Annotated in this window: 50 protein-coding genes, 1 tRNA gene, 1 other RNA gene and 4 pseudogenes (1 of these 56 cut by a window edge); 33 read left to right on the top strand and 23 right to left on the bottom strand. The window is 40.7% G+C overall.

Going from position 1 to position 57,671, the window contains the following annotated elements; translation table 11 throughout:
- The 4 genes from F972_RS02930 to F972_RS02915 all read left to right on the top strand — a co-directional run.
- A protein-coding gene (locus F972_RS02930; RefSeq protein ID WP_004763896.1) for a DUF5682 family protein crosses the window boundary here: on the top strand, positions 1-905 show its 3' portion. It extends 1,591 nt beyond the left edge of the window; only the last 905 of its 2,496 coding nucleotides appear in the window; its start codon lies off the left edge, out of view; it ends in the stop codon at positions 903-905.
- The gene (locus F972_RS02925; RefSeq protein ID WP_004755778.1) at positions 905-2,041 is read left to right on the top strand and encodes a VWA domain-containing protein; all 1,137 of its coding nucleotides are present in this window, start codon (positions 905-907) and stop codon (positions 2,039-2,041) included. The genes F972_RS02930 and F972_RS02925 overlap by 1 nt, the downstream gene beginning before the upstream one ends.
- On the top strand, positions 2,038-4,176 hold the full coding sequence (locus F972_RS02920; protein ID WP_004681286.1) for an SWIM zinc finger family protein: 2,139 nt from the start codon (positions 2,038-2,040) through the stop codon (positions 4,174-4,176). The genes F972_RS02925 and F972_RS02920 overlap by 4 nt, the downstream gene beginning before the upstream one ends.
- A gap of 829 nt (positions 4,177-5,005) precedes the next feature.
- Entirely contained in the window at positions 5,006-5,470 is a 465-nt protein-coding gene (locus F972_RS02915; protein WP_004681284.1) for a MarR family winged helix-turn-helix transcriptional regulator, read from the top strand.
- Between the two features lie 83 nt (positions 5,471-5,553).
- Here F972_RS02915 and F972_RS02910 read toward each other — a convergent pair.
- The 4 genes and pseudogenes from F972_RS02910 to F972_RS02900 form a co-directional block, all read right to left on the bottom strand.
- Positions 5,554-5,832, bottom strand: a pseudogene (locus tag F972_RS02910) (IS30 family transposase); the annotation flags it as partial.
- A 206-nt stretch (positions 5,833-6,038) separates the two neighbouring features.
- Positions 6,039-6,220, bottom strand: a non-coding RNA gene (gene ssrS / locus F972_RS14980) — 6S RNA.
- A 102-nt stretch (positions 6,221-6,322) separates the two neighbouring features.
- Positions 6,323-6,607 (bottom strand): cell division protein ZapA, encoded by a 285-nt coding sequence (locus tag F972_RS02905; protein WP_004678103.1) that lies wholly within the window; start codon positions 6,605-6,607, stop codon positions 6,323-6,325.
- 2 nt (positions 6,608-6,609) lie between these two features.
- On the bottom strand, positions 6,610-7,164 hold the full coding sequence (locus F972_RS02900) for a hypothetical protein (RefSeq protein ID WP_004678101.1): 555 nt from the start codon (positions 7,162-7,164) through the stop codon (positions 6,610-6,612).
- A 65-nt stretch (positions 7,165-7,229) separates the two neighbouring features.
- Here F972_RS02900 and F972_RS02895 point away from each other — a divergent pair, with 65 nt between their 5' ends.
- The 6 genes and pseudogenes from F972_RS02895 to F972_RS15705 all read left to right on the top strand — a co-directional run.
- Entirely contained in the window at positions 7,230-7,862 is a 633-nt protein-coding gene (locus F972_RS02895) for a UPF0149 family protein (RefSeq protein WP_004681281.1), read from the top strand.
- Between the two features lie 69 nt (positions 7,863-7,931).
- Positions 7,932-9,248 (top strand): Xaa-Pro aminopeptidase, encoded by a 1,317-nt coding sequence (gene pepP / locus F972_RS02890; RefSeq protein ID WP_004681279.1) that lies wholly within the window; start codon positions 7,932-7,934, stop codon positions 9,246-9,248.
- 427 nt (positions 9,249-9,675) lie between these two features.
- Positions 9,676-10,887, top strand: coding sequence for a 2-octaprenyl-6-methoxyphenyl hydroxylase (gene ubiH / locus F972_RS02885; protein ID WP_004681277.1), 1,212 nt, complete (start codon positions 9,676-9,678; stop codon positions 10,885-10,887).
- Positions 10,884-12,116, top strand: a complete 1,233-nt coding sequence (locus F972_RS02880) for an FAD-dependent monooxygenase (protein WP_004681275.1) — start codon at positions 10,884-10,886, stop codon at positions 12,114-12,116. Before ubiH ends, F972_RS02880 begins: the two co-directional genes overlap by 4 nt.
- Before the next feature lie 173 nt (positions 12,117-12,289).
- Entirely contained in the window at positions 12,290-12,538 is a 249-nt protein-coding gene (locus tag F972_RS02875) for a hypothetical protein (protein WP_004678094.1), read from the top strand.
- A 33-nt stretch (positions 12,539-12,571) separates the two neighbouring features.
- Positions 12,572-12,658 (top strand): annotated as a pseudogene (locus tag F972_RS15705) (cation transporter); the annotation flags it as partial.
- Between the two features lie 42 nt (positions 12,659-12,700).
- Here F972_RS15705 and rsmI read toward each other — a convergent pair.
- A complete protein-coding gene (gene rsmI / locus F972_RS02870) occupies positions 12,701-13,543 on the bottom strand; it encodes a 16S rRNA (cytidine(1402)-2'-O)-methyltransferase (RefSeq protein WP_004681274.1) in 843 nt (280 codons plus the stop codon).
- 16 nt (positions 13,544-13,559) lie between these two features.
- Between rsmI and F972_RS02865 the strand changes: the two genes are divergently transcribed.
- The 4 genes from F972_RS02865 to F972_RS02850 all read left to right on the top strand — a co-directional run bounded on the left by F972_RS02865 (position 13,560) and on the right by F972_RS02850 (position 16,565).
- Complete coding sequence (locus tag F972_RS02865) at positions 13,560-14,495, top strand: penicillin-binding protein activator (protein WP_004681273.1); 936 nt, start codon at positions 13,560-13,562, stop codon at positions 14,493-14,495.
- A gap of 3 nt (positions 14,496-14,498) precedes the next feature.
- Entirely contained in the window at positions 14,499-14,912 is a 414-nt protein-coding gene (locus F972_RS02860) for a YraN family protein (RefSeq protein ID WP_004681272.1), read from the top strand.
- 87 nt (positions 14,913-14,999) lie between these two features.
- Positions 15,000-15,689 (top strand): BON domain-containing protein, encoded by a 690-nt coding sequence (locus F972_RS02855; protein WP_378251357.1) that lies wholly within the window; start codon positions 15,000-15,002, stop codon positions 15,687-15,689.
- 3 nt (positions 15,690-15,692) lie between these two features.
- Positions 15,693-16,565, top strand: a complete 873-nt coding sequence (locus F972_RS02850; protein ID WP_004681268.1) for an alpha/beta hydrolase — start codon at positions 15,693-15,695, stop codon at positions 16,563-16,565.
- A 15-nt stretch (positions 16,566-16,580) separates the two neighbouring features.
- On the opposite strand, the gene nudC is transcribed toward F972_RS02850, so the two are convergent.
- From nudC to dnaQ, 3 genes are all read right to left on the bottom strand, one after another.
- The gene (gene nudC, locus F972_RS02845) at positions 16,581-17,333 is read right to left on the bottom strand and encodes an NAD(+) diphosphatase (protein ID WP_004681267.1); all 753 of its coding nucleotides are present in this window, start codon (positions 17,331-17,333) and stop codon (positions 16,581-16,583) included.
- Positions 17,333-18,979, bottom strand: coding sequence for a hypothetical protein (locus tag F972_RS02840; protein ID WP_004681266.1), 1,647 nt, complete (start codon positions 18,977-18,979; stop codon positions 17,333-17,335). Before F972_RS02840 ends, nudC begins: the two co-directional genes overlap by 1 nt.
- A gap of 128 nt (positions 18,980-19,107) precedes the next feature.
- Positions 19,108-20,466, bottom strand: coding sequence for a DNA polymerase III subunit epsilon (gene dnaQ / locus F972_RS02835; RefSeq protein ID WP_010589246.1), 1,359 nt, complete (start codon positions 20,464-20,466; stop codon positions 19,108-19,110).
- A gap of 318 nt (positions 20,467-20,784) precedes the next feature.
- On the opposite strand from dnaQ, the gene F972_RS02830 reads away from it, so the two are divergent.
- The 6 genes from F972_RS02830 to F972_RS02805 all read left to right on the top strand — a co-directional run bounded on the left by F972_RS02830 (position 20,785) and on the right by F972_RS02805 (position 30,923).
- Positions 20,785-24,054: a LysM peptidoglycan-binding domain-containing protein gene (locus tag F972_RS02830; protein ID WP_004681264.1), complete on the top strand. Its 3,270-nt coding sequence runs from the start codon at positions 20,785-20,787 to the stop codon at positions 24,052-24,054.
- Positions 24,055-24,060: 6 nt separating this feature from the next.
- Positions 24,061-25,905 (top strand): extracellular solute-binding protein, encoded by a 1,845-nt coding sequence (locus tag F972_RS02825; protein ID WP_004681261.1) that lies wholly within the window; start codon positions 24,061-24,063, stop codon positions 25,903-25,905.
- A 20-nt stretch (positions 25,906-25,925) separates the two neighbouring features.
- Positions 25,926-26,996 carry a microcin C ABC transporter permease YejB gene (gene yejB, locus F972_RS02820; protein ID WP_004681260.1) on the top strand — a complete coding sequence of 357 codons (1,071 nt, stop codon included), beginning with the start codon at positions 25,926-25,928 and terminating at the stop codon, positions 26,994-26,996.
- A complete protein-coding gene (locus tag F972_RS02815; protein WP_004681259.1) occupies positions 26,996-28,006 on the top strand; it encodes an ABC transporter permease in 1,011 nt (336 codons plus the stop codon). Before yejB ends, F972_RS02815 begins: the two co-directional genes overlap by 1 nt.
- A complete protein-coding gene (locus tag F972_RS02810; RefSeq protein WP_004681257.1) occupies positions 27,984-29,579 on the top strand; it encodes a dipeptide ABC transporter ATP-binding protein in 1,596 nt (531 codons plus the stop codon). Before F972_RS02815 ends, F972_RS02810 begins: the two co-directional genes overlap by 23 nt.
- Positions 29,580-29,678: 99 nt before the next feature.
- Positions 29,679-30,923 (top strand): NADH:flavin oxidoreductase/NADH oxidase family protein, encoded by a 1,245-nt coding sequence (locus F972_RS02805; protein WP_004681255.1) that lies wholly within the window; start codon positions 29,679-29,681, stop codon positions 30,921-30,923.
- Positions 30,924-30,989: 66 nt separating this feature from the next.
- Here the strand turns inward: F972_RS02805 and F972_RS02800 are convergent, their stop codons facing one another.
- The 4 genes from F972_RS02800 to pyrC all read right to left on the bottom strand — a co-directional run bounded on the left by F972_RS02800 (position 30,990) and on the right by pyrC (position 34,494).
- Complete coding sequence (locus tag F972_RS02800) at positions 30,990-32,411, bottom strand: iron-containing redox enzyme family protein (protein ID WP_004681254.1); 1,422 nt, start codon at positions 32,409-32,411, stop codon at positions 30,990-30,992.
- Positions 32,412-32,714: 303 nt separating this feature from the next.
- Positions 32,715-32,790, bottom strand: a tRNA-Glu gene (locus F972_RS02795).
- Between the two features lie 19 nt (positions 32,791-32,809).
- Positions 32,810-33,475, bottom strand: a complete 666-nt coding sequence (rnt, locus tag F972_RS02790) for a ribonuclease T (protein WP_004681252.1) — start codon at positions 33,473-33,475, stop codon at positions 32,810-32,812.
- The gene (pyrC, locus tag F972_RS02785; protein WP_010589244.1) at positions 33,460-34,494 is read right to left on the bottom strand and encodes a dihydroorotase; all 1,035 of its coding nucleotides are present in this window, start codon (positions 34,492-34,494) and stop codon (positions 33,460-33,462) included. Before pyrC ends, rnt begins: the two co-directional genes overlap by 16 nt.
- Before the next feature lie 162 nt (positions 34,495-34,656).
- On the opposite strand from pyrC, the gene F972_RS02780 reads away from it, so the two are divergent.
- Positions 34,657-35,919 (top strand): diguanylate cyclase, encoded by a 1,263-nt coding sequence (locus F972_RS02780; protein WP_004681250.1) that lies wholly within the window; start codon positions 34,657-34,659, stop codon positions 35,917-35,919.
- Positions 35,920-35,991: 72 nt separating this feature from the next.
- Here F972_RS02780 and F972_RS02775 read toward each other — a convergent pair whose 3' ends face one another.
- Positions 35,992-37,182 (bottom strand): L,D-transpeptidase family protein, encoded by a 1,191-nt coding sequence (locus F972_RS02775; RefSeq protein WP_004681248.1) that lies wholly within the window; start codon positions 37,180-37,182, stop codon positions 35,992-35,994.
- Between the two features lie 468 nt (positions 37,183-37,650).
- Here F972_RS02775 and hemE point away from each other — a divergent pair, with 468 nt between their 5' ends.
- On the top strand, positions 37,651-38,724 hold the full coding sequence (gene hemE, locus F972_RS02770; protein WP_004681247.1) for a uroporphyrinogen decarboxylase: 1,074 nt from the start codon (positions 37,651-37,653) through the stop codon (positions 38,722-38,724).
- 44 nt (positions 38,725-38,768) lie between these two features.
- The gene (locus tag F972_RS02765; protein ID WP_004681245.1) at positions 38,769-39,563 is read left to right on the top strand and encodes a DUF817 domain-containing protein; all 795 of its coding nucleotides are present in this window, start codon (positions 38,769-38,771) and stop codon (positions 39,561-39,563) included.
- A gap of 11 nt (positions 39,564-39,574) precedes the next feature.
- Here F972_RS02765 and F972_RS02760 read toward each other — a convergent pair whose 3' ends face one another.
- The 6 genes from F972_RS02760 to F972_RS02735 form a co-directional block, all read right to left on the bottom strand.
- Positions 39,575-39,937, bottom strand: coding sequence for a cupin domain-containing protein (locus F972_RS02760; protein ID WP_004681243.1), 363 nt, complete (start codon positions 39,935-39,937; stop codon positions 39,575-39,577).
- A 14-nt stretch (positions 39,938-39,951) separates the two neighbouring features.
- The gene (gene folE, locus F972_RS02755) at positions 39,952-40,500 is read right to left on the bottom strand and encodes a GTP cyclohydrolase I FolE (protein WP_171055691.1); all 549 of its coding nucleotides are present in this window, start codon (positions 40,498-40,500) and stop codon (positions 39,952-39,954) included.
- A 90-nt stretch (positions 40,501-40,590) separates the two neighbouring features.
- Positions 40,591-41,280 (bottom strand): Smr/MutS family protein, encoded by a 690-nt coding sequence (locus F972_RS02750; RefSeq protein WP_004681238.1) that lies wholly within the window; start codon positions 41,278-41,280, stop codon positions 40,591-40,593.
- A gap of 7 nt (positions 41,281-41,287) precedes the next feature.
- Positions 41,288-42,094, bottom strand: a complete 807-nt coding sequence (trpC, locus tag F972_RS02745) for an indole-3-glycerol phosphate synthase TrpC (RefSeq protein ID WP_004681237.1) — start codon at positions 42,092-42,094, stop codon at positions 41,288-41,290.
- Positions 42,095-42,103: 9 nt separating this feature from the next.
- A complete protein-coding gene (gene trpD, locus F972_RS02740) occupies positions 42,104-43,153 on the bottom strand; it encodes an anthranilate phosphoribosyltransferase (protein WP_004681234.1) in 1,050 nt (349 codons plus the stop codon).
- Positions 43,154-43,738, bottom strand: a complete 585-nt coding sequence (locus F972_RS02735; protein WP_004681233.1) for an anthranilate synthase component II — start codon at positions 43,736-43,738, stop codon at positions 43,154-43,156.
- 619 nt (positions 43,739-44,357) lie between these two features.
- Between F972_RS02735 and glnA the strand changes: the two genes are divergently transcribed.
- From glnA to F972_RS02710, 5 genes are all read left to right on the top strand, one after another.
- On the top strand, positions 44,358-45,773 hold the full coding sequence (gene glnA, locus F972_RS02730) for a type I glutamate--ammonia ligase (RefSeq protein ID WP_171055689.1): 1,416 nt from the start codon (positions 44,358-44,360) through the stop codon (positions 45,771-45,773).
- Between the two features lie 125 nt (positions 45,774-45,898).
- Positions 45,899-46,390, top strand: coding sequence for a chorismate--pyruvate lyase family protein (locus F972_RS02725; RefSeq protein WP_004678044.1), 492 nt, complete (start codon positions 45,899-45,901; stop codon positions 46,388-46,390).
- Between the two features lie 15 nt (positions 46,391-46,405).
- Positions 46,406-47,287: a 4-hydroxybenzoate octaprenyltransferase gene (ubiA, locus tag F972_RS02720; protein ID WP_004678041.1), complete on the top strand. Its 882-nt coding sequence runs from the start codon at positions 46,406-46,408 to the stop codon at positions 47,285-47,287.
- A gap of 108 nt (positions 47,288-47,395) precedes the next feature.
- Positions 47,396-48,661, top strand: a complete 1,266-nt coding sequence (locus F972_RS02715) for an alpha/beta hydrolase family protein (protein WP_004681231.1) — start codon at positions 47,396-47,398, stop codon at positions 48,659-48,661.
- 95 nt (positions 48,662-48,756) lie between these two features.
- Positions 48,757-48,966 carry a hypothetical protein gene (locus F972_RS02710; protein WP_004678037.1) on the top strand — a complete coding sequence of 70 codons (210 nt, stop codon included), beginning with the start codon at positions 48,757-48,759 and terminating at the stop codon, positions 48,964-48,966.
- A gap of 17 nt (positions 48,967-48,983) precedes the next feature.
- Here F972_RS02710 and F972_RS15985 read toward each other — a convergent pair whose 3' ends face one another.
- On the bottom strand, positions 48,984-49,136 hold the full coding sequence (locus F972_RS15985) for a hypothetical protein (RefSeq protein ID WP_010589242.1): 153 nt from the start codon (positions 49,134-49,136) through the stop codon (positions 48,984-48,986).
- A 208-nt stretch (positions 49,137-49,344) separates the two neighbouring features.
- Here F972_RS15985 and F972_RS02705 point away from each other — a divergent pair, with 208 nt between their 5' ends.
- The 3 genes and pseudogenes from F972_RS02705 to F972_RS16185 all read left to right on the top strand — a co-directional run.
- Positions 49,345-50,373, top strand: coding sequence for an SIR2 family protein (locus tag F972_RS02705; RefSeq protein WP_228127548.1), 1,029 nt, complete (start codon positions 49,345-49,347; stop codon positions 50,371-50,373).
- 14 nt (positions 50,374-50,387) lie between these two features.
- On the top strand, positions 50,388-52,145 hold the full coding sequence (locus tag F972_RS02700; protein ID WP_004755763.1) for an ATP-binding protein: 1,758 nt from the start codon (positions 50,388-50,390) through the stop codon (positions 52,143-52,145).
- A gap of 97 nt (positions 52,146-52,242) precedes the next feature.
- Positions 52,243-52,606 (top strand): annotated as a pseudogene (locus F972_RS16185) (IS982 family transposase); the annotation flags it as partial.
- Here F972_RS16185 and F972_RS02695 read toward each other — a convergent pair.
- The 3 genes and pseudogenes from F972_RS02695 to F972_RS02685 all read right to left on the bottom strand — a co-directional run.
- Positions 52,599-52,958, bottom strand: a pseudogene (locus F972_RS02695) (DDE-type integrase/transposase/recombinase); the annotation flags it as partial. The pseudogenes F972_RS16185 and F972_RS02695 sit on opposite strands and share 8 nt — an antisense overlap.
- Before the next feature lie 212 nt (positions 52,959-53,170).
- Positions 53,171-54,460, bottom strand: a complete 1,290-nt coding sequence (locus tag F972_RS02690) for a glutamate-5-semialdehyde dehydrogenase (RefSeq protein ID WP_004681224.1) — start codon at positions 54,458-54,460, stop codon at positions 53,171-53,173.
- Positions 54,461-54,493: 33 nt separating this feature from the next.
- Positions 54,494-55,147: a TetR/AcrR family transcriptional regulator gene (locus F972_RS02685; RefSeq protein WP_004681222.1), complete on the bottom strand. Its 654-nt coding sequence runs from the start codon at positions 55,145-55,147 to the stop codon at positions 54,494-54,496.
- Between the two features lie 126 nt (positions 55,148-55,273).
- Between F972_RS02685 and moaCB the strand changes: the two genes are divergently transcribed.
- Together moaCB and F972_RS02675 are read left to right on the top strand one after the other, a co-directional pair.
- Positions 55,274-56,194, top strand: a complete 921-nt coding sequence (gene moaCB, locus F972_RS02680) for a bifunctional molybdenum cofactor biosynthesis protein MoaC/MoaB (protein ID WP_004681220.1) — start codon at positions 55,274-55,276, stop codon at positions 56,192-56,194.
- A complete protein-coding gene (locus tag F972_RS02675) occupies positions 56,194-57,438 on the top strand; it encodes a molybdopterin molybdotransferase MoeA (protein WP_004681219.1) in 1,245 nt (414 codons plus the stop codon). Before moaCB ends, F972_RS02675 begins: the two co-directional genes overlap by 1 nt.
- The last annotated feature ends 233 nt before the right edge of the window (positions 57,439-57,671 follow it).

Here is a 57,671-nt window from a genome sequence, read left to right as displayed (position 1 = left end):
TACTGCAACTCAAAGAGACTTTTTCTCAGTCTGGACAAGGGCGATCTTCTCATCTTGCAGTACAGCTTTTAATTCGTGCAGCATTGATGGGATTACATAAACAAATTCCAATTCTTTTTGCCGAAATTCAACAATATTTACCCAATGATCCTGATCTGGACTCGGTCATTCAATGCGGGCAAAAACTATTAAATTTATGGATAGGTAAGGATTTTTTGGCTTTCCAACAGCAGCCTGAACTAAAAGGGTTGTTAGAACAGGTGATTCCAAGTGCCTTGTTTTTGCTTTCACAATTGGCAACGCCGCCCGCAGATCAACAGCAGCAGATTCTCAATCAAGTGTTGCAGTTACGCAATTTGTCTAAACAGATTCAGCGCGTAGTGGAGGGTGAAGCGGATTGGTTGACACAGTTCTATGAAACCCTGGCGCGTTTACATACCGATTGGCAAAAGCTAGATATATTGGCAGGTGCAGTGGATGCCTTACGTTTTATTGATGGTGATTTGACCGAACAAAACCTACAACAATCGATTCAGCAGCATTTTGGCATCGGTGCAAGCCCTGAACATGCAGTGGCCTATCTATCTGGCATGATGCAAAGCGCCCCTGAATTATTATTGCGTTATCCTGCTATGGCAAAGTTACTTAATCAGCTTTTATTGCAGTGGGATGAAGCTACTTTTGTCGCGATTCTGCCTGATCTACGCCAAGCATTTACCTATTTTAAACCAAAAGAAACCGCAGCTTTTGCGGAACAAATTGCACAGTTGAATGATGTTTCAAGTCTGGATATTTCTCAATATATGAGTGAGGTATCACAGGCTGAAATGTTGCAAGGTGTGCAGTTGAATCAACAGCTACAGCAGTTTTTAGTCGATCAAAATTTACAAGGTTGGTTAGCGTAATGGGTGATTCAAATTCTAAAGACCTTGCAGCCCGTTGGCGTTTAATTTTAGGTCGTTATAGCGATCGAGCATTAAATCAGGTACAACTCGATGCAGAACAACTTCGCTTGGAACGAACCCTTGATTATTTATACAACCGAGAGTATGAACAGCGCGGACATGTAGCAGGAGAATCACGTCATGGTTCACTTGATGATTCACAACTTACTGCAATTAACTGGCTCAATCAGGCACGCAAACTATTTCCACAAAGTACCTTTGAGCGTGTACAGACCCAGGCAGTTGAGCGGTATCAGTTAGATGCCTTGCTTAAAGACCCACAAAGTTTAAAAAGTCTGGAACCAACACCGCAATTGGCAAAAGCTTTATTGACCATGCGTGGGCGAATGAATGCACAAACCCGAGATGCTGTTCGAGAGATCATTAAAACGGTGGTGGAGCAGATTGTTGCACGCTTAAAACCGAATTTTATCAATGCGATTCATGGTCGTCGTAACCGTTTTCGTCGTTCATTGATTGCCAATAGTCAGAATTTTGACTGGCGGCGTACCATTCGGGAAAATCTAAAACATTATAACCATGATCTAAATAAGCTGATTATTCAACAGCCATTCTTCAATGCACGGGTACAACGTCATTTACCCTGGACGGTGGTGTTATGTGTGGATCAAAGTGGTTCGATGATGAACTCAGTCATGTATAGCGCGATTTGTGCCAGTATTTTGGCGAGTTTACCTGCTGTTAAAGTTCATCTCGTATTATTTGATACCAATATCGTGGATTTGTCGCATATGGCGCATGACCCTGTTGAGGTATTGCTAACGGTGCAGTTGGGCGGCGGAACAGACATTGCCAAAGCAGTGAATTATTGTGAACGTTTTGTGACTCAACCCAATCGAACCATTTTTACTTTGATTAGTGATTTTGAAGAGGGCGGTTCAGTGGCGCATTTGCTTAATGCGATCAGTCGCTTGCAAAGCCAGCAGGTAAAATTACTGGGCTTGGCCGCTTTGGATGAACAGGCAAATCCAGTGTATGACATTCAGATGGCACAAAAACTGAATGAACGCGGCATGTCTGTGGCAGCTTTAACCCCTGAACATTTTGCTGAATGGATGGCAGAGGTGATGCAATGAGCTGGCAACAACAATATTTGGCTTATGATCAAGATAGCCTTGCAACCTATGCCAATGCGGGGCTGGTACGCCGTGCCTTAAAGGATATTGAAGCGGAAAAGGTGATTTTACAGAATGAACAAGCTGAACGGATCACGATTGAAAGTGATGGTCAACAAGTTTGTTTATCGGCTACAGGTTTAGTCAACGCATCATGTACTTGTCCTGCAACAGGTGCATGTAAGCATATCGTTGCCGCAGTGCTGTATTTACAACAACATTTACAAAACCCAGCTCAACAACAGATCGAAAATCAGACACAAGATACACCTGAATTGGTTGAGATTTCGGTTGTTTCATTTAGTGAACAGCCTCAAGTAAGTTTAAATAAACCCAATCTTATTGAAGAGATTCTTGTATTTGATTTAAATCAACTTGCCAAAAAAATAGGCAAAGCTCAAACCCAAAAAGCGATTAAATTGGCTCGTCTTTGGCAGCAAGAACAGCAAACCGATCTATTGGATGAAGAATATCGCTTAAAGATTCGAATTAGGAGTTTGGCTGAGGACATCATCTATGTTGCAGGAGCTGGTTTTACAGGCATGCTGTCTAATCTGGAAAAAGATCAATCAGCCTATTATCTAGCCGCTTTAAGTGAAGTTCAGCGTCTGCAAGGAAAATTGTGGGCTGAACTGGAATTGCGTGAAGCAGAGAACCCTGCAATTTTAACTGAGAGTGAACGCCAGTTTATTGTTGAATTAAAAGATGATCTGGCACAGTTACTCGAATTTGGTCTATCCCATGTCAATGAGATGACTGCACGTCAACTGCATTTACTCAATATGTCCGCACGAAGTGAATCATTACCACGTCTAGCTGCAATGTTAAGACAACTCAGCGGGCAGGTGGGCCGACTGTTAAATCGTGATGAGCACAGTTCAGAACATGATACGCTACTGTATTTGGCACAGATGAGTGCTTATCTCTATCGGTTGGAACATGCACAAGGTGAACAGCTATTAAAATTGAGAGGGAAGCTGCGACAGCATTATCAGCTCGATGAAGAACAAGCTGATTTGCAGCTTTTACCTTTAGGCGCACGTTGGTGGCGGACGCTTGGGGGAGCACGTGGGATGAGCCTGTATTTTTCAGAATTGGAAAATCCTAAAACTTTTGAAGTCACTTTGGCGCGTGCTGAAAATAATGATCCCAACTTTACCCGTCATAATGCATGGTCACAGCAAAGTATCTGGATGTTAACTGCTCAACAACTGATGCAGAAAAAAGTACGTTTACAACAGCCTCGGTTTGGTGAAGATGGACGGTTATCTGCCGCAGGGACAAGTCGTGCCTTGCCTTTAAATAGCCTAAGTAAAATTGATGATTTTAGTCTTTACCAACAGATCGGATTCAATGATTGGCAGACATTACAGCAGCATTGGCAGCAACAGTTACAGACTATAGACGGAATTAATCAAACGATACTTCTTAATATCTCTGCTTATGACAGCCCAAAAGTAGATGAGATTGAACAATGCTTATGGTGGACGGTTTATGACCAAAACCGATCAACATTGCATATGCGTTTGGACTGGAAAACACAAGACTTAGAGAAAATTCGTCAGCTTGAACGCTTATGTACCCAAATGGTACAGGTCCACTCTATTTTTGCGTACTGCCAAATTAAAGGGCATCAACTGGTTTTATTACCGATGAGTTTATTAATCACTCAAAATGGCAAGACTCGACTGTTTAACCTTGATTTTGACCAATTGGCTGAACCAAAAAAAACTTTAAAAGAAAGTATCGTTGGACGTATTGAGCAACTGTTGGCGAAGAAAAAACAGCAGCAAGCTAAATTTGCTTCAACTCAAATCAGCTTGAGCCAGAAAGTGTGTGAACCGATTTTGGAGGTATTGCTTGGTCTTGGTTGTTCAGGGCGTATGTTGCTGAGTGCTTCGCAGGTTGAAATACTACAGCAGCAACGACAGTTGGCACAGGATGCGGGAATGAGCCTTTTAGTTAGACAAATCAGCTTAATTTTGGATACTTCTCAACTAAATTCAGCGATGCTTTTACGTTTGGTCTATGTGTGTGAGTTGGTTTTAAGAATGCAGGTTTTTTTGCCAATACAATTAAATATTGATAATAAATAGGACTTACGCACTGTTATTTATAGACTCTCTGTGGTAGAAGATGATTTTTATCGAGAATAAAGTCATCAATGAAGTTTTTGATCATTGGTCTAAATAATTTCTTCTGTAAGCGTCCGCTGAACCCCATGGCTATTGTTTAATTTTAGTCTGATTATCAATCACATAAGCAGGCATCGCTTGCTGAGTTAGGGTGTCTTCAGCGGACGCTTACCTATTTTTTCAAAAATGAAAGCTCAAAAATTACCCGAAGAATGTGATAAAGAATGTATTTATTCAACTTTTATAGAGTTTTTTTAAATGCCATATTTTAACCAAATGTTCAATTCAAATGATTGAATAAAGAAAATTTTCAAGTGTTATTTATTTATAAGTATATTGATTTCGTATATTTATGACATTTTAGACAGAATTTTTTGCAAAAACGTCACGTTATAATTTGTATTTATTTTCTACAATATAACAGTTCTACAAATCAGCTAAATAGCGAAGTTGTAAAACACAAGTGGAGAAAATGAGTAACTATAGCTGAATACGTAATTTATCATTACATCTAAAACCATAGGAAATCAGGTTTTACAGATGTTTCCATGTACTAATATTTTTAGAATTTAGCTATAAGGTCATCATTCATAACAGTTTAATACGATTTATATGATGTTTACTTATTCATAATAAAGAGAGTATAAAGCTTTCTTTAAGAAGATTTGTTATAAATGGAATGATAGAAAAATCAGATTTCATGGTTTTTCTAACAGGTAAATTATAGACATTTCATGGAATCTTAGAGTTATTCGATATAACTCAATGTAGAAAGCATAGGAAATAAGTAATGCCTAAAAAATATGCGCGTTTTTTACCTACAGCCGATTCATTTAACTTGGAAGACTCCCCTTTTTACTGGATTTCTCAAGTAAATGCCCAGTATGTTCAAAACATTGACAACGTACTTAAAAAGTATGGTTTAGATAACTCTCGCCGCCGCATTCTCATTGCATTACATGTAAAACCTCATGCCAGTGTGTCTGAGCTTTCAGATATGGTCATTTCTAAAATGTCGACGACAACAAAAATTGTTTACCGCTTAAAGGATGAGGGATTTATTGAGACTTATTCCTGTAAAGAAGATGGTCGAATTACCCGCGTTTATTTAACCGAAAAAGGTCAGGAAATGATCACCAAGGTCAATGACCTCACTTCCGTTATTCTAGAGCAATCCTTTGATGGTCTGACACCATTACAGATTGAGAAAACCATGGAAATTCTCAAACATATGTTTAAGAACTTGGCGCGCTAATTTCCTATAAAAAGAGCTTCAATAATGAAGCCTTTTTTATTTTAGGTATAGAGAACTTATATCAATCAAATATACTGAATTCTGGAGTAATGTTTTCTATGGTCATAGGTCAACGTTTTACGCAGTTCTGCAGGTGAATATTTCAGAGCTTCAGTTAAAGCCTTGCGCACTGATTCTGCCTTTGCATCAGGTAATGTTGCCAAGATACAGAGCCGTGTATTTCGTTTAATAAGTGTTGCTATCGAAATTTTATTGTCTTTAACTTTAATTAAATTAGCTTCCCAATGACCTGGTATTTTTCTTTCTTGAACTTCAGTTGGGCGCTCATGAATAGTTTTAATATCCTGTAATATAGAATCTTTAGATCGTACCAGGATGTCTTTTAATGAGTTCAGCAAATTTTCTGGCTGAAAAGCTTTCTTTTCTTGACTCAAGCATTAATGCAGTACGATCTTCAAAGCTAAGATGATAGTATGACAATTTTATATACTCTATAAACCCTTTAAATTAATTAGGTGGTTTATGTCGCACTTCAAGTTTTACTCTGCCTATATTGATTTTAAAAATAAAATGCTCCAGAGGTGCCGCTGCATGGTCGTTACCCTGAACCCGATGAGTTCAAGGTGGAGGTGACGTATACTTAATGGGTTTCCTACTCGAGGCAGGCATACACTCAAAATACACAGAACACATCCATAAATTTAAGTATCGGCAGGGGACTGGACGTACTGGCGAACACCCTAGAGACAGTTTTAGTATAACCGATCTTTACACGATGACAATCGCTACTTGTAAAGATAATTATTAATTGATGGGGCTTTGTGCAAATAATCTTAACATTTAGGTATTTTTCTACACAGTCTGTTCCACATCTTCCAAAATGGTCTGGAGCAGGTGTTCACAATGGGCATATTCCTGTAAAGACTTATTCAGGCTAAACACTTCCTGAGCCATTTGCAGTGCAACCATAATCACAAGTTTGTTATGTTCTACACGAGGAGCATTACGGCGCATGTCATGAAACTTTTGGTTCAGTAGTTCAGCTGCACGCTCTAATTCTTCACGTTTATCTTCAGTCGTGTTTAAACGGAAAGTCTGTTCAATTAAACGAAGTTCTACTGTCACTTGTTCACTCATGATCAGTTTTCCTCTTGTAGTTCAGCATTTGGATGGGCGAGTTGCTGAATCTCTTGTGCATGTTGATCCTCGGCTGTACCAAGAACGGCTAGGCGCTGGATAATCGCCTCAACTTTAGACTTTGCTAACTCATTTTTCTGCAACAAACGATCACGGTCCTGTTGCAAGTCCTGAATTTCCTGTTGGCTATGACGTTGCTGTGCCTGTAGTTTTTCCTTGATGACACGTAGATCATTACGTTCCGCCAGAATTTCCTGAAAGCGATTTTTAAGATCAGTGGTACTTTTCTCTAAACGTCCATAACGTTCAGCCAAAGTTGTTGCATCAGTATTCAGTTGTTTAAATTGATCTTGTAACTGAGTCAGTTGTTCAGTTAAGTTATCAACTTCTTCCTGCTTTTGCGTGATGATGCTATTTTTCTGCACAACTTGTGCATGATGATCAGTTTCAGCTAAAGCTTTAGCCTCAGTGAGCGAAGTGTTTTCTCGCTCTAAATGATGTAAACGTGTTTTTAAAACACCAATATGCGCTTGTAGACGCTGTAATTGTTCTAACATAACGAGGTCGCACAGAGTTGCAATCAAAGGTAATATATACAGCAGTATAGAGATTGGATAAACGAATGCAAGACGATATTTCAGGTTGGACGGAATGGAATGCTCATTTTGATGGGATTGAAGAAATTTCAAGTCCAAGTGAGTTACATGGATTACTCACAGGTATAGTTTGTGTCACACAAGCACCAACCAAAGACGAATGGTCACAAATTTTAAATACTTTAAATGTTCCTGCATTATCGGAAGAGGCGTTAGAAAGCTTAACTGACGAAAGCGAAGATGTTTCTCATGCCTTGTCTGACGATGAGTTAGATTATTTGCCGATGTTGCCAGACGACACTCATTTGCTTGTAGACCGTGTTCAGGCATTGGCGGATTGGTGTGCAGGTGTGGTCCTTGGTTTTGGTTTGGCTTCTGGTCATATTCGTGCAGAAGAACAAGAGCTGATTGAACATTTACAAGATGTTGCAGCTGTTGAGTTTGAGGATTCGGACAATGATGAAGAGGGTGAGGAAAGCTATCAGGAACTGTATGAATTTGTACGCCTGATTCCTGTGAGTCTGTCGATTGGCCGTAAAAAGATTGCTGTAGCCGAAAGCTCATTATTACAAAACTTTCATGCAAAAAGTAAGAATCAGGGGGATATTGGCGATGCACAAAATGTCGTTGAAATGTTTACCCCACATCGTCCGAGTTAACTCGGGCGGTGCCTTAAGCTCTTATAAATAAAGATACTTACAATCATTCATCTTCATCAGAAGGACAATATGAAATTAAGTCAAGCCGATTTTAAACAACGCCGTAATCTTCTTGCTCAACACATAGGCAGCAACAGCATTGCCATTATTGCGACGCGAGCAGAAATGTATCGTAATCGCGATGCGGATTATAAATATCGTGCAGACAGTAGTTTTTATTATCTGACTGGGTTTGCAGAACCCGAAGCCGTTGCGGTAATCGAAACCTTTGCAGAGGGCGAGGAATATAGCTATAGCTTGTTCTGCCGTGAACGTAATCGCGAGATGGAAATCTGGAATGGTTATCGTGCTGGGATTGATGGTGCGATTGAAATCTATGATGCAGATGAAGCGTATGCAATTGATCTGCTTGATGAAGAAATTATCGACAAATTATTAAATAAACAGCGTCTTTACTATCGTATTGGCCAAAATGCGGAATTTGATGCACGTGTCAGCCAATGGATTCAAAAAGCAGATGCACAGCAGCGTCGTGGTGGTGCTGCACCCGCTGAAATGATTCAGTTAGACCGAATTATTGATGAAATGCGCTTGAAAAAATCAGCAAAAGAAATTGAATTGATGCAGATCGCATCTAATATCAGTGCAGAGGCGCATACCCGTGCCATGCAAAGCGTAAAACCAGAAATGATGGAGTATGCACTTGAAGCAGAACTCAATTATATTTTTGGTAAAAATGGTTGTGTGCCAGCCTACAATAGTATTGTCGGTGGTGGAGAGAATGCGTGCATTTTGCATTACGTGGAAAACAATAAACCATTAAAAGACGGTGATTTGGTTTTAATAGATGCTGCTTGTGAATATGAATTCTACGCATCTGATATCACTCGTACTTTCCCAGTCAATGGTAAGTTCAGTCCTGAGCAAAAAGCACTTTACAATATTGTATTAGATGCACAACTAGCTGCGATTGATGCAACCCGTATTGGCAATCACTACAAATATCCACATGAAGTCGCTGTAAAAATTTTAACTCAAGGTTTGGTTGATCTTGGCTTACTGAGCGGTAATGTAGATGAGTTGGTTGAGAGCGAAGCATTCCGTCAATTCTTTATGCATGGAACTGGGCATTGGCTTGGTATGGATGTGCATGATGTCGGTGCATATAAGCATGGCGAAGACTGGCGTGCTTATGAAGCAGGTATGGTAGTCACCGTTGAGCCTGGTTTATACGTCGCACCCGATGATGAAACGGTTGATGCGAAATGGCGTGGTATTGGGATTCGTATCGAAGATGATGTTTTAGTCACTGAAAATGGGCCGTTGGTTTTGACTAAGAATGTAGTGAAAACTGTTGAAGAAATTGAGCAATTAATGGCTGGTTAAGTCAGAAATATTGATCTAAAGGCTTATTCTGGGATAAGCCTTTTTTATTTGTCGAATTAAAATAAAACACAGACCAAACAAAGTACAAATTCCATTGTCGATTTAAGTTAGAGTAAGATAGGCTAGGGTCTGTAGATAATTCATAAATGCTTGCGATAGTGGATGTTTTTAGGTGATACAAGGCATGGCTTATGAAATTTAGTCATTCTAAATAAATAAGCCATAACGCAGTAGCGACAAAAAATATCCCTGTCCCACAGGGTTATGGCTAAAACTTCCTTAAACTTTGTTATGAAACTTGACAAGGAGTTGCCATTGCCTACGTTTCATGCCTCGTTTAAGTTGTTTTAGCCTATAACGCAACCATAGATGAAATATCAACAGACCCTTAACATCAAGTCATGAAAAACTGATAAGGAATAATATTATGCAGCAACAAGTCATCATTGTCGGTGGAGGTATGGTTGGACTCAGCCTTGCTTTAATGTTGGCAAAATCTAATATTGCCGTAAAGCTATTAGAAGCTGTGAAATATCCAAATTATGATGATGAAAATGTTGCTCCTTATCACTCAAGTTTTGATGCGCGTAACACCGCTTTGTCACGCCGTAGCGTGCAGATTTACCAAAAATTAGGTTTGTGGGAAGCCTTACAGCAACATGCCACCCCAATTCTGCAAGTACATATCACTGAGCAGGGTAGCTTTGGTAAAGCACGATTAGTCGCAGAACAAGAAAAAGTAGAAAGCTTTGGGCAAGTCATTGAAAATGCGTGGTTAGGTCGAGTATTACTCACCCAGGTTCGTCAGCAGCCTCTGATTGAATTAATTGATGGGGTACAAGTGACATCACTGACACAAGATGCAGATGAGGTTCACATTGAAGCCATGCGTAATGGTGAATATATCCATTCCTTGAAATCGAAGTTGGTGATCGCAGCAGATGGTCGTGATTCTTTCTGCCGTCAAGCAATTGGTGTGGGCGTGGATGAACATGATTATGACCAAGTTGCGATTGTTACAACGGTTCAAACCTCTAAACCTCATCAACAGGTTGGTTTTGAGCGGTTTAGCGCATTAGGACCATTGGCATTATTGCCTTTACCTGGTGAATATCGTCGTTCTGTCGTTTGGCCAGTTAAAAAAGGTACTGAAGCTGAATGGTTGGGTGAAGAAAATGATCAACACTTCTTGGATGCCCTACAAGAAACTTATGGCGATCGTGCGGGTAAATTTGAAAAAACGGGTAAACGTTTTAGTTATCCATTGTCACAAGTTCTGGCTCACAAGCAGGCAGTTGGTCGTGTAGTTCTGATGGGTAATGCAGCACACACAATTCATCCTGTTGCAGGGCAAGGCTTTAACTTGTGTTTGCGAGATGCCGATGTATTGGTTCGTTATTTACTAGAGCAGTTAGCGAAGTCTGATGATATTGGTCATCCTGATAATTTATTGGCTTATGAGCAAGCACGCTTAACAGATCAGCAGCGTGTGATTAAGTTCTGTGATTCAGTGGTGCGTGGTTTCAGTAATCAAAATCCAATCCTCAAATTATTACGCAATACAGGTCTGATTGCATTTGATGTGATTCCAGGCGTTAAGCCTTTGGTTGCCAATTATGCGATGGGACTAAAAGCATGAGTGAAATCTTAGATGTTGTGATTGTTGGCGGTGGTTTAGTCGGTGGATTAACCGCTTTATTGTTGGCTCAAGGTGGGGTGCAAGCAACAGTATTGGATGCTGCACCAGTGCTTGATCAAGACAAAACTTTAGCCGTGATGAATCCACGGGTGTTGGCTTTAAGTCAAGCAACGATTCATCTACTAAAGACAGTTGACGTTTGGAATGATTTAGCACGCCAAATGCCTTATTCAGGTATGCAGGTCCGGAATAAAAATGGTTATGGTGAAATAAATTTTGGACATGCTTCCGAACAGCAACCTCGTGCAGATCAAGCTTTAGGTTCAATGGTTGAACCAAGTGTCTTGAATGTTGCGATTCAACAAAAAATGTTGCAGCAGCTCAATGATTATCGTACTCAAGTCAAAGTGATTCGGATTGAGCAGATTCCACAAGGTTGGTCAATTCAATTGGCGGATGGCACAACACTAAAAACCAAGTTACTTATTGGTGCAGATGGTGCAAATTCTTTTGTCCGCGAACAAGCTTATATAGATTTAGATGTTTTGGATTACAAACAGGCTGCCATCAGTTGCGCGATTAAAACCACCCAGCCGAATCATTATGTGGCACGACAAATTTTCCTACCGACAGGCCCATTGGCTTATTTGCCGATGGCGAGTCTTGATCCACAAGAGAACGGCTATTGGCAGTCGATTGTCTGGACTTTACCAGATGATTACGCCGATGAATATTCAGCACTCAGCGATCAGGACTTTATGCAACTATTGACGCAAGAAAGCCTACATATGTTGGGTGAAGTGGTTGAGGTCCGTTCCAGAGCACAATTCCCACTTAAAGCAAGAGCAGCTCAGCGTTATATCAAATCTGGTTTAGCCTTGATTGGCGATGCAGCACATGTCATCCATCCTTTGGCAGGTCAGGGCGTAAATATCGGTTGCTTGGATGCAGCAGTTTTATGTGATGTTTTATTGCATGATTTAAAACGCGGTGTGTGGGCCAATGAGCAAACTTTATTGCGCTATGAACACCAACGTAAAGGCCAGAATGATGCCATGATGCACAGTATGTCTGCGATTGGTTGGTTAGAAAGTTCAGAATTATTTCCGTTTGTTTGGGCACGTAACTTTGGTCTAAAACAAGTTGAACAATTGGATTGGTTTAAAGATCGCTTTATGAGACAAGCGAATGGCTTAGGGGCTTTACAGCACACGCGTTATGCTTGCTAAAAAATAGTAGATATTTTTTAAACAATCATTTATAAATCAGAGTGAATTTGGTTATAAAAAGCACAATTTGATGAATATTTTGCTTTGATAAATAAGAAGAGCTTGTTAAATTTCATCAAGTTCTGATGGCCAAATAGCGATGATGAGAGTTGAGTCATTGTGGGGAGAGTAATATGACGGAAATGAATGATTACGACGAAAATACTGAAGATTCTGCGGTAGACGATGAAGAAGCGAAAGCCGCAGAAAGCGGTGCAGATACCGAAGAAGCAACGATTGATGATGCTGATCTAGCTGAAGCTGAAACGCTAACTGTGACTGCGAAACAGAAGCAGCGTCAGGCTTTGGAAGACGAATTAGCTGCATTTCTTGCACGCGGTGGACGCATTACTGAGGTTCCGCCAGGTGAGCATCAAGATTAAGTCTGAATTGACATAAAAAAGCATCACGGTTTTATTGGTGGCTCACATGCCCGTTCTGTATCTTTATGGGTCGATGCGCTGGATTTTGCAGGTGATGCTGCTAACTATGCAATTTCATTGGCTGAGATGATAAGGGGAGATTTTTTAATCCCCCCTTAGGTTTTATTGATCTTGTTGGGTGAGTTCCAGAGCCCGTTGATAAGCAACTTTCTTTTTTATACCCGTTAAATCAGCGGCCAATTGTGACGCTGCTTTTACCGATAAATCCTGCAATAAGCGTTTTAACAACTCATCCAGTTTATCCTGCTCCACATCTTTTTCCGCAGATGCACCACCCACCACAACCACAATTTCACCTTTCTCTTGGTTGTGATCATTTTCAATAAAAGTAACTAAATCTTTTAAAGTCATTTTTTTAATTGTTTCAAATGTCTTGGTAATTTCACGGGCAAAACCAACAGGACGATCTTCACCAAATACCTCAGCCATATTTTTAATACTGTCTAAAATACGATGTGGCGCTTCATAGAAAATCAGGGTTTGGGTTTCATCTTTTAATTTTTCAAGCTGGCTAATGCGTTGCGATGCTTTGGATGGTAGAAAGCCTTCAAAGCTAAAGCGGTCACTCGGTAAGCCCACTGCACTTAATGCCGCAATTGCAGCACAGGCACCTGGGACGGGGATTACACGAATGCCACGTTCTTGTGCTGCGCGTACTAACTTAAATCCAGGGTCACTAATTAACGGTGTTCCCGCATCACTAATAAGCGCAATACGTTCACCATTTAACATTCTTTGAATAAGTTGATCAATTTTGTTACTTTCGTTGTGATCATGACACGCTGTTAACGGAGTTGAGATATTATAGTGCTTGAATAATTGAGCAGATTGACGAGTGTCTTCTGCTGCAACCACCGATACAGACTTTAAAATATCAATTGCACGAAAGGTCATGTCATCCAAGTGCCCAATCGGGGTTGCTACAACAAATAATTGAGCACTCATAAAAGGTAACTCCCTCATGTCTTACAAAAAATATTGGCTACTACTGTGTTTGGCAGCATGTATGAGTCCAGCCTATGCGGACGTACTGGTGATTTTACCTGAATCTGGCACGATGGCGCGAGCAGGTCAGAGCATCAAACGTGGTTTCCTGAGTGCTTATACAGCATCTGGCAGCAAAGAAAAAATTATTTTTGTAGATTCCGCAAAAAATAGCATCGACTCAATTTTCAAGAAAGAAGTCACCAATAAGACCAGACTGATTGTTGGGCCATTGGCAAGACCTGAAGTTGAAAACCTTATACAGCTTAGTCCCAAAATTCCTGTACTGGCCCTTAATGATGTCAACACACAATCAGCCAATGTCTGGCAATATAGTCTGGCCAAGCAGGATGATGCGGTTGCCCTCAACCAACTGCTGAAAAAAGATGGGGTGAAAAAACTATTTGTTTTACGCCAGACAGGAACTGAGTCAGCCACTGAACTTTTTTTAGTGGCATTGATGGCTGAGTTTGGTTCAGATATTGCAATGGTCAATCAGTTACCGAAAAAACTCTCCAGAAAAGAGGGTGTGTTGCTATTGGGTGACCATCAATGGATGGAACAACTAGGAGCATTACCTGAGAAGAATATTTATGCGACTCCCCTGAGTATTGAACAGGGGCAGTTCATACCTTTGGGATTGAGTTTCTGTGATGTACCCGCGTTATATAATGGTCAATGGGCAGACTTAATTGAAGCCTACAAGGAACAGCCTGAAAATATGGCATTTCAACGTTTGCTGGCTTTTGGGGGTGATGCATGGAGCATGGGCCAACACTTACTTGAGCAAGCTGGACAGGTGCAGTTCTCTTTTGTTGGACGCACAGGTGCAATTGAGCTAAAAGACCATAAAATCTCTAGGCAGCCTTATTGTTATAGACAGCAAAAAAATAGCATTGAAATTTTAAAATAAGATATGGGCACAATCGAACAGCAGAAACATCTCTTGGGACAGTGGGCAGAACAAACGGCATTGCTATTTTTACAGTCCCAGCAGTATCAATATGTCAATAAAAACTACCATTCACGTTTTGGGGAAATTGACCTGATTGTCAAACGTGACAATGAGCTGGTTTTTGTGGAGGTGAAAGCCCGTTCCGCAGGCAGTTATGCAGAGGCCTGTGAAGTGATTTCGTATTCACAGCAACGTAAGATTATTAAGACGGCGCAGTTCTTTTTACAAAGATACCCCAATTATTACAATTTTGACTGTCGTTTTGATGTGATCTGTTTTGATTTTCCACAGAAACTTGCAAAAACAGTACAACCAGATTTTTCAAAATTGCAGTATGATCAGCAATGGATTAAACATGCGTTTACTTTGGATTGAGATACGGTTGAGTCATTTCAAGGCAAGTGCAGTAGATTGAACAAGTTAGTGGATAGGGAGTCTTGCCAAGTGTTGAAACGTTTAACGATGACGTTGGTTTGCGTTGCAAGTTTATCGGGATGTGCGAGTTTTATTTCTGGTGGAACAGGATCGGCGCCTGTTGGTACAAACAGTGGTGAACGTAGTTTAGGGCAGGTTTTTATTGATTCTTCAATCAAGCGTACTGCAAATATCAACCTATACAAATTAGACCATCGCTTTAAGCAGTCACGTATCAATATTGAAAGTTTCCACAGTAATGTTTTGTTGACTGGCCAGGTTCCAGATCCTTACTTAAAACAGTTGGCGGAAGATAACCTGCGCGCCATGAGCGATGTTAAGGCGGTTCACAACTACATCACTGTAGGCGATAAAGTAAGCTATAGCACCATCATGCAGGATGCAACGGTAACGGCGAACACCCGTGGTCTACTGATGAAAGCTCCTGTGGTTTCTGACAGCAAAGTACTGGTACATACTGAAAACGGTGTGCTGTATGTGATGGGGCGCCTTAATACCGCTGAAGTGAAAGATTTGGATGATGTCTTACAAAAAGTGGGCAATGTGAGTAAAATTGTCACGCTGATTGACAACATTGATCAATCTTCAGGGACGATGAACTCATCTGCTGCCACGCCGATGGTCGGTGCAGCGACAACACAGCCTTTAGTTGAAACACCAGTTGCAATTGATCCTGATCAAGATGAACCCGTGACGACGACACCAACCGCACCTTAATTTATGAAGCAACTTATTCAGCAAGTACAAGAAAACGTGATACGGGCGAAAAACTTATATCAGGAATTTCGCCTGTATGATTTTGCCAGCTATTCAATCAATTATTTGACGCCAAAGGATACTTTTGAAAAAGAAGAACATCTTGCTTATGGGTTAAAAGCCAGAAATCGACTGGATCTTTATCGAACCAAGAATCCAAAGAAACAAAAACCTTTGATTGTTTTTGTACATGGTGGATCATGGCAGCATGGCAATAAACGTGATTATTTGTTTATTGGTGAGACATTCGCACGTGAGGGCTATGATGTTGCAGTGATCAACTATCATCTTGCGCCTGAACATATCTTTCCAGCCTTTATTGATGACCTTGCTCAGGCCATTCATTATTTGGTCCAAAATCAAGACAAGCTGAATATCTCAACTAAAAACATCATTCTGATGGGACATTCTGCGGGTGCCTTTAATGTGATGTCTATGGTGTATTCTGCTCAGCCTCAGCAATTTAAATATACAGATAATATTAAGGCAATTGTGGGTTTGGCTGGCCCGTATCATTTTGACTATAAAGATGATCCTTTATCTGAACATGCATTTGATCCAAAAACATCGTACCAACAAGTGATGCCGTATTATTTTATTAATCCGAATAAGATTAAACATTATCTATTGATGGCTGAGAATGATCAGTTGGTTGGTAATCATAATAGTTTCGATCTTGATAAGGCATTAAGAGAAAAGGGTAATCATAGCCATGTGATGATTATTCCTAAGACTGGACACATTACCATTGTGGCGACTTTGGCCAGTTTTGTAAGTCATTACTTCAAAACCAAGCGAACGATTTTGCATTTCTTAGATGAAGCTTTAGAAGATTAAATAAAAAAGCATCGTTTAAGATGCTTTTTTACTTTCTATGACCTGCATGATCATACTGTGGGCAATACTGCCCTTAAACGGAATTTCAGGCAGTTGGTCAAACTTAAAAAATCTGGCATCAGCAATTTCTTCAAGCTGGAGCTGAATGTCACCTGAATCATATTCAGCATGAAAGGCAATCATCAGGTTGCTTGGAAATGGCCACGGCTGACTTGACATATAGCGGATATTTTTAAGCTTGACACCGACTTCCTCAAAGGCTTCCCGTTGTACTGCCTCTTCCAGTGTTTCACCAACCTCAACAAATCCAGCGATTAGACCGTACATATTACTTTTATTATGCGCTGATTTCGCAAGTAAGAGTTCATCATCACCTTTGGTAATGATTGTAATGACACAAGGCTGTACACGTGGGTATTGATGATAGCCACAGGCAGGGCAAACCATAGCATATTCTTTGGAATGGATTTCCGTGGCATGTCCACAGTGGCTACAGAATTTATGGTTACGCCGCCACTCAAGCAGTTGCACCGCACGGCTAGCCTGTAGAAATTCTGTTGTGGACCATAACTGGATTAGTTCCCGAATGGGAATCAGTTGATAGCCATCGGGAACAGATTCATGTTCAAGCAGATCACGTGCAATGACATGATCATTGTGATGGATGGGGAGGTCACTTGCTAACTTTTCAACCTTTGGCAGTTGCAGGTTTTCATCAACTAACAGTTTCTGGTGTTGAAAAATATAAGCAAGTGAGAGCTGAGTCATTATGCGGCGATGTTTTGTAATTGCTGACTGCTTGATAATGCCACATCAAACATAGATTGCAATACAGGTTGTTTATTCTTAAGGTTATCCACCAGTAAATCCAGACCTGCAACCACATTTAAAATGCAGTTCACCTGCTCTGCATCTAAAGCCAGATTCTGGTTTAAGCGATTCTGGGCAAAGTTCGCCGCAGTCAACAATGCTGTCTGTTGAGCAGAACTGCCAAGGAACAGGGCAGCACCAGATAGCTCCTTAAGATACTCTGGCAATGCCTGCAGACTATGTGAGGCTGGATCCTGAACATATAGGCTTAGGGTTTGGGTCAGTGTCTCAATCAGTGTTTTTGTCTCAGTCAACAACGCCTTATGTGCTTCATCTAAACGGTCTAGTGAGATATGCATGTTATTGACACGCAGCTGCAAACGGCTAGAGGTGTAGTTACGCTCCAGAATGCCGATTGAGTTCATCGATGCTAGAATACTGTTCATCAACTGCTGTACTGAAGCTACATCCGTTAGTGTATTGGATTGACTGAGTTTTTCAGCCTGCTGGATCAGCTCTTTTGCCGCCTCATTCAGGTTAAGCACCTTGAACACATTTGCAAGCTGGTTCAGCTTTAGTTGTAGCTCCTGAGTTTTCTCAGTTGACATATTCTGATGATTATATTCAATTTCATTACGAATCTGCGCCATTTCATTGGTCATCAACTGGCTGATGGTATGAATGGTTTCATAGTCAGGGCCATATAAATGACGGCTGAGCACCTGCAACTGGGTATCGCTTAACAGTTCATCGCCAATGTTGAGCTGTTCACGGATATGCTGGGAAACATCATCTTCCTGACTAATGCAGATGCTGAGAATATCTGCAAGATCGCTCAGGTTGCTTTGGTAGGCAGACGGCTGTGCCAGGAATTTGCCAATATTGGTTTCAACCTGAATCAGGGTGCGTAAACGTGCTTCGGTAATCAGTAGTTCATCAATATGGCTTAAACCCACATTAACCAGTTGCCAGTATTGCTGACTGGGAAGATTTGAAGCCATGCCCGCAAGGTAGACACCAACAAGTTTGATGCCCTGCAAGTCCAGAGGTGTTTCTGCCTGCTTGATCAGCTTGTTCAGGCATAGCTTGTAAAGCTGGTGAATATATTGGGATTTTTCCAGACTTGGCGCCTGTGGCAGATTAAAGTTTGGTGTGATGCAGTCCAGCAAAGGCTGAATGGTCTGGCCTTCTTTGGTGATTGGTTTGCCCAGCGCTTTTTCCAAACGGTTCAGGGTATCCAGCAGGAACTGGGGAACCTTGACTTCACGCAGGCTGATAAACTCGATATAGCGCTTCAGCATGGTGGTGCCTTCACTGAGGGTAACCACATCACTGGTCTTGATTTGCTGCGGTTGAGCCATGATTTTACGCATCAACTCAGCCGAATACTCGGTGATCTGTGACAAATGCGGCATATCAATCAGGGCAAGCACCTGTGTGCATTGCTCAAACTGATTGAGTGCGTCATCAATACCAAAAGGTAAGGCTTGTTCTTCAGCAAGCGTATTAACTGCTGTCTCCACCAATTTAATCGAATTGTCGATTTCATTTTTTATTATTAGTAATGCCGTTGGGTCGAAATGAATCGAGGTTTGGTAAGACATATGACCTACACCTTTCCTGAGTTGTTATATCCATGAACCTCCCGCAACAGGAGGTTTAAATGTTCTATAGGCTAATATAGCGTAACTTTCAAAGCTTGAAATACAAAAAATAACATTGATCAGTAAATTTATTTTGCAAAAAAGCAAGGCTTTCCATGTTTCTGTTCAAATTGTTTGACCCATGTCTCATGTTGGGCCAATTCATCACCTGATGCATAAATGACAGGAAGCTCAATCTGCACACGTTGACGGGTGTTTTTATTTTGACCTTGTTCCGTTTGTGACAGGGCATCTATATCAAAGGAAACCTGTCCACCCGTCATGGCAAGGTAGACATCTGCCAGAATCTCGGCATCCAGTAACGCACCGTGGAAAGTACGGTCCCGCGCAGGAATTTCGTAACGCCTCACCAAAGCATCCAAAGAATTCTTTTGGCCAGGATGCTTATTTTTTGCCAGTGCCAATGTGTCGGTCACTTCACACACTTCGGAAAGTAAGGGCAGGCCAGCACGCTTGAACTCCATGTCGAGGAAGTTCATATCGAAGGTTGCATTGTGTGCAATGATCTCGGCACCTTTTAAGTAGGCAAATAGCGTATCGGCAATTTCTGCATACGTGGGCTTGTCTTGTAGAAAATCGTCGGTGATGCCGTGGATGGCCTCTGAGTCACCAACAGGTTTTTCAGGATTGATATAAATATGAATCGAGCTACCCGTCAGTTTGCGGTTGATCATTTCAATCGCGCCCACCTCAATAATGCGGTCGCCATCCTGATAATAAAAACCTGTGGTTTCGGTATCCAGAATCAGCTGGCGCGGGCCCTGAAGATTTAACTTGGCTTCAGTCACAACAATTTGTGGATGTAGGCTGCTTGCTGGTGTTGCTGAGGTGTCGGGCAATATCTCTGTTTCAGCCATATTGTCCTGAACATTTATTTCTATTTCAAGCTCTTCCTCAATTTCGTCCTGATCCGCCATCATATCTAAACCAAAAGGGTCGTCCAGAAGCCAATCTGGTTCAGGCTTTTTTGTATCAGCGTTAGCCTGTGTTGTGGATTTTAGTTGTTTGGCAGTCTGTTCCGCACCCAAATTGGCCAGTTGATCTGCCATTTCATTGCCCGCATGACCTGCATGACCTTTTATCCAGTTCCACTCAATCTCACGGTTGGCACAGGTTGCATCAAGTTTTTTCCAGAGGTCTGGGTTTTTGACATCTTTCCAGTTCTTCTTTTTCCAGCCATGAATCCATTCAGTGATACCTTGCTTGACATAATTGGAGTCTGTCCAGATGATGAGGTGTGCATCAGTTGGGCAAAATGCAATTCCCTCAATTGCAGCAGTCAGTTCCATGCGGTTGTTGGTTGTTTCTGGTTCGCCACCACACAGCTTGTGTTCACCCTGTTCGGTAATGATGTATGCACCCCAACCCCCTAAACCTGGGTTGCCCTTGCATGCGCCATCAACATAGAGTGTGATTGTTTGTGACATATCTGAACCTAAATCATAAATGGAATAAAAAGTTTCCAGCATTGCCATCTAAATCGGTTAGACAAATATTCTGCTGTGACCTTGAGCAATTGGAATAACACTGTAGTTTTCCCGTATGGATGGAAGATTTTAGCATTTCCATCCTATTTCTTGTATTGTAAGGTGAAATTCTTCCTCTAGACGTTACAAAACACATATTTTTTAATTTCTTGTAACATTTCCATGCAAATCACGCTAAATTATTGCCTTGTCTAAGCGGCATGCTTTACTACAATGGCTAATTGAAAAAGAACTAGCGTGAGTTGACTGGAAGTTTTTATGTATAAATCGAGCACATTGGTGTGGCAAACATCTGCAACATCATTATTCAAAATTACTGTACTCACTTCCGCTCTAGCCGCGTTGGGAATGACCACAGGTTGTTCATCAACCCCTCAGACAAGCAAGGTTTCATCTTCAAAACAAGTGGGTTCAGGCCTTTTGGATGCAAACAGTCTGGATTCTCTGGAAGACCTGCTTTCCGCAACCGATATGCGTGCGGTGGAAGGCGACCGTCTTTTAGTCTTGAAACATGGTGATGTCTGGAAACGGATGACTGTGGGTTTCAAGATGGACTTAAACCGTTGGGACTCGCGTATCGAGGCGCAGCGTAGCTGGTTTATTTCCCGTCAACCTTATCTGGACCGTTTAAGTGCGCGTGCCAGCCGTTATTTATACCACACTGTAAAAGAGGCTGAACGCCGTGGTATGCCGACTGAATTGGCACTTTTGCCCGTAATTGAAAGCTCTTATGACCCAGCGGCAACCAGTAGTGCGGCAGCCGCGGGTTTGTGGCAGTTTATTCCAAGTACGGGACGTATCTACGGTTTGCAGCAAACCAGTTTATATGATGGCCGCCGTGATGTGGTTGAGTCCACACGTGCCGCTTATGAGTTTTTAGGCAGCTTATATAATCAATTTGGTTCTTGGGAACTGGCACTGGCTGCCTATAATGCAGGGCCAGGTCGAATCCAGCAGGCAATTAACCGTAATAAGGCGGCTGGGTTGCCAACTGACTACTGGTCCCTGAAACTGCCACAGGAAACCATGAACTATGTTCCCCGTTTTCTGGCGGTTGCACAAATTATTAAAAACCCAGGCGCTTATGGTGTGGCATTACCACCAATTGCCAACCGACCTCACTTTCGTGAAGTTGCCTTGTCCGCGCCGCTTGAGTTAAACCAGATTGCCTCGATCACGGGATTAAGCCGTGCTGAACTGTATACATTGAACCCAGCCTACCGTGGTGAGATGGTTGACCCGATGAGTCCAATGCGCATCCTGATTCCTGCGGACTTAAGTCCATCGATTGATGGAAAATTACGTTCTGGCAAGGCAGGTTCTGGTGGATTCTGGGCAAGTAGTGCGTCGCCACCTGCAATGAACCCATTAACCAGCTCAACCACAGTACGCACAACCACCTCAACTATAGGCAATGTGGGGCAAATCGTTAAGCCATCCACCACACCACCGCCACCATTAACCACGAAGACCAATACTGTACCCGTTACCACAACAACAAAAACGCCGACCAAGATTGCTACTCCTATGGGTTCAAATGCCTTGGCCTCTTTTGCCGCGGCGGCGGACGTGCCGAGTGCACCGCGTATTCCTGTGGCGATTACACCAGCACCAAATGTTAAGCCTGTCAGAATTGAACCACCAATTTCAATGCAGGAGCGCGAGCAGATTGTTGCTGCTGTGAAGCAGGAAGGTGTGAAAAAAACCGTAACACAAGTGCTAGAGCCGCAGGCAACACAGGCTGAAAAAGATCAGGTGGTTGCTGAAATTAAGGCCATTGCCCCACAGGGAACAGAAATTGTTGATCCATTTGATGGCAAGATTAAGCTGACCGCGATTCAGACCAGCCAATCGGTTGCCGATCAGAAAGGTCAGGAAGTCAGCAAGGGCTTTGCTTATCCAAAAACCTTGGCTGAAAGCCCAGAAATTGCCAATAGTGAAGATGCCAAGCGTAATCAGGGTAAGCCTTACATCAAGACCGATACCGATGTTGTGGTGGTCGCACCAAAAGGCAAGCGCAGTACCTATACCGTTCAACCAGGTGATACACTGGCCTCAATTGCCCAAAAGAATGGGGTGAACTGGCGTGACATTGCCAAATGGAACCAGATTGATCCAACAGGAACACTGTTTGTCGGGGCAAGCCTGTATCTCTATGATGCAAAACCACAAGCTGATACCTCCAAAGCAGTGGAAAGCAAGCCAGAAAGTTATGTGGTGCAGTCAGGTGATAGCCTGACCAATTTGGCGGCGCGTTTTGATCTAAGTCTTAAACAATTGGCCGACTATAATAATCTCTCTATAACGGACGGCTTGTTTGTAGGGCAAAAGCTCACATTGGTTGAGCCTAAAACCAATACGCGTAACAATCAACAAACAGTACGTGTGCCAGAGACAAAGACATCCACAGCCCAAAAAGTGGCGACCAAGTCCTATACGGTGAAACGTGGTGAATATCTCAAACTGATTGCGGACCGCTATGCCTTGTCGAATCAGGAGCTGGCTGATTTAACGCCAGGACTGACATCGGGTAGTAACTTGTTGGTGGGGCAAAAAATTAATGTACCCCTGCACGAGGTGTCACAAACTGAGGATAATGTCGAGCCTAAAAATACGGTTAAGTATGAAAATGTAAGTGCATCAACCAGCTACAAGACTGAGAACTACACGGTTCAACGCGGTGATACCTTATCCAGTATTGCGACAAAATCAAAAATCACCCTGAATGAATTGGCCGAGTTAAATAAGCTGAAGTCCAATAGTAGTGTTCGTCTAGGGCAGACCATCAGGATTCCAGCAGGTTCAACTGTTCCTGAGCAATATGTGGTTCAGTCTGGCGACAGCCTCAATGCAATTGCCAGCAAATATGACCTGACCGTCAACTATATTGCGGACTTGAATGGACTGGAGAGAACGGCTGGTGTGCGTGTTGGTCAGCGTTTAAAACTCACGGGTGATGCGCCAACTAAGGCAAATAATAGCAGTGCCAAAGCCAAAGAAGACAGTGTGCCAGATACTTACACAGTGAAGTCTGGAGATACTTTAACCAGTATTGCGAACCGCTATGCCTTACAGCTTGAAGATGTTGCTGCCTTAAACAACTTGTCTCGTGACAGTAATGTTCGTATTGGACAAAAACTTAAACTGACAGGTGATTTACCGAAAACTGAATCTGCCAAAGCGGATAATAGTAAAAATAGTGCCAACACCAAGGCGGTATCAAGCAAGAACACCGAAAAATATACAGTGAAAGCAGGTGAGTCACTGAACAGCATTGCCAGCCGTTTAGGCATGTCTGGACGTGAACTGGCAGAGTTGAATGATCTAAAAGCCACTACCAGCCTGCAACGTGGTCAGAGTATCTCCATTCCAAAAACGGTAACAGAGTATAAGGTAAAACGTGGTGATACCTTGATTGGTCTGGCGAGTAAGTATGGCATGGAAATTAATGCACTGGCTGAGATGAATGATCTTACCCCAAAAACTCAATTGCGTATTGGTGATGTGATTAAAGTCCCGAACCTGTAATTGCGCATGATTGCGTTGCTTGCTAGCAAGAGGCTTAGTCTATTGTATGGACTAAGCCTTTTTGCTCAGTTCTCATTTGCAGCCGTACATACCACGCCTTATTTGGCAATGCATGTGACCCCAAAATACGCACAATTACACGCCATGCCTTATGCCAATCCGAATGCACCGAAAGGTGGAGTGCTTAGCCAATCCAGTCTGGGAACGTTTGACAATTTAAATAGCATGAATGGTAAAGGCAGTGCCACAGAGGGCGTGAATTATCTATTTGATAGTCTGATGGACCGTTCTTTGGATGAGCCACGGGTGATGTATCCCCTATTGGCCGAAAAAGTCAGTTATGATCCTGATGACCTGCGATTTGTAATTTTCCACCTCAATCCTAAAGCCCGTTTCAATAATGGTCAGCCTGTCACCGCAGACGATGTTAAATTTACTTTTGATACCTACCAGACCAAAGCCAATCTGGGTTTTCAAATGTATTTGTCCGATTTGGCAAAAACAGAAGTCATTTCCAGGTATCAGGTTAAATTTATTTTTAAATCCAGGAATAATGTGGAAATGCCGCTGATTGTGGCAAGCCTACCCATCTATTCCAAGCAGGACTGGAGCAATAAGGATTTTACCCGTATTACTTTGCAGCCAATTGTAGGATCTGGACCTTATATGCTGGAGCGTATTGATGCAGGGCGGAGTATAAGCTATAAACGTAGTCCAAATTATTGGGCCAGAGACTTGCCTGTCAATAAAGGGCGTTATAATTTTGATCGGCTGAAATATGTCTATTACCGTAATTTAGAGGTCAGTTTTGAGGGTTTTAAATCCCGACAATTTTATTTATACGAAGAAAAAAATATCCGTAACTGGATAACCGCTTACCATTTTCCAGCGATGCAATCGGGCTGGATCAAAAAGTATAAAGCCCGTCTAGGTACGCCCTTAGATATTCAAAGTCTGGTATTTAATATTCGCCGTTCACCTTTAAATGATATTCATCTGCGTAAAGCTTTAACCTATGCCTACGATTTTGAATGGCAAAATAAAGCATTATTTTTTAATCAAAACCGACGTTTACAAAGCTATTTTGATAATACGGATTTGGCTGCAACAGGCAAGCCTAGTACAGCAGAATTAAACATCATTCAGCCTTTTCTGAAACGGCTTGATCCTGTCATGCGACAAGGTGTGTTGGCCGATTGGCATTATCCTGTATCGGATGGCAGCGGTTTTAACCGTCAGAATTTATTGATTGCCCAAAAAATTCTAAAAGATGCGGGCTATATGATTCGCAATGGCAAGTTATATGATCGGCAGGGCAAACTGATTCAAATTGAACTGCTCATGCAACTGGAAAATCCACAACGTGAGTTGATGCCCTTTGTACGTAATTTGAATCGTTTAGGGATTCAGGTCAAGCTGAGGCAAGTGGATGTGCCGCAGTATATGGAACGGATTCGCCGTCAGGACTTTGATATGATGGTGATGAAAATGCCACAAACTTTAACCCCAGGTAAGGAACAGGCGCAGTTTTGGAGCAGTGCTGCCGCAGATGAGTCGAATAACTATAATTATTCAGGAATTAAGAATCCTGCGATTGACCAGATGATTGACAAGATTGTGGCTGCCAAACACCGTGATGAAGTAGTGCTGTATACCCGTGTGCTGGATCGTTTGTTGCGGGCAGGCTATTATCAAATCCTGACTTATGGCAAGCCTGAACGCTGGTTTGCCTATTGGGATATCTATCAGCAGCCTAAAATTAAACCAAAACTTTCAGTGGGTTGGGAGTATTGGTGGGTGGATGCAGATAAAGCCAGCAAGCTAGACCAAGCTATCCAAAAACATCAATGAAAATAATCAAGGATATTTAAATGTCTCACTATATTCTGAAAAGAATGTTATTGATGATTCCCACATTATTTTTCATTGTGTTGATTAACTTTATGATTGTGCAGATTGCGCCAGGTGGACCTGTCGAACAAGCCATTCAACAAATACAAAATGCACAGGGTTTAGGTACAGGAACAAGCGCTTCATCTAGCCTAAGTAACTTGGCGCAATATCAGGGCGCGCGTGGTCTCAGTCCTGAAATGGTTGATAAAATTAAAGCACAATATGGTTTTGATCGTCCTGCGTATGAACGTTTCTGGTTGATGATCAAGGGATATTTAACATTCGATTTTGGTACAAGCTTTTTTAAGGATAAACCTGTTACGCAACTGCTTTATGAAAAACTGCCTGTCACTTTGTCTCTAGGCTTGTGGAGCACTTTCCTGATTTACCTGATTGCGATTCCATTGGGGATGAAGAAAGCCAAAAAAAATGGTCTGGTGTTTGATCAATCGACTTCCTTGTTATTGGCTGTCAGTTATGCCATTCCATCGTTTGTGTTTGCCATTGTGTTGATTGTATTTTTTGCAGGTGGCAGTTATTTGCAATGGTTTCCATTACAAGGTCTGGTTTCAGAAAATTTTGCCCAACTCAGTCTATTGGAAAAAATTAAAGATTATCTCTGGCATATGTGCTTGCCGATTTTGAGTATGGTGTTAGGCAGTTTTGCAGCCTTGACCTATCTGACTAAATATTCATTTGTGGAAGAATTGCAAAAACCTTATGTGCTGACCGCACGGTCTAAAGGTTTAAGTGATCGTCAGGTGCTCTATGGTCATGTCTTTCGTAATGCAAGCTTGGTGATTGTGGCAGCTTTACCTGAAGCATTGGTCGGGATTTTCTTTGTCGGTAATTTATTTATCGAGATTATTTTTAATCTTGATGGCATTGGTTTATTAGGGTTTGAGGCGATTACTCAACGTGATTATCCAGTGATTTTCGGCACCTTATTTTTATTCAGCTTGTTTGGCATGATCCTGCGTTTAATTGGCGATTTGCTTTATCAAGTGATTGATCCTCGGATTGATTTTGAAGCAAGAGGTGGTAAATAATGTCGCCTTTAATGCAGCAGCGTTTCCATCGTTTTCGACAAAATAAATTGGGTTTTCGCTGTTTAATCGTATTTCTGATTATTTTTATCCTGTCTTTATGTGCGGAATTTATTGCCAATGATCGTCCTTTATTGGTTCGTTATCAGCAGTCACTTTATTTTCCTATATTAAAAGATTATCCAGAAACCACGTTTGGTGGACAATTTGAAACCGCAACCGATTATCAAGACCCTGCGGTCAAACAGTTAATTCAGCAACAGGGCTGGATGCTTTCTCCACCTGTGGCATTTTCCTATCAATCACCCAATTTATCCCTTGCCGTGCCGGTACCCTCAAAACCAAGCTTACAAAACTGGCTCGGAACTGATGATCAGGGGCGAGATGTATTTGCCCGAATCTTATATGGTTTACGCCTTTCCTTATTGTTTGGATTGGCTTTGACTGTATGTTCGGCTGTGATTGGCATTATGGTTGGCGCAATACAAGGCTATTATGGAGGCTGGATTGATCTGATTGGACAACGCATTTTGGAAGTGTGGGGTGGTTTGCCCATGCTGTTTATCGTGATGATTCTGGTGAGTATGTTTAGCCCTAGCGTGTATTGGCTTTTTCTGATTATGCTACTGTTTGGCTGGACAGAACTGGTGGGATTGGTGCGTGCTGAATTTTTACGTGCCCGAAATTTTGATTATGTGAGGGCTGCGCAAGCGTTGGGCGTGAGTGATAGTCAGATTATTTTCAAGCATATTTTACCCAATGCCATGAGTTCCAGTCTGTCGCAGATTCCTTTTATGTTGACCGCCAATATCACTGCCTTAACTGCGCTAGACTTCTTGGGTTATGGTCTACCGCCTGATGCCGCGTCGTTAGGTGAACTCTTGTTACAAGGCAAAAATAATCTGGAGGCACCGTGGCTGGTGTTATCTGGCTTTTTTACTTTGGCGATTGTGTTGTCCTTGTTGATTTATATTGGGGAGGCGGCACGTGATGCATTTGACCCAAGACGTTAAGCCGTTGTTAAAAGTGCAGCAGCTTTGCATTGTCAATGAAACAGGGCAGGCCTTGCTGGATGATTTAAATTTCGAGCTCTATCCAGCTCAGACGTTGGCAATGGTGGGCGAAAGTGGTTCAGGTAAATCCATCAGTGCTTTGGGATTATTGGGTTTATTGCCTGAAACTTTAATTGTGCAAGGTGTGGTGCAATTTAAAAATGATGATCTATTAAAGCTTAGCCAGCAACAATTACAGCAGCTTCGTGGCAAAGGTATTGCCATGATTTTTCAGGAACCCATGACCGCACTCAATCCATTACATAAGGTGGAAAAGATCGTTGGTGAAAATCTGATTTTGCAAGGTCTGTCCAAAGCAGAAGCTCAGCAAAAAGTGATCAATTTACTACATGATGTGGGCATTGAGGATGCACAGCAGATTCTAAAATCCTATCCACATCAGCTTTCGGGTGGGCAACGACAGCGTATCATGATTGCAATGGCGCTGGCTTTAGAACCTGATATTTTAATTGCCGATGAACCCACCACCGCTTTAGATGTGATGTTGCAGGCACAGATTTTGGAATTACTTAAAAAGCTGCAACAGCAACGCAACATGGCGATGATTTTGATTAGCCATGACCTCAATCTGGTCAAACGTTATGCTGATCATGTGCTGGTTTTGAATAAAGGCAAAGTCGAAGAGCAAGGTACAATTGCTGAAATTTTTGACCAGCCAAAAACGGAATGTACCCGAAATTTACTCAATCACGATTTTGGACAGGCTTTGGTATTGGAATCAGCAGAAACGTTATTAAGGCTTGAATATGTCACGGTAAAATATCCAATTAAACACGGCTTATTCAACCAGATTAAGTACGATAAAGTAGCAGCCGAAGCGATTAATCTGGAATTAATGCAGGGTGAGGCATTAGGCATCGTCGGGGAGAGTGGTTCGGGAAAATCTTCTTTAGCTTTGGCAATTGCACGTCTGATTGCCAGTGAGGGAGACATTATTTTTCAGGGCAAAAATTTAAACCAATTGAATCAAAAACAACTTAGACCTTTACGAAGTGATTTTCAGATCGTATTTCAAGACCCTTTGAGCAGCTTAAATCCACGTATGACAGTTGAACAGATCATTGGGGAGGGCTTAAAGCTTAGATCAATTTCCAAAATATTGATTACAAATAAAATTGAAGAAGTACTGAGTAAAGTTGAATTATCAATAGAGTCTAAGCATTCATATCCACATCAACTGTCTGGTGGGCAACGGCAAAGAGTGGCATTGGCAAGGGCTTTGGTGTTACAACCCAAACTTATTATATTGGATGAACCCACCTCAGCACTGGATCGCAGTACACAGCGTGCCATGATCCAATTGTTACGCCGATTACAGCAGCAAGACCAGATCAGTTACATCTTTATCAGTCATGACTTACAAGTCATTCAAGCGCTCTGCCAAAAGATCATGGTCATGCGCCAAGCCAAAGTTGTGGAATATCAAGCAACAGCACTTCTGTTTAACCAGCCTCAAACAGAATATACACAACAGTTGATCACAGCCAGCCAGTACGGAGCATCTTGTAATTAAACTGACATATGATATTGTCAATTTATCGGAAGATAGCTTGACATCAACAATAATCAGATTAAATTGGAGTAAATACTCTAATTGTAGCAGAGGATGACCATGAGTCAGATTGCAGACAGTATCCAGATTCGTAATACCACATTTAAAAACCGTATTATCAAAGGTGCCATGAGTGAAGCACTTGCCAACCATGATGGACAACCGAATGATTTGCATATCGGTTTATATGAGGCTTGGGCAAAGGGTGGTTTAGGTTGTGCCATTACAGGCAATGTGATGGTGAGTATCGCTGCCAAGAATGAACCTGGTGTGGTTGTAATTGAAACTGAACGTGATTTGGCAAAATTACAGCAGTGGGCGGCAGTGGGTAAAAAATACGGGATGGTACAATTGATTCAATTGTCACATCCAGGTCGTCAATGTCCAAAAGGTTTGAATAAGGAAACGGTTGCACCCTCGGCTGTGCCATTTAGCCCAATGCTGGCCACCATGTTTGGTACGCCTCGTGAACTAAAACATGAAGAAATTCTGGATATTATCCAGCGTTTTGCCACAGCAGCAGCCATTTGTGAAAAAGCAGGTTTTGAGGGCGTGCAACTACACGGTGCGCATGGTTATCTGATCAGCCAGTTTTTATCGCCACTGACCAATAAACGTACTGATCAATGGGGTGGTTCAATTGAGAATCGCAGCCGCTTCTTATTAGAAATTTATAAGGCGGTACGTGCTGCGACTTCTGAGAATTTTATCATTTCAGTGAAATTAAACTCGGCAGACTTTCAGCGCGGTGGCATTAGTGAAGAAGACGTGATTTATGTCTTTAAGGCGATGGATGCAGTCGGGATTGATATTATTGAAGTTTCTGGTGGAACCTATGAGGCACCAGCCATGGCGGGGGTAAAAGCAGAGAAACGTAAAGCGTCAACGGTTGCCCGTGAAGCCTATTTCCTCGACTTTGCCGAAAAGATCCGTCAGGAAGTTAATTGTCATTTAATGGTGACGGGGGGCTTCCGTACCGCAGCAGGTATGAACGCAGCTCTGGATAGTGGCGCATGTGATTTCATCGGTATTGCACGTCCATTTGCGGTCGAGCCTGATCTGGGTAACCGTCTGGTTGCAGGACAGGATGTACGTTATGCAGTGGAGAAAATTAAAACCGGTATTCCAATGATCGATAAAATGGCGATTATGGAAATTATTTGGTATGCCGCGCAATTTAAAGAAATTGCTAAAGGTAATCGACCAAATCCAAAGCTGTCACCTTTAAAGGTATTTTTAAATTATGTAAAAGGCAATGTGAAAGCTGTGATTAAAGGTCAGATCAATTCACGTAAATCGGCTTGATTTGCATAATGCATTGAAGCAAAAAACAGGGCATATAAAAGGCCCTGTTTTTAATGAACTATCTTTTTAAGAATAAGTCATGGCTTGAGTCTGAAAAGGGAAGAGTAGCTGGGAAAGCTGACGTGTTGCCCACAAGCCCACTTCCTGATGATGCATATGCGGTGCCACATAAGGAATCAATAAATCAATTTTTTGTTCGGCAGCAGCACAGCGATTCAGACGGCTTTTCAGTTGATGGATCTGTTGCTGGTCGATACGGTTCAACACCAGTTCCATCTGGTTATGTACTTGAGATCTGCTGCGTGATGACAGACGAGCAGCAAAAGTCTCACCTTGAATCCAGTCTTTAATAATCTGTTTTTCACTGGCATTAAATACACCAAACATTTTGCCATCTGGATCATCAATCATTTTCCAGAAACGACTTTGTTCAACAGGTGCATCTCTTACAATCCAGCCTTTTTCAATCATGACTATCAGGAAGTCCGCAATCTGTGCCGGATCGGATAACCATTCATTAATGGTCTTGCCTCTAAACTGGCATTTCTGGTTATGGATATATTGTCCAATCAGCGCTTTGTTCTGGAACACTTTCAAAGCCAGTTTTTCAGTATCCAGTTGCTTGATGATCTGGGTAGAACTTTTACCAATGTCATTCAGCACATAACCTTTTTTAATCAGATCAAGATACTGAGCAGGATCTTCAGCGAGTGCATATTGATCTAAATACGCTTGCAGCGATTTTTGTGCATGACCATTGTGAGCATTATCAATGGTAATGTGTACATTGAAGTAATGTGGATCAATACCCAGTTCAGACAGCTCATAATTGGTAACTAACAGGTGTAAGGGCAGCTGCTCATAACCCAGATTAAAACCAATGACTAACGGTAAATATTCTGGCGGTGCATAAGCTAGTGCCAGTTGAACGGCTGCCTGTTCATAATAACTGGCATCTAACTGTTCAGCATAGCTGTTCAACTCATAATGATTCAGCAAGTCCTGATACATGGTGACATGATTGGCGCGGGTATGACCCAAGCCCAGTTCTTCCAGATAGATATAAATCAGGTCTTTGTTTTCCGGACGATTCCAGTTTTGCACAGTTGAATACAACCATGAGCCGTCTACCAGTTTTACAGGTGCGACTTTGGCCAAGAACTCAAATGCATGTGACACAGTCGGGAAGTATTCACGTCCTTGCTGCTGTTTACGCCGTTCTACATACGATTGGAAAATTGCGCAGGTTTGGTGGTGCTGTTCCAGAAAATGTTGCTCTACATGTCTGGGTTGATCCAGCCATTCCAATCCAGCCACATCAACTTGATGGATTAAATCTCTTAAATAGTTCTCAGCCTGTTCGGTCTTTACTGTCGTCGAAATCTGTTGATCTTGAAAGAAGTTGACCCAATCTTTAAAGTTATTGAATTGATGATTATGATTTTTAATAGATGATTCAGGCGAACTTAACTTTGTACTGACGAACATAATCTGATCCTTGCAGATATATTATGCTTTCTACCTTAATGGCATGCTTATACCACCGGTGTTGATTTTTTGTTCGGATTTATAGTGCGATTGTTGTAAATGAAATTGAATGGATAACGAGTTGAAGAGAAATGTAAAAGAATAAGATTTTTGAATGAATTATTTATAAACAAATACAATTGCAATCGAGACAATTTGATCAAACATTAAAAAACAGGAATGAAGGAACATGCAATAAAAAAGCCCAAGTCATCATGCTTGGGCTTTTTTATGAGAAGTTAATTAAATTAACCATCTCGAATATGGCGTCCCTACGGGGATTCGAACCCCGGTTACCGCCGTGAAAGGGCGATGTCCTAGGCCTCTAGACGATAGGGACTTCTTGAGGTGGGGGTATATTAGGGTTCTGTCACCAAAGTGTCAAGAAGATGGGGAGACAGTTTGTTCAAAATATAGCAAAACAGTTCAGCCGTCTTCTGGGTATCGTATAGGGCGGAATGTGCCTCCTTGCCATCAAACTCAATTCCCGCCTGAATACACGCCCGCGCCAACACAGTTTGGCCAAACATGACCGCACTGAGTGTTACGGTATCAAACACAGAGAAGCTATGAAAAGGATTCTGGTTCTTTGTTCCAGTACGGGCAATTGCCGCCTGCAAGAAACCTAAATCAAAATGGGCATTGTGTCCGACCAAAACCGCATGGGTACAATGCTGTGCCTTACGAACCTCGTTCAATGATTTGAAAATACGTTTCAATGCGCCACGTTCGTCTTCCGCCATCGCCACACGCATTGGATTAAATGGATCAATCCCAATAAAATCTAAAGAACGGCGGTCAAGGTTCGCTCCCTCAAAAGGATTGATATGGGCATGAAATGATGGTCCAGGAATAAATTGCCCTTGTTCATCATAGATAATTGGAATACATGCGATTTCCAGAAGTGCATCGGTTTGTGCATTAAAACCTGCTGTCTCCACATCAACAACAACAGGTAGGAATCCACGAAAACGCTGGGCAATTACAGGAGCTTTACTTTCTGCTTGTGTCACACTTTTCTCCATTGCAGTGTTTTTCCTGCATGAAGTGGAATAATTTTCTGACCATCAAGATAGTCAAATGATTCAGCTACGGTATTTTCTTCCTTGACCAGCGTGATGGTAGAGGTATTGCGTGGCAAACCATAGAAGTCAGCACCGAATATGCTAGCAAAACCCTCTAGCCGCTCTAATTTACCCACTTGGTCAAATGCCTGAGCATACAATTCAATCGCATTCGGTGCACTATAGCAACCTGCACAACCACAGGCATTTTCCTTGGCATGTTGTGCATGAGGTGCACTGTCTGTCCCTAGGAAGAATTTTGGATTACCGCTGGTTGCAACTTCCAGTAATGTGGTTTGATGAGTTTGACGCTTTAAAATCGGCAGGCAGTAAAAATGTGGCTTGACCCCACCAACCAACATATCATTACGGTTAAACAATAAATGTTGTGGAGTGATGGTCGCGGCAACATTGCGATCCTGCTCAAGCACAAAATTGGCTGCATCGCTGGTGGTGATGTGTTCCAATACCACCTTTAATTTTGGAAACTGTTTGAGTAGTGGTGAGAGTATTTCATCAAGGAAACGTTTTTCACGGTCAAAAATATCAACATGGTTGTGTGTTACTTCACCATGTAACAATAAAGGCACCTGATGTTCTTCAAGCTGTTCAATTACCGCATATACCTTGCGGATATCGCTAACCCCATTATCCGAATTTGTGGTGGCACCAGCAGGATAAAGCTTGATGGCATTCACAAATTCAGAGTCTTTAATTTTACGAACTTCGTCTGGAGGGGTATGATCAGTAAAATACAGCACCATACGTGGATCGAAATGGAGTCCCTCTGGCACATGGGCAAGAATACGATCGCGGTATGCCAAAGCTTCTTCTACAGTTTTGACTGGTGGAACAAGGTTCGGCATACAAATCGCGCGTGCAAATTGTTTTGCCAAATCAGGTACAGTGCGTTTTAGGGCTAAACCATCACGCAAATGTGCGTGCCAATCGTCTGGTTGTAAAAGTGTAAGAGTATTCAAGGCGTACTTCAAACTTAAAAATAATACAAATAATAATGCATATAGTGTGAAAATGGTAACTACAATTATGGATAAGTGGTTAACCAAAGCACATGACAAAATGCGATTTTGTGTTATTTTTATGCGGCATAAGAATAGTGCATTATAAAAAGAGTATTGAGGATGGATAACCAGTATGATCTTGATCAATTACGGAGGTCAAAAGAGGATCTAGAGCAGCTTGTTGCTCAGCATTTTAAATCAAATAACCGGCAGACCTTGCTCCCTAAAAAGTTGGAAGATGAGTTTTGGGCATTCAATATTGACCGAACACGTGTCAATGCCATTCAGTTTTTTGGTCAGGGTGTGATTACCTATACCATTTTTGTACTGTTGATCTTGCCCTCCAATTATTTTGTTCTTCGTGAAAGTCCACATTTTGTTCTCGATTTTATTTACAGCATTTTAAGTTTAATTGTTGTGGGGGCCGCACTGTTTTTATTCTGGGCTTTTTCCCGTTTTAGAAACCTAAGAGCTTTCTTTTATCCAGCCGCTTGTACGATTGTTTTTTTTACCATTGTACTGACTTCATCGCTGATGATCGGGGTCTCCAATGTGGTGTTGCAGAACCAGGCAATGGTGCTGGTTGCTTTCTTATACATGCTGGGCTTTATCCTGAGTGGTATCAAACCCTTGCATATGTTGTGGATCGGTTCTTTTGCGGCAATTGTTACCCTGTTTTTTCTTTATTTTTTAAATATTCCCTATGACCTTTTGATGATAGGTCGGAACTTTATTGGAAGCCTGCTCCTGGGTTTTTCCATCAGTGTAATGCTGAATTCTAAAGAGCAACGGATTTTTATAAAATCAAAAATATCTGAGATTGATGAGAAAATTCTACGCTTACAGGCCTCCGAACTGCTCCATCTAAGTCAGCATGATGAACTGACCAATGTGTCGAATCGTCGTACTTTTGAGGAAATGTTTACCCATTACTATAACCTGGCATGTAAGGAAAGCACGTCGTTATCTGTGCTGTTTATCGATATTGATTATTTTAAAAACTACAACGATTTTTATGGTCATCAGATGGGGGATCAGGTGATTTCTGAAGTCGCAAAAACCATAAAAAGTTCGATTCGCCATATGGATTTTATTGCACGTTATGGGGGAGAGGAATTTGTGGTGCTGTTGCCTGAAACTTCTGCTCAAGGTGCGTATGCGGTTGCAACCAATATTTACCGCGCCATTGACCGATTAATGATTGTACATGAGAAATCACTGGTCTCTAATTATGTCACCATTAGTTTGGGCATTACCGTTTTTAATGGTAATCCTAAAATCAGTCAGGATGTTCTGATTCAAACTGCGGATAAAGCATTATATCGAGCAAAGAAATTAGGGCGAAATCAAATTTACTATCAACCATTGCCTATTGTTGAATAAAACTTGGCAATTAAAAAAACCGAATATTAGTAAACAATATTCGGTTTTAATTTACTTGGAATAACCCTGAAATTATTCAAGGAATTTTACGGTTACACCTGAACGGACTTTATTCCCCAAGTCATTGGCATCCCAGTTGGTTAAACGGATACAACCATGTGAGGCGGTCTTGGAAATTAATGATGGGTTTGGCGTACCATGAATACCAAATGATTTTTTACTTAAACCAATCCAGATATTGCCCACAGGTGCGTTGGGACCAGGTGGCAAGGTCAGTGGCTTAAGGTTTTTCCCCTGAACAAAGTTGGATGGTGAGTAGCTATAGTATGGGTTTTTCGCAACACCGACCACTTTATAGGTACCTGTTGGAGAAGGCGTGTCAGCACTGCCAATTGTCGCAGGAAATGAAGCAATCATTTGGTTACGGCTATTAAACAGATAAAGCTGTTTTGCGCCTTTATGTGCCACGATTAAATGGATGTCTTCAGGCAAGTCGTTACGCACATTGGCAACAACGATTTTTTCACCTGGTTTTTTGAATGTTGCGTTTGGGTTTAACTGTCTCAGGAATTTTTCATCCATGTGAAACTTTTCACCGAGCATTTCTGTCACGCGTGTGTAGTAAAGGCCTTTCATTTTAGCTTGCAGCGCATAATCTGATGGGATTGAGTCTGCATACGGACCTTTAAAATCAGCATCGGTTGTGGTGTATTCAACATAGGCTGGTTTGGTTTGCTTGGAAACCAGTGCATCCCATGTTTCCTTGGTGAGTTCACCTGTTGGGGTGATGCCATTCATTTGCTGGAATGACGCAATCGCTTTCAGCGTGTTTTTACCATTGGCACCATCAATCGCACCTGGTGACGCATGTGCATTGTTCAGCATGACATGGGCACGTGCATAAGCAGGAGATTGGCCTTTTGGCATATTCTCAGACCACTCGGCATTATTAAGCGAGTCTAGGTTCCAGCTTGTAGACACTGACTTGGATGTTGCTGCTGAATCTGGGGCTTTTTCCAGATTCTGGGAAACGGTTGAGGCGGCATTATTGGGTTGTGGTTCAGAAGCCGCCTGTGGTTCTGAGGCTGCCTGCGCAACCGCACTTGAAGATGACGCAACATTAATTGCTAAAGGATCAATTGGATCTTCAACTGAGGTCGAAATTTTTTTGGGATTTAAAGGTTGCTCAGTTGTTGGTGCAGCTAAAGCAACATTAATCAGAATAGAACTTAAACTCACAGCGAGTAATGAGCGAACAAACATGCAATTTAACCTTAAGAATTATTCATATTGAGATTGAGGGTCTGTCAACGTTTCACACATACTTGCGACAGAAGACATTTTTTAGACGGTACAAGGCATGACTTATGAAATTTAGCTATTCTAAATGAATAAGGCATAACGCAGTAGCGGCAAAAAATGTCCCTGTCCCGCAGGGTTATGGCTAAAAATTCCCTAAACTGCGTTATGAAACTTGACAAGGGAGTCACCATTGCCTGCGTTTCATGCCTTGTTTATGTCGTTTTAGCCTATAACGCAAGGCATGGCTGAAATGTTGACAGACCCTAACATATTACAAGTATTACAGAAAATAATTACGCTTGCAGTAGCAGTTTAGTGTCAAAGCGAAATTTTTGTTTAAAGGTGTAATGTTTGTATGGAATTGAAATTATAAATTCCAGGCTAACTTTGTTATGATGCGTTCCACATGAAAGAATTTAGAGATTGGTCATGACAACGTTGAAAAATGATCGTTTTTTACGAGCTTTATTACGTGAACCTGTAGACACCACACCTGTATGGATGATGCGTCAGGCAGGGCGTTATTTACCAGAATATCGAGAAACTCGCGCACAGGCAGGGGATTTCCTATCTCTATGTAAAAATACAGAATTTGCCTGTGAAGTTACTTTGCAGCCTTTACGCCGTTATGAACTGGATGCCGCAATTCTATTTTCTGATATTTTAACCGTGCCTGATGCGCTGGGATTGGGATTGTATTTTGAGGCGGGGGAAGGGCCAAAGTTTCATAAAACAGTACGTACGGAACAGGATGTCGCCAACCTGCCGAAAATCAATGCCAAGTCTGACCTGGCCTATGTTATGAATGCCGTTTCAGCCATTCGATCTGCTTTAGGCGGACACGTCCCTTTAATCGGTTTTTCTGGAAGCCCATGGACTTTAGCCACTTATATGGTGGAAGGCGGTTCCAGCAAGGAATTCCGCTTTATCAAGAATATGATGTATGCACAGCCAGAAGTGTTACATGCCTTACTTGATCATTTAGCCGATTCAGTGATTGATTACCTCAATGCACAGATTGATGCAGGCGCACAGGCCATTCAGATTTTTGATAGTTGGGGGGGCGCGCTGGCACATCGGGAATATATTGAATTTTCATTGAACTATATGACCAAGATCATTGCTGGACTTCAGCGTGAAAAAGATGGCCACCGTATTCCGATTATTGTCTTTACCAAAGGTGGTGGACAATGGCTGGAAGCCATGCTGACAACAGGTGCAGATGCATTTGGACTGGACTGGACAACGCCACTTTATACTGCAAGAGACGTGGTTGCAGAACGAGCCGCCTTGCAGGGGAATCTTGACCCAGCTACGCTTTATGGTTCGACGGCATCCATTGAAAAATCGGTCAAAGCCATGCTGGATGATGCCTACAGCAATGGTGAAAAAACAGGTTATATTGCTAATTTAGGGCATGGTATTACCCAATGGGTCGATCCAGCCCAACCCAAGATTTTTGTGGATACCGTACATGAATATAGCGCGAAATATCTAGGCTGATATTTATAAGGCATTTCAAGGCTAAACCAGCTAGGATCAGTTTTGTGCAGTTGATTGTATTACCAATAAATTTTATCAGTAGGGCAGCTTCGGCTGCCTTATTTGGATTGCTGCTTTTAATTGCTTTTGCAGTAACTGCACCGATGGGAAGTCAGGAATATTACGGTTTTTACCGTTATGACTATTTGTTGTTTTATGCGCTGATGATCCAGATTTGCCTGCTGTATTTAAAACTTGAATCCTGGGATGAAGCCAAGGTCATTGCCTTATTCCATATTATGGCGATGGGGATGGAGATTTTTCTGACGCATCCTGCAATTGCATCATGGCAATATCCTCAGCCTGCCATCTTTAAGTTGCTTACGGTGCCATTATTTGCGGGTTTTATGTATTCTGCGGTCGGCAGCTTTTTTGCAAGGTCACTCCGCCTGTATCAGGTGTCTTTTGAAAATCTCCCCCAGTTTGGCAATATGTTGTGCCTGGCAGTTTTGTCTTATTTAAATTTCATGACCAAATTCTTTATTCCTGATATTCGTATGGGATTATTTATCTGGAGTGTGGTGATTTTCTGGAAAACAAAACTGTATTTTCAACTCGCCCAACATCGTTTCAAGGTTCCGATGCTGCCGATTTTGCTGATACTCGCATTCCTGATCTGGATTGCTGAAAATATCAGTACTTTCTATAAAATCTGGCTTTATCCCAGTCAGGTTGATGCATGGCATATGGTTGGCTGGGGGAAACTGGGTTCCTGGTATTTACTGTTATTGTTAAGCTTGGTTCTGGTCTTAAAAATACTGGGTGAGCGTGATCAAAATGGGACTTGGCGATTGTATTAAATATGATGAGATCAAACATCTACAATCACATAATACTTTTTAACTGCTTCAAGTACTTCAAATGTGCCAATAAATGCAGGTGGAATAATACCCGCATTTCCAGCAGCCACTTCAATAAACGTATTGGTTTGTGCATCATGGATACGCACAGCGCCCTCAATCACCTGAAAAAATTCCTGTTTATTGTCGGCAAACTGAATATTCCATGCACCCACTTCACATTGCCAAATTCCACAACTCATATGAGGATGTTCATATAAGCTATAAGTTAGGCGTTGTGGGTTGCCTTTCACCAATCGATCAGGGCGAGGGTAATCAACACTAGCTTCATGTTGAATAAGCTGTCCCTGACCAGCGAGATAAATGGATGACATGGTAAATACTCAGATCAATAACTTTCAGGAACCGCACTTAAAAACTCACGGCGAGTTTCCTTGTCCGTCTTAAAATCACCAATAAACGAAACAGTACGGGTGGTGGATTCCTGCTTGCCAACACCACGCATCATCATGCACATATGCGCTGAATCAATCACTACAGCAACACCACGTGCCTGAGTCACTTCAGCAACAGCTTCTGCGATTTGCTGGGTCAAGTTTTCCTGAATCTGTAAACGACGGGCAAACATTTCCGTAATACGGGCAAACTTGGATAAACCGAGCACCTGACCTTCAGGTAAATAAGCAATGTGCACACGACCATAGAAAGGCAGCAGATGGTGTTCACACAGTGAATAGAACTCGATATTTTTGACCAATACCATTTCATGGTTATCGGATGGGAAAACCGCACTATTGGTCACTTCCTCAAGCGTTTTGCTATAGCCAGAAGTTAAAAAAGAAAAAGCTTTAGCCGCACGCATTGGCGTATCTTTTAGGCCTGGGCGATTTAAATCCTCACCAACGGCAGTTAAGATATTTGCGTACGATTGCTGCATAGACATAACAATGTTCACTCAGGTGGATTGAACAAAACGGCAATTGTATCAGAAAACGATTAAAAAATTGAGTTTTGATCCAATTGCCGATTACTGATTGTACTTTGGATTTTTTTCAGCACGTTTAAGCAGCACCAAAACTGCACCTGTACCGCCCTGATTTTCAGGTGCACTGACAAAAGCCAATACATCACGGTGTTGTCTGAGCCAACCATTGACATAGGTTTTTAAAATCGCTTCTGGACCTTTGCCATGCACAATTTTAATGACATTCTGATTTTCATCTTTTGCAATCTGGATAATTTGCAAAACGGCTGACCGTGCCTGCTCAACGGTACAGCCATGTAAATCCACTGCCTCAAACCAGCGCATTTTGCCTGCTTTTAAATCCTCAAAAACTTTATGCTGCAAGGTTGCGATGCGATAGCTTAAAGCAGCTTGGCTTGCAACAGGATTCAGGATGGCCTGGGTATCTGAAATCTCAGTATGTTCCTGTTCGGCAGAACCCTCAGCCGCGGCCCGTTTTGCCAATGTCTGCGCATCCACCTTTTTGCTGCGGGTGGTTTTGGTATTGGCAATATTATCATTGGCGATAGGTTTTACACCGACCAGTGCTTTTTTAAAAAGCTCGGTATCTTCCAGCTCTTCAACAGCAACCTGAGTTTTTTTTGACTCAGCCTGTTTGGCAACCGCGCTGGATTGAGGGTTGGAAATTTGCTTTTTAAAGGCTTTTAGCAGGTTAAACTGATCTTTAGAAAGCGATGAATCATGTTTGCTCATAATAAATTTAAACCAGTTCTGGTTTCCCAAACAATTCACCAAACGCTAAATCAGGACGAGGCTGTTTCATAAAACTTTCACCAACAAGGAAAGTGTGAATATCATTGGCCTGCATCATTTCCACATCAGCAGGTGTGGCAATGCCGCTTTCAGTGACCAACACACGAGAGGCTGGTAGCAATTTCTTTAAACGCAATGAAGTATTTAAATCCACATCAAAGGTTTTTAAATTACGGTTATTGACACCGAGAATACATTGCTCAGGTAACTGTAAGGCACGTTCCAGTTCGTCTTCGTCATGCACCTCAACTAATACATCCAGTTGATGTTCAAATGCTGTTTTCGACATTTCTTCTAGCTGCTGATCAGACAAGCATGCCACAATCAATAAAATACAGTCTGCATGTAAGGCTCGTGCCTCAACCACATTATAAGGATCAATCAAAAAATCCTTGCGTAAAGCGGGCAGGGCACAATGGTTACGTGCAATTGCAATATTTTCATCTGCACCCTGAAAGAAATCCACATCAGTTAAAACAGATAAACATGCTGCTCCAGCTTGTTCATACTGCTGTGCAATTTCCGCAGGATTAAAGTCTGCACGAATGACGCCTTTAGATGGTGATGCTTTTTTAATCTCAGCAATCACGGCTGGACGTTTATGTTGCAGGGCATGGGCAAAACCACGCACGGGTGTTGCCTCTTTCGCCCATTGTTCAACATCATGCAGGCTACGCTGTTTTAAACGTGCGGCAAGTTCCTCATGTTTACGGTCAACAATTTTACCGAGAATGGTATTTTGAATATTGATCATGAGAAATCCTTAGTCTGCCTGATATTGTTTCAATGTTTTGGTAAATTCACCCAGAATACTCATTTTTTCCAGGGCCTGTCCGCCATAGAGAATATCCTGCGCCAGCGCAACGGCTTGTTTATAGGTCTTGGTCATGCCTGCCACATAAATACCTGCACCTGCATTCAGTGCAATCATGTTGGCTGCTTTTTCACCGATTTCTGATTTGTTACGGCCCAAAGCATCCTTAATCAACTGCAAGCTTTCTTGTGAACTGTTCACAACCAAACCCGTCAGTGTCTGTGATGGAATTCCAACTTCATCTGGAGTAATCGTCCATTCAGTGATTTCACCATCCTTGAGTTCGGCCACTGTGGTGGGTGCCGCTAGACTGATTTCATCCAGACCGTCTCTGGAATGCACCACCATGACATGTACTGCTCCCAGCTGTTTTAAAACCTCAGCAATTGGAAGACACAGTTCATCAGAAAACACGCCAATGACAAAACGATTGACACCAGCAGGATTGGTTAAAGGACCCAATAAATTAAAGATACTACGAATACCCAGTTCACGACGTGGTGCCACAGCATAACGCATGGCCTTGTGATGATTCGGTGCAAACAGGAAACCCACACCCATTTCACGAATGCAACGTTCAGTCTGTTGCATATCCAGATCAAGCTGAATACCCATCTGTTCCAATACATCTGATGAACCAGATTTACTGGACACACCTCGATTGCCATGCTTTGCGATAGTCGCACCCGCAGCAGCAATCACGAAACTTGAGGCAGTGGAGACATTAAACAGGTTTTGGCCATCACCACCTGTTCCTACAATATCGACCAAATGGGGAATATCGCTGACATCGATCTTGATGGCAAACTCACGCATAATCCGTGCCGCAGCCGTGATTTCATCAATACTTTCGCCTTTCATGCGTAGGCCCATCATCAATGCGCCAATCTGGGCGTCGGTGGCTTCACCCTGCATAATGCTACGCATGACATCTTCCATTTGCGGCTGGGTCAAATGAATGTTTTTGGTAATATGATTCAATGCTTGTTGAATGTTCATTTATGCATAAATCTCTAAAAAATTCTTAAAAATCTGGTGTCCATGCTGGCTCAGGATGGACTCTGGATGAAACTGAACCCCCTCAACAGGAAGTGTTTTATGCTTTACACCCATAATTTCTTCAATCGTGCCATCTGGCTGATTGGTCCAGCAGGTCACTTCAAGACAATCTGGCAGTGTTTCCTGTTCAATCACTAATGAATGGTAACGTGTCGCAGCAAAAGGCGAGGGTAAATTGCTAAAAATACCCTTATTGCTATGGTGCATATCTGATAAACGACCATGCATCACGGTTTTGGCACGGATAATATTGCCACCAAAAGCCTGACCAATCGCCTGATGCCCTAGACAAACGCCCAGCAAGGGAATTTTTCCTGCAAAATGATTGATGGCTGGAATGGAAATTCCTGCTTCAGTTGGGGAACATGGGCCAGGACCAATCACCAGATATTTAGGCTGCCATCGTTCGATATCCTCTAATGTGACTTGATCATTACGAACAACTTTTACTTCCTGATTCAACTCGCCAAAGTACTGAACGATGTTGTAGGTAAAAGAATCGTAGTTGTCGATCATCAGAAGCATGACTTTAACCTTTTGAAAAATGTACACTTTATTGTGTTGTGATCTTAAATAAATCTATCAGCTTGTCTTATTTTTAATCGCTATAACGAATAAAAATATTCACTCATGATAGAGGAAAATAATCATAGCAAAAAACAAATGGGCAATGCTGAATATTTCGAGTAATGATGATTTGGATGAGGATAAAAACGTGTAAATAAAAGACAGAAAAATGCAGAATAAACTTTTTTAATTTAAGGGTTTAGTAAAAAATGGCACACCTGAATTGAAAGTCGAATTGAATTGATTGGAATCAAACTGAAAAGAATGATATAAAAAGCCAATTTATACCATCCAAAGATGGCGTAATTGGCACTAGATTGGTTCTTTGTTATATGTTTTGCACTGTTTTGGTTCATTGTGTCTGTTTTGGAGACGAGCTGAGGTGGAAATGTATAAATATGGTGCATTTGTGAAAGCAAACATTATAGTAGACATGGGACATGGAGCTTAAAGCATTTTTTCTGCAAAGAATTTCAATGTTTTAGGTATGCTTTAAAATTGTTGGTATGGTAATTGCTAATTATACATCAACAACTAACACGCACTTAACAGGTGCACAAAAATTTCATTGGAGCAAATGAGCATGGCGAACAAGGTCCTTCAACTCATCAAAGAAAGTGGCGCAAAATGGGTCGATTTTCGCTTTACTGATACTAAGGGTAAAGAGCAGCATGTAACTTACCCAGCTGACACCATTGATGAAGATACCTTTGAAGACGGTAAAATGTTTGATGGTTCTTCAATCGCTGGTTGGAAAGGCATTGAAGCGTCTGACATGATCTTACGTCCAGATGCTGAAACAGGTTTCCTTGACCCGTTCTTTGCTGAGCCAACTGTTGTTGTGACTTGTGACGTAATCGAGCCATCTACTGGCCAAGGTTACGAGCGTGATCCACGTTCGATTGCTCGTCGTGCTGAAGAATATTTAAAATCTACTGGTATCGGTGATACTGCATTCTTTGGTCCAGAACCAGAATTCTTCGTTTTTGACGAAGTGAAGTGGGATATCGACATGTCTGGCGCTCGCCACACATTGATCGCTGAAGAAGCTGCATGGTCGACTGGTAAAGATTATGAAGCTGGTAACTCTGGTCACCGTCCACGTGTGAAAGGCGGTTACTTCCCAGTTCCTCCAGTTGATTCTCATCAAGATATGCGTGCTGAAATGTGTGCACGTATCGAAGACATCATGGGCCCTGGTCGTGTAGAAGTACATCACCACGAAGTTGCTTCTTGCCAATTAGAAATTGGTGTGAGCTTCAACACCATGGTTCGTAAAGCGGACGAAGTTCAGCAGTTCAAATATGCAGTTTGGAACGTTGCTCATCAATATGGTAAAACTGCTACATTCATGCCTAAGCCAATGGTAGGTGATAACGGTTCTGGTATGCACGTTCATATGTCTATCTCTAAAGATGGCAAGAACCTGTTTGCTGGTGATGAATATGCTGGTTTATCTGAAATGGCATTGTTCTTCATTGGTGGTATCATCAAACACGCGCGTGCATTGAATGCAATTACCAACCCTGGTACAAACTCGTACAAGCGTTTAGTTCCACATTACGAAGCTCCGATTATGCTTGCTTACTCAGCACGTAACCGTTCTGCTTCTATCCGTATTCCTTACGTTTCTAGCCCTAAAGGCAAGCGTATCGAAGCACGTTTCCCAGATCCATTAATGAACCCATACTTAGGTTTTGCGGCATTGTTGATGGCTGGTCTTGATGGTATCCAAAACAAGATCCATCCAGGTGAAGCTGCTGACAAGAACTTGTATGATCTTCCTCCTGAAGAAGAAGCAAAAATCCCAACAGTTGCTCACAACCTTGAAATGGCGATTGATGCTCTTAAAGCGGATCATGAGTTCTTATTAAAAGGCGGTGTGTTCACTAAAGAAATGTTAGATGCTTACATCGAACTTAAAACTGAAGATGTACGTCGTCTTAATACGACGACTCACCCAGTTGAATTTGATATGTACTACAGCCTGTAATACATCCAAAATCAGAAAAGTCCGCTTCGGCGGACTTTTTTTATGTTTCTGTTTCAATTTGAATTTCATACATTTTTAATAAAAAATTCAGGTAAACTAATCCCGATGTTTTTAGTGAGCCAAGCATGCGAAATTTACGACCAAACAGAACAAGGGAACAACAGCTTCCTGCTGAATTAAAAAAATGGTTGTATGCCTCAGGTTCACTCACTCAACAACTGACAGATTTGGCAGGTGGTGAGTTTCATGTTGAACGCATCAAAGAACAGTACCAACGTTTAACGCTTGCGGATAGTCGATGGATGAAGATGCCATACCATCACCTTGCATGGGTACGAGAAACCAATTTATATGGTTGTGAAGAACAGGCATGGGTAAAAGCTAAAAGTATATTTCCAATTCTAAGTCTGCAAAAAAAAGCCCGTTTGTTTCAACATATTGGTAATAAGCCGATTGGCTGGTTTTTATTTCAAAGAACCAATCCAGCTTGCGAAAGACGTGTGATTCATCTGGAAGAGGGCTGGACACGACAAAGTTGCTATACTTGGCATGGCTGCAAATTTATTGTGCAGGAAACATTTCTGCCAGCGTTTGAACAGTTTATTCGTCAGCATTGACTCTAAGGAATCAGCATGGAAACAGTGCAACACACCACATGGCGACAACGTCTGCAAGCCTATTATTATCTCTGCCGTTTTGATAAGCCGATTGGTACGGAACTGGTATTTTGGCCCACCATGTGGGCGTTATGGATTGCATCTAAAGGTATTCCTGATTTAAAAATCCTGCTGGTAATGACGCTGGGCGTGATTTTTATGCGTGCAGCAGGCTGTGCCATTAATGACTTTGCCGACCGTAAAGTCGATGCTCATGTAGAACGCACCAAAACCCGTCCTTTAGCCACAGGGATTATTCGTGCCCGTGAGGCAGTTTTTGTATTTTTGGGATTGGTTGTGGCTAGTGCCTGTCTGTTGTTGTTCTTGCCTTTAGAGACTTTTTATTGGTCATTTGGTGCATTGTTTTTGGCGTTTATGTATCCTTTTATGAAGCGCTATACCCATTTACCTCAGGTATTTTTGGGTGCTGCATTCTCATGGTCAATTCCCATGGCCTATACCGCAGTAGGGCAAACACCTGATTTAACCTGCTGGTTTTTATATTTTGGCAATTTGGCGTGGACAGTGGCCTATGATACTCAATATGCGATTACTGATCGTGAATATGACCTGAAAATTGGGGTGAAATCGACGGCCATTCTGTTTGGCCGTTACGATATCCAGATTATTGCTTTGTTACAGGCAATTAGTCTTGGATTGATTGGGACGGCATTTTATCTGGAAAATATTCTAATTCCTTTTGGGCTGATTGCATTGCTTGTGGTTGCGGCAGATTTTATTTATCAGGCGTTCAAAACAAAAGATCGGAACCCTCAAATCTGTTTTTGGGCATTCCGTCACAATCGTTGGGTTGGAATGATTATTTTTATCGGAATTTTTTTAGAATTCATAAGCTGAAATAATGAATGAATAGAAAAGTGTCCTATGCAGGGCACTTTTTTTATGTATTAATAGAATGGCGTGTAGCGTCATGTATAAAAAAGACAAGGACTAAAAGGATATTTTATGAAACGGTCTAATATTACTTTAGCAATTTCTACGTTAACAGCTTCATTATTTTTAACTGCATGTAATAATGGCGGCGGCGGTAGTGATAATAATTCACAACCCTCTACACCATCATCTTATGTTTCAGAAACAGCGTATGTAAATGAAGCAGACACTTTGAAAGATGTGGCTGAAGCGAGTTCGGTTAAAGTCATTAAATATAAAATGCCAAACGTTTTGGGTAAGACTGTTGAAACCTCAGCGCTTGTCTATTTTCCAACGATTGCTCCACCTAAAGATGGTTATCGGGTGATCGTATGGACGCATGGCACATTGGGTGGAGCTGATAAATGTGCACCAAGCAATGCAGGATTGGGTGATCGATTCAATGACTATATTGCCAAGGAGCTATTGGGTCAGGGTTATGTAATCGTGGCGCCTGACTATGAGGGCTTAGGAGGAGAAGGTGAACATCCTTACCTGAACCTGCCGAGCGAGGCTAAATCTGCAATCTATGCAGTGAAAGCAGCCAAAGAGCATTATGGCACCAAACTGAATGGCGCGTGGATGTCTGTAGGCCAGTCACAAGGCGGACAGGCTTCATTGGGTGTTGCTGAATATGCCAATGCAGATGTAAGCTATAAAGGTGCGGTTGCTGGTGCACCAGCATCAAGCTTAGGCGAAATTATCCTGAATGTTGCACCTGCTGCAATCAATGGCTTGTCACAGCCTGTTGCGATTGAAACCTATGCGACATTGTTGTCTTATGCCGCATTGGCTGGGGTTGGAATTACAGCTTATGAGCCAACATTCAATTACCAGAATATGTTTGGTAGTGCCAAAGCCAAGACCATTGCCGATTTGGCAAAAACTGAATGTCTGGATGAAATCCAGGATGAATACAGCAAAGATATTCAAGCCTTTATAGCAGCGAATCCAGACAAGAAAGTTATAGACTATCCAGGAATTAATCGGGAAGAGTTTGAAACAGATGAGGTTGTGAAGAAGTTCCTCAACGACTATAGCCAGCCAACAACGAAAAAACTGAATAAACCAATTCTGATCGTTCAAGGGGTTTATGATACCAATGTACCTTATACTGTGACGTATGATCTGTACGATAAAATGTCAAAAGCAGGTACAAATGTCAGTATGATTCCAGTGCCAATTGCACCAAGTGCAAGTGCTCCTGTGGTGAATGGTTCTCATACAGGTGCAATTCTTTATGCAACACAAACTGGGCAGTTAAGGGACTTTGTTAAACTTTATATGCCAGCTCAATAAGCCAATCAACTATAAAAAAAGAGTCTCTTTATAGAGGCTCTTTTTTGTTATATTGTTGCACTCCTTGAAGCTTGCAACTTAAGTTGGAATAATCCATGAGTCAAAAAACTGTTGAAAAAAAGTCGATACCTTGGTTGTTGATGGGTTTGGGTTTGGCAATTCCAATTTTTATTGTAGGTATGGCATTTCTTGCTGCAAAGAGTGATGCGGAAACAAAGAAAAAATATGACCAGCAACATGCTGAAATTGCCAAGAAATTCGAAGAGCAGAAAAAGGCCGAGCAAGCTGCAAAAACAGAGCAGTAATGTTACGCATCATTAAATCAGCGAATATCCATCTGTAACTGTTTAATGGATGGAATTTGCGTATAACGTTGTACCCGATAGCCTGCCTCTTTCAGCATACGGTCACGTTTTTGGTCTTCCAGTTCCTTTCCAATATGGCTTGTTTTCCTAATTAATAAAATGGTTGTCAAATAAGAACAATGATTGTAACTACTATTTTTTCTCAAATACAAAACTGTAATATTGCTTTAAGTTCAATTTTTATAATTTTATGTATTGTATAAATTTTAGTTTTATATAAATTAATCATATAGATATTGTATTTTAACTTGAAAATTATTGTTCAAATTAATTAGCAAACAAACCATTAAATTTTTTTTAATAATATTTGGGGTAAACGTGGAAGACGAGTTATGTAGGCTAGTGCAGGAGTATATGAGTAAAAACCCTGTTATTGTTTTGGGAAGTGGAGCTTCTGTCCCACATGGAATTCCTGGCATGGGGTTGTTAGGGGAACATTTACAAAATTCTATTCTTCCACTAAGTTGTGAAGATGATAAACATAAGGAATGTTGGCAAGAATTTTTAGAACGATTGAAAATTGAAGATCTTGAGTCGGCATTAACAAATATATCAGCAACTGATGAAGTTACTGATCATATAGTTTCAACTACTTGGGCTTTTTTGAATTCTGAAGATTTAAATATCTATCATCAAGTAATTAGGGATAGGCGTTTTTTACCTTTAAGTCGTTTATTTAGATATATGTTTGGTAGTGTTAACAGAGAAATTCATGTTGTTACACCAAACTATGACAGATTAGCAGAATATGCAGCTGAAGCAGCTGGTTATGCAACCTATACCGGATTTAGTTTTGGATATTTAGGAGAAAGAACAGTCACTATCCCTCCAAAAATAACATTAAATGGTAGGCCACATCGGACAGTTAATGTTTGGAAAGTGCATGGTTCATTTGGATGGTTTCGTGACCCCGCTGGAGTGGTGGTATCACTTCCTCCTATGCTTGAGCCTCCCAGTGGCTTATTACCAGTAATAGTAACTCCAGGTATTGAAAAATATAGAATTACTCATGATGAGCCTTTCAGAAGTGCAATGCATAATGCTGATGCTGCGACTCAAAATGCTTCAGCGTTTTTATGTATCGGCTATGGATTTAATGATAGACATTTGCAATCTCGCCTTATCGAAAGATGTCAACGTGATGATGTACCCCTGATATTAATAACGAAAGAAATCAGTTCAACAGCTCATGCATTCTTTAAAAGTGGTAAATGTAGAAAATACATTGCCATTGAAGAAGCTACTCAAGGTATAAAAATTTATTCAAATAAATATCCGAATGGTAACGAAATTAAAAATGTATTGGCTTATTGGCAACTTGAAAATTTTTTAAAATTAATTCAATAAGAGGGAATAACAAAATGGCAATATTAGAGTACGACGATAGTGAGGCATTAGGTCGTGTTAGAACAGTTGATACTATGACAGTTGTTGTAGAAGTAGATGATGTAGACAGACTTAGAAAGTTACAAGTAAATAGACTTGCAGTACTTCAAAGTAGTAAAGCTGGTCAACATTTAATAGGAATAATTCAAAAAATTACGAGAACAGCAATTGATATAAAGGACTTTAATGAGAAAAACAAAAATGATGAAGATAATATTATAAGTGAAAAGAATGTAGTTAAAATAGCATTAATTGGAACGTTAATTGATCGTTTAGGTGTTAGGGAAAATGTATTTCATCGAACTCTAGAAACCGTACCTGAAATTGATGCTAACTGTTTTTCATTAGAGGGTGAAAGATTAACTAACTTTATGCGTGTTATTGCCAATATATCTGGATATTCACAGAAATTATCTCTAGGGCACTATACTTTGGATGAAGCAGCTGATGCTTATCTTAATGGAAATAAATTTTTTCAACGTCATGCCGTTATTGTAGGTAGTACAGGTTCAGGTAAATCATGGACAACTGCACGGGTATTAGAACAGGTTGCTGGTTTAAAAAATGCTAATGCAATAGTTTTTGATATTCATGGTGAATATAGTCCGTTAAAAGGCGATGGATTTAATCACTACAAAATTGCAGGGCCAAATGATTTGGAGTCCGGAAAGTTAGACAAAGGAATTTTATTTCTTCCTTATTGGCTTCTTGGTTATGAAGCTATGACATCAATGTTCGTTGATAGAAGTGATCAGAATGCACCTAATCAGACTATGATAATGTCAAGAGCTATAGTAAACGCAAAAAGAACATATTTAGAAAGCACTGGTCATACAGAAATTTTAGCCAATTTTACTATAGATAGTCCAATTCCATTCTGCATAAATCAAGTTATACAAGAGCTTCACAGTTTAAATACAGAAATGGTAGCAGGTGTGAGAGCTGGAACTGAAAAAGCCGGAGAGTTTAATGGAAAGTTAAGCAGATTAATTCAACGGCTTGAGAATAAGCTTACAGATAGAAGATTAGGATTTATATTTAAAGGCACTGAGGAAACAATGTGCTTTGAATGGCTTGAGAAACTAGTTATTTCCCTAATTGCTGGAACAAAAGACCAGCTAAGTGAAACAGGAGGGGTGAAAATAATAGACTTCTCTGAAGTCCCTTCCGATATATTACCCTTAATAGTTAGTTTAGTAGCTCGAATTATATTTTTTGTTCAACAATGGACTGAGTCTAGCTATAGACATCCTATTGCAATTTTTTGTGATGAAGCACATTTATATATTCCTGAGCGCCATCAATCAGGCAGTGCTAATGAAATTTCTGTTGAAATATTTGAGCGTATTGCTAAGGAAGGTAGAAAATATGGCGTGGGCTTAGTGGTTATTAGCCAACGCCCATCAGAGGTCAATAGAACGGTATTAAGTCAGTGTAATAACTTGATAGCAATGCGTTTGACCAATGGTGATGATCAAGCTGTTGTGCGACGACTGCTTCCTGATGGGTTGGGTAGCTTTGGAGATTTACTACCCGTATTGGACACGGGTGAAGCTCTAGTAGTAGGAGATGCTAGTTTATTACCAACACGAATTAGAATCTCTGAACCTTCTCAAAGACCAAATAGTGGCACTGTCGATTTTTGGGAAAAATGGTCAACTGATCTCTCTATAGGAAAACATAATATTGCAGTTGATGGATGGAGGAAACAGACTATGCAAGAATTTAATTAAATCTATATAACCTGAATCGCGCATAAGAAATTGACTTGAAAAAAAGGTGGCTGAAAACAATTAGGGAGTTACCACATAACCTACGCCTTCAACTACCATGTTCGATTTTACATATTTCTTCTGCATGATTGATGACTTTTTTCAGAAATTTGAAGCAACCTACTTGGGAATTTTTAAAAGACAGCAACAAGCGTTTTAGAATACAGTCTTCTCAATTGAAAATTTCAGAAATTGTATTTATCGCTATTTGGTCTAAATGCTGTAATTTAAATAACTTCAAAGCATTATTCTTTTCATTAAAGCACAATCATAGTCAACACTTTTGATATTTACCGTGTTACCAACGAATGGTTTATCTCATCAGAGCACATCGATTGGCACTACATGCTTTACATTTTGCCTTAATGAAAGACTGTCAGAGTCACTATTTATTGATTCAATCACACTCCCTCCCTGCCTGTGCTCAAGGTTTGGTGAACATTTTCCTTCCTGTTTTAACCGTAATAAAGCACCTCCATATGTGGGTGCTTTATCCGTCTTGATCACCCGTGGAATTTGCCACTGCTTCATATTATTTAAAATTTTTCCAAGAAAACAATAGGCTGATTTGGCACTACGTCTAGATGAAAGGTAAAAATCAATGGTATAGCCATGTTGTTCGGCTGCACGATACAGATAAGACCATCGTCCATTTACTTTTACATAAGTTTCATCAATATGCCATGAGCTCAGATCTGTAGGATTATGCCAATACCAGCGCACAGCGTAAAGGATGATCTCACCCTGAAAATGCCGACCATGGAAAGGATTCATAGGCTACACTTTTAGCTGAAACAGTTTTTAGCTTATCATTCGTGGTTATTTGCAACAGTGCCATTTAGAGTACTAGTGTTTAATTATAAGATTCTCCATTTAAGAAGTGTATTGCTGCATAAATTTTTAAGCATAACTTTGTACAATGAAACCATCATGCAGACTAACTTAAATAAACTTAGCTCCGATAAAGTCGATACAATTCAATAATATTAAAGGGGAGAATGATTAAATTTTTTAAACCCCTTAATATAATCATCAACAATATGTAGATTTCCAATTAAGTGATACTTATAAGTGGTTAAGCCTTCTATTGCAACAGGACCTCTTGGAAGGACTTTATTTGTACTTATTCCAACCTCTGCTCCAAAGCCGTAACGGTACCCATCAGCAAATCGTGTTGAGCAATTATGATATACATTTGCAGAATCTACCTGACGCATGAAAGTTTCAGCATTTATAGAATTTTGCGTAATAATTGAGTCCGTATGATGTGACCCATAAGTGTTAATGTGATTGATGGCTTCGTTGGTATCATCTACAATTTTTAAATTAATACTCTTATCACCATATTCAATAGACCATGATTCAGGTGTTAAAAATTCTCTATTAACAATCTTAGACACTTCTTGATCTGCATATATACTGACTTGCGATTGATCTAACTGACTGACTAACTGGGGAAGAAATTCGGAAGCAATAGATTTCTTAATTAAAAGAGTTTCTACTGCATTACAGGCAGCTGGATATTGGACTTTTGAATCCATAATCATATTTAAAGTCTGTTGAACATTATCAATTTGATCAACATAAATGTGGCACACACCATCTGCATGGCCCATAACGGGTATGTTTGTATTATTTTGAATGTAGTCGACTAATTTTTTTGACCCTCTAGGAATAATCAAGTCTATATACTGATCTTCTTTTAATAATTGATCTATTTGAGATCTTGCATGTAAAAGGGTCACTATTTCTAAAGGTAGTTTTTTTCTTGAAAGTATTTGATGAACAATTGCCATCAAAAAGCCGCAAGTTCTTTGGGCTTCCATTCCCGGTTTTATAATTAAGAAATTATTAGTTTTAATCCCAATTCCAACAATTTGTAAAAAGGCATCAGGTCTAGCTTCTAAGATAACGCCAATTACCCCAATTGGATAAGACTGCTTGATTAAGGTAAGGCCATCATCTAGCTCCCTTACAAATTCCTTTTGGGAAATTGGATCATCTAGATCAATTAATTGATTTAATCCTTTAATACAACTATCTATTTTATATTTATCAAATTTTAAGCGGTTTAGTAAGGACTCATCGGAAGTATGCTGTTTAGCAATTTCAAAATCCTCTTCACTAACTTTTATTATTTGATCACTCCTATTTCTAATTTCCTCTATTAGTTCCTTTAATATCAGGTTTCTATCTTTGTTACTTAGAATGGTCTTCTTTGATAGCAAACTTGCATTTTTAACTAACGTTGGTAAACATTCATCAATGAGGTTCATAATATTTAAAGTCCAATTATAGAGTTTTAAAAGTCACTTCTTTTCAGAGATATCAAAATCAAAAATGTCGCACACTAAGGTGTCGTCATTACCATTTTCAGATATTTCTCTAAAGTCATATGAGTCTTTAATTTTTTTAGCATCAATTGAAAGAGTAGAGGCGGATATAGAGTTATAATTTTCAACTAAGGTATTTAGACAACGATGAACAGCATCAGGATTCTTTGAAACCTTCATCATAATTACACTTCCTTCAAACAAAGAAATCACATCCTCAGCAAAAGTACTTTTGGATTCCAAATTTATTTTTTCATTCATCGAATTTATTAGAAGCTTTTTCCAATTCTCGAAAAAATTTATAACTCTTGTGTGTGCAGATTCGGGAAGACTTTCAGCCAAAAGGTTAGCCATTAGGCAAGATTGTTGTTGTACGAAAAAATCAGCTGTTCTGCTTAAAATTTCTTGAATATCTTTGGAATCATTATCTTGAATATATTCAAAAAAAATTGCTTCCACCGCATCGATAACTGCTAATAATATGTCTTCTTTGCTAGCAAAGTGGCTATATAAACTTCCCTTTAGAAGGCCAGTTGCCGATGCAATATCACCAACAGTAGTAGCATTGAATCCCTTATCTCTAAAGACCGTAATTGAGTTTGAGATAATTCTGTCTGCACTTTTACTCATAACATAATCCTTTAGGGCAAAACAAACGTTTGTTTTTATTCTAAGTTATATGTAATATTATTTCAAGCAAGCTATATTATTAAATATATATAGCCATTTTAATTTAAAATTTTGATGGATAAAAAAATGAAAGATGTGGGGATGAAAATTGACAGTTACCGCGAAGCAAAAGCTATAGGAATTTTACATGCACCACCTCATTGTATTGAGTTGCTTATTAATGGGAATACAGACAAAGGGGATGCACTAAAGACTGCTCGTATTGCTGGAATAATGGCAGCTAAAAAGACTGATGAATTAATCCCACTCTGTCATTCTTTGCCCATTTATCAAGCCGATCTAGAATTTAAGCCATATGCTACACATGTTGAAATTATTGCTACAGTTAGTACTATTGCCTCAACTGGTGTAGAAATGGAAGCTTTAACAGCTGTGAGTGTAGCAGGTTTGACTTTATACGATATGTTAAAGCCTCACTGCAAGCCAGAAGAGCTTAGTGTAAATCATATTAAATTACTTAATAAAATAGGCGGTAAATCTCATTTCAAATATGAGCTAAAAGAAGCGTTGAAGGCATCTGTAATTGTTTTATCAGATAATGTTTCAATGGGGAAAAAAAATGATACAGCTGGTAAGACTGTAGTAGATATCTTAAAAAAAGCAAATTTCCATGACATTAAATTTCAAGTGATTCCTGATTCATCGGAACAACTTCAAGCATTAATTGAAGCACAGCAAAATCTATATCCTTTAATTTTGACTGTGGGAGGAACGGGTTTTGGTGAAAGAGACCTAACAGTGGAAACAATTAAACCATTATTACAACAAGAAATACCAGGTTTAATGGAAGCTTCACGCAGTTTTGGTCAACGAAGAACGCCTTACGCTGCTTTAAGTAAAGGAATTGCTGGCTATATTGATAAAAGCTTGGTTGTTACATTACCAGGTAGTAGACAAGGGGCTCTTGAATCATTGACAGCTATTTTACCAGCATTAATACATTTATTTGATATTCAAAATAATATTCCTCATCAAGGGGGTTATTAATGAACTATCATTCAAAATTGAATACTTGTATTTCAGGTCAGAATTTAATTTCCGTTGATCAGGCTTTAAACTTAATTTTGGATACTATACAACCTCTAGATATTGAAAATATTAATTTGTCCGATGCTTTAAGTCGTTATCTTGCCAAAAGTGTATATTCGAAGGTTAATCTTCCTTTTTTCCCTCAGAGCTCAGTCGATGGTTATGCTCTTTACTGTGACTCTAATATTGAAGTAGGTACTAAATTCAAATTAATAGGTGAAATCCGTGCAGGACAAACTACAGAGTTAAAATTACAGACAGGTCAAGCCGTAAGAATTTTTACTGGTGCAAAAATACCAGAAGGGACTACAACAGTTGCCGCACAAGAAATGGTCCAGCATGTAGATTCTAAAAATATTATAGTTTTAGAAAATCTAGAATTACATACAAACATCCGCGACATCGGTGAGGAAATTTCTGCCGGTGAATGCTTAGGTAGGCAAGGAGATAAATTATCAATCGGTGGAATTGCAGCCTTGAGTATGGCTGGAATTCATCAGGTAACTGTCTATAAATATCCAAAAGTTGTAGTGGTTATTACTGGAGATGAGGTATCTGAAAGTGTACTGGATTTAGCTTCAGGAAAAATTTTTGATGCTAATTCACCTTTAATTTATACGTGGTTTTCTCAGCGTAACCAACAGGTCACAATACACCATGTTGAAGATAATAAAGAAGATTTGAAAGTTTTACTAAATAATCTAAGTCAAAATTATGATTTAATTTTAACTACTGGTGGAGTATCAGTCGGAGATTATGATTTTATTCGTCCAGTTGCTCTAGATTTAGGTTTTAAACAAATTTTCTGGAAAGTTAAACAAAAACCTGGAAAGCCAATGTTATTTGCTGAATTTAAAAAAGCAAATCAATCTGCTTGCTATCTTCTAGGATTGCCTGGTAATCCAGCTGCGGTATATGTAGGAATGCAGATTTATACAGAATGTTTACTGTCAAGCCTCCAAGGTCAAAAAACTCAACCTAAATGGTTTCAGGCTGAAATATGCCATGACTTGGTTGGAGATACTAGGGAGCGTTTTTTAAGAATGGTAGCACATTTTGAACAAGCTAAATTAACCGTAAAAAGTCTCAATAAACAACATTCACATATGATTAGTAATTTAATGCAAGCCAATTGTATTGTAAGAATTCCACCTAATACAAATGTTGCAGCAGGACAACTTGTACAAGGTATTTTTATATAATTTTTTGTAGAGGTGGATTATGAAAAAAACTATATTGGTATCTATAGCACTTTGTTCAATTAGTTCGTCTAACGCTGGTTCAGTAAAACTTTTCGCAGCAGCAAGCCTGAGTAATACTCTTACTGAGATCGCTCAAATTGATGTGGTTCCGTTAATTAGACCACTCAATTCAGTTTTATAAGTGATAAATCCGCTCTAAATATTTAAATCATGCTGCCATTACTTTTAGTAAA

Origin of the sequence: Acinetobacter sp. CIP 102529 (assembly GCF_000368325.1) — a bacterium.
GTDB lineage: Bacteria > Pseudomonadota > Gammaproteobacteria > Pseudomonadales > Moraxellaceae > Acinetobacter > Acinetobacter parvus.
The sequence above is the reverse complement of the archived record's forward strand: the minus strand, read 5'-3'. Positions and strand labels throughout refer to the sequence as shown.

Bases quoted from the DNA above. Each gene is read 5' to 3' on its own strand.
- F972_RS02925 (WP_004755778.1), top strand. From the start codon at position 905: ATGGGTGATTCAAATTCTAAAGACCTTGCAGCCCGTTGGCGTTTAATT.
- F972_RS02920 (WP_004681286.1), top strand. From the start codon at position 2,038: ATGAGCTGGCAACAACAATATTTGGCTTATGATCAAGATAGCCTTGCA.
- F972_RS02915 (WP_004681284.1), top strand. From the start codon at position 5,006: ATGCCTAAAAAATATGCGCGTTTTTTACCTACAGCCGATTCATTTAAC.
- F972_RS02905 (WP_004678103.1), bottom strand. From the start codon at position 6,607: ATGAGTGAACAAGTGACAGTAGAACTTCGTTTAATTGAACAGACTTTC.
- F972_RS02900 (WP_004678101.1), bottom strand. From the start codon at position 7,164: ATGTTAGAACAATTACAGCGTCTACAAGCGCATATTGGTGTTTTAAAA.
- F972_RS02895 (WP_004681281.1), top strand. From the start codon at position 7,230: ATGCAAGACGATATTTCAGGTTGGACGGAATGGAATGCTCATTTTGAT.
- pepP (WP_004681279.1), top strand. From the start codon at position 7,932: ATGAAATTAAGTCAAGCCGATTTTAAACAACGCCGTAATCTTCTTGCT.
- ubiH (WP_004681277.1), top strand. From the start codon at position 9,676: ATGCAGCAACAAGTCATCATTGTCGGTGGAGGTATGGTTGGACTCAGC.
- F972_RS02880 (WP_004681275.1), top strand. From the start codon at position 10,884: ATGAGTGAAATCTTAGATGTTGTGATTGTTGGCGGTGGTTTAGTCGGT.
- F972_RS02875 (WP_004678094.1), top strand. From the start codon at position 12,290: ATGACGGAAATGAATGATTACGACGAAAATACTGAAGATTCTGCGGTA.
- rsmI (WP_004681274.1), bottom strand. From the start codon at position 13,543: ATGAGTGCTCAATTATTTGTTGTAGCAACCCCGATTGGGCACTTGGAT.
- F972_RS02865 (WP_004681273.1), top strand. From the start codon at position 13,560: ATGTCTTACAAAAAATATTGGCTACTACTGTGTTTGGCAGCATGTATG.
- F972_RS02860 (WP_004681272.1), top strand. From the start codon at position 14,499: ATGGGCACAATCGAACAGCAGAAACATCTCTTGGGACAGTGGGCAGAA.
- F972_RS02855 (WP_378251357.1), top strand. From the start codon at position 15,000: ATGACGTTGGTTTGCGTTGCAAGTTTATCGGGATGTGCGAGTTTTATT.
- F972_RS02850 (WP_004681268.1), top strand. From the start codon at position 15,693: ATGAAGCAACTTATTCAGCAAGTACAAGAAAACGTGATACGGGCGAAA.
- nudC (WP_004681267.1), bottom strand. From the start codon at position 17,333: ATGACTCAGCTCTCACTTGCTTATATTTTTCAACACCAGAAACTGTTA.
- F972_RS02840 (WP_004681266.1), bottom strand. From the start codon at position 18,979: ATGTCTTACCAAACCTCGATTCATTTCGACCCAACGGCATTACTAATA.
- dnaQ (WP_010589246.1), bottom strand. From the start codon at position 20,466: ATGTCACAAACAATCACACTCTATGTTGATGGCGCATGCAAGGGCAAC.
- F972_RS02830 (WP_004681264.1), top strand. From the start codon at position 20,785: ATGTATAAATCGAGCACATTGGTGTGGCAAACATCTGCAACATCATTA.
- F972_RS02825 (WP_004681261.1), top strand. From the start codon at position 24,061: ATGATTGCGTTGCTTGCTAGCAAGAGGCTTAGTCTATTGTATGGACTA.
- yejB (WP_004681260.1), top strand. From the start codon at position 25,926: ATGTCTCACTATATTCTGAAAAGAATGTTATTGATGATTCCCACATTA.
- F972_RS02815 (WP_004681259.1), top strand. From the start codon at position 26,996: ATGTCGCCTTTAATGCAGCAGCGTTTCCATCGTTTTCGACAAAATAAA.
- F972_RS02810 (WP_004681257.1), top strand. From the start codon at position 27,984: ATGCATTTGACCCAAGACGTTAAGCCGTTGTTAAAAGTGCAGCAGCTT.
- F972_RS02805 (WP_004681255.1), top strand. From the start codon at position 29,679: ATGAGTCAGATTGCAGACAGTATCCAGATTCGTAATACCACATTTAAA.
- F972_RS02800 (WP_004681254.1), bottom strand. From the start codon at position 32,411: ATGTTCGTCAGTACAAAGTTAAGTTCGCCTGAATCATCTATTAAAAAT.
- rnt (WP_004681252.1), bottom strand. From the start codon at position 33,475: ATGGAGAAAAGTGTGACACAAGCAGAAAGTAAAGCTCCTGTAATTGCC.
- F972_RS02780 (WP_004681250.1), top strand. From the start codon at position 34,657: ATGGATAACCAGTATGATCTTGATCAATTACGGAGGTCAAAAGAGGAT.
- F972_RS02775 (WP_004681248.1), bottom strand. From the start codon at position 37,182: ATGTTTGTTCGCTCATTACTCGCTGTGAGTTTAAGTTCTATTCTGATT.
- hemE (WP_004681247.1), top strand. From the start codon at position 37,651: ATGACAACGTTGAAAAATGATCGTTTTTTACGAGCTTTATTACGTGAA.
- F972_RS02760 (WP_004681243.1), bottom strand. From the start codon at position 39,937: ATGTCATCCATTTATCTCGCTGGTCAGGGACAGCTTATTCAACATGAA.
- folE (WP_171055691.1), bottom strand. From the start codon at position 40,500: ATGCAGCAATCGTACGCAAATATCTTAACTGCCGTTGGTGAGGATTTA.
- F972_RS02750 (WP_004681238.1), bottom strand. From the start codon at position 41,280: ATGAGCAAACATGATTCATCGCTTTCTAAAGATCAGTTTAACCTGCTA.
- trpC (WP_004681237.1), bottom strand. From the start codon at position 42,094: ATGATCAATATTCAAAATACCATTCTCGGTAAAATTGTTGACCGTAAA.
- trpD (WP_004681234.1), bottom strand. From the start codon at position 43,153: ATGAACATTCAACAAGCATTGAATCATATTACCAAAAACATTCATTTG.
- F972_RS02735 (WP_004681233.1), bottom strand. From the start codon at position 43,738: ATGCTTCTGATGATCGACAACTACGATTCTTTTACCTACAACATCGTT.
- glnA (WP_171055689.1), top strand. From the start codon at position 44,358: ATGAGCATGGCGAACAAGGTCCTTCAACTCATCAAAGAAAGTGGCGCA.
- F972_RS02725 (WP_004678044.1), top strand. From the start codon at position 45,899: ATGCGAAATTTACGACCAAACAGAACAAGGGAACAACAGCTTCCTGCT.
- ubiA (WP_004678041.1), top strand. From the start codon at position 46,406: ATGGAAACAGTGCAACACACCACATGGCGACAACGTCTGCAAGCCTAT.
- F972_RS02715 (WP_004681231.1), top strand. From the start codon at position 47,396: ATGAAACGGTCTAATATTACTTTAGCAATTTCTACGTTAACAGCTTCA.
- F972_RS02710 (WP_004678037.1), top strand. From the start codon at position 48,757: ATGAGTCAAAAAACTGTTGAAAAAAAGTCGATACCTTGGTTGTTGATG.
- F972_RS02700 (WP_004755763.1), top strand. From the start codon at position 50,388: ATGGCAATATTAGAGTACGACGATAGTGAGGCATTAGGTCGTGTTAGA.
- F972_RS02690 (WP_004681224.1), bottom strand. From the start codon at position 54,460: ATGAACCTCATTGATGAATGTTTACCAACGTTAGTTAAAAATGCAAGT.
- F972_RS02685 (WP_004681222.1), bottom strand. From the start codon at position 55,147: ATGAGTAAAAGTGCAGACAGAATTATCTCAAACTCAATTACGGTCTTT.
- moaCB (WP_004681220.1), top strand. From the start codon at position 55,274: ATGAAAGATGTGGGGATGAAAATTGACAGTTACCGCGAAGCAAAAGCT.
- F972_RS02675 (WP_004681219.1), top strand. From the start codon at position 56,194: ATGAACTATCATTCAAAATTGAATACTTGTATTTCAGGTCAGAATTTA.